Annotated in this window: 52 protein-coding genes and 1 tRNA gene (1 of these 53 running past the window's edge); 39 read left to right on the top strand and 14 right to left on the bottom strand. The window is 53.5% G+C overall.

Annotated features, from left to right (window positions below):
• Window positions 1–103, bottom strand: the beginning of a protein-coding gene (locus tag ONV78_RS29965; protein WP_216737390.1) for a hypothetical protein. Its footprint begins 293 nt before the window's first position; only the first 103 of its 396 coding nucleotides appear in the window; the start codon lies at window positions 101–103; the stop codon falls past the left edge of the window.
• 577 nt (window positions 104–680) lie between these two features.
• Between ONV78_RS29965 and ONV78_RS29960 the strand changes: the two genes are divergently transcribed.
• Window positions 681–2,354, top strand: a complete 1,674-nt coding sequence (locus ONV78_RS29960) for an AMP-binding protein (protein WP_216737391.1) — start codon at window positions 681–683, stop codon at window positions 2,352–2,354.
• Window positions 2,355–2,419: 65 nt separating this feature from the next.
• Here the strand turns inward: ONV78_RS29960 and ONV78_RS29955 are convergent, their stop codons facing one another.
• The 3 genes from ONV78_RS29955 to ONV78_RS29945 form a co-directional block, all read right to left on the bottom strand.
• A complete protein-coding gene (locus ONV78_RS29955) occupies window positions 2,420–4,105 on the bottom strand; it encodes an iron ABC transporter permease (protein ID WP_279508231.1) in 1,686 nt (561 codons plus the stop codon).
• A 94-nt stretch (window positions 4,106–4,199) separates the two neighbouring features.
• Window positions 4,200–5,222 carry a Fe(3+) ABC transporter substrate-binding protein gene (locus tag ONV78_RS29950; RefSeq protein WP_216737393.1) on the bottom strand — a complete coding sequence of 341 codons (1,023 nt, stop codon included), beginning with the start codon at window positions 5,220–5,222 and terminating at the stop codon, window positions 4,200–4,202.
• A 227-nt stretch (window positions 5,223–5,449) separates the two neighbouring features.
• Window positions 5,450–5,587: a hypothetical protein gene (locus ONV78_RS29945; protein WP_279508230.1), complete on the bottom strand. Its 138-nt coding sequence runs from the start codon at window positions 5,585–5,587 to the stop codon at window positions 5,450–5,452.
• On the opposite strand from ONV78_RS29945, the gene ONV78_RS29940 reads away from it, so the two are divergent.
• Entirely contained in the window at window positions 5,586–6,182 is a 597-nt protein-coding gene (locus ONV78_RS29940; protein WP_279508229.1) for a hypothetical protein, read from the top strand. The two genes, ONV78_RS29945 and ONV78_RS29940, sit on opposite strands and share 2 nt — an antisense overlap.
• Before the next feature lie 201 nt (window positions 6,183–6,383).
• Entirely contained in the window at window positions 6,384–7,709 is a 1,326-nt protein-coding gene (locus ONV78_RS29935) for a DUF3391 domain-containing protein (protein ID WP_216737396.1), read from the top strand.
• Between the two features lie 21 nt (window positions 7,710–7,730).
• On the opposite strand, the gene ONV78_RS29930 is transcribed toward ONV78_RS29935, so the two are convergent.
• Window positions 7,731–8,747 (bottom strand): hypothetical protein, encoded by a 1,017-nt coding sequence (locus ONV78_RS29930; protein WP_279508226.1) that lies wholly within the window; start codon window positions 8,745–8,747, stop codon window positions 7,731–7,733.
• 81 nt (window positions 8,748–8,828) lie between these two features.
• Here ONV78_RS29930 and ONV78_RS29925 point away from each other — a divergent pair, with 81 nt between their 5' ends.
• The 4 genes from ONV78_RS29925 to queF all read left to right on the top strand — a co-directional run bounded on the left by ONV78_RS29925 (window position 8,829) and on the right by queF (window position 11,633).
• Window positions 8,829–8,996 carry a hypothetical protein gene (locus tag ONV78_RS29925; protein ID WP_279508225.1) on the top strand — a complete coding sequence of 56 codons (168 nt, stop codon included), beginning with the start codon at window positions 8,829–8,831 and terminating at the stop codon, window positions 8,994–8,996.
• Window positions 8,997–9,062: 66 nt separating this feature from the next.
• The gene (locus ONV78_RS29920; RefSeq protein WP_279508224.1) at window positions 9,063–10,022 is read left to right on the top strand and encodes an ABC transporter ATP-binding protein; all 960 of its coding nucleotides are present in this window, start codon (window positions 9,063–9,065) and stop codon (window positions 10,020–10,022) included.
• Entirely contained in the window at window positions 10,019–10,789 is a 771-nt protein-coding gene (locus ONV78_RS29915) for an ABC transporter permease (RefSeq protein ID WP_216737399.1), read from the top strand. The genes ONV78_RS29920 and ONV78_RS29915 overlap by 4 nt, the downstream gene beginning before the upstream one ends.
• Window positions 10,790–10,808: 19 nt before the next feature.
• Window positions 10,809–11,633 (top strand): NADPH-dependent 7-cyano-7-deazaguanine reductase QueF, encoded by an 825-nt coding sequence (queF, locus tag ONV78_RS29910; RefSeq protein WP_279508222.1) that lies wholly within the window; start codon window positions 10,809–10,811, stop codon window positions 11,631–11,633.
• 103 nt (window positions 11,634–11,736) lie between these two features.
• Here the strand turns inward: queF and ONV78_RS29905 are convergent, their stop codons facing one another.
• Both ONV78_RS29905 and ONV78_RS29900 read right to left on the bottom strand, forming a co-directional pair.
• A complete protein-coding gene (locus ONV78_RS29905) occupies window positions 11,737–13,071 on the bottom strand; it encodes an MDR family MFS transporter (protein WP_279508221.1) in 1,335 nt (444 codons plus the stop codon).
• A gap of 240 nt (window positions 13,072–13,311) precedes the next feature.
• The gene (locus tag ONV78_RS29900; protein ID WP_279508220.1) at window positions 13,312–14,715 is read right to left on the bottom strand and encodes an adenylate/guanylate cyclase domain-containing protein; all 1,404 of its coding nucleotides are present in this window, start codon (window positions 14,713–14,715) and stop codon (window positions 13,312–13,314) included.
• A gap of 570 nt (window positions 14,716–15,285) precedes the next feature.
• Between ONV78_RS29900 and ONV78_RS29895 the strand changes: the two genes are divergently transcribed.
• From ONV78_RS29895 to ONV78_RS29835, 13 genes are all read left to right on the top strand, one after another.
• Window positions 15,286–15,852 carry a nitroreductase family protein gene (locus ONV78_RS29895; protein ID WP_279508219.1) on the top strand — a complete coding sequence of 189 codons (567 nt, stop codon included), beginning with the start codon at window positions 15,286–15,288 and terminating at the stop codon, window positions 15,850–15,852.
• 274 nt (window positions 15,853–16,126) lie between these two features.
• Complete coding sequence (flgB, locus tag ONV78_RS29890) at window positions 16,127–16,522, top strand: flagellar basal body rod protein FlgB (RefSeq protein WP_279508218.1); 396 nt, start codon at window positions 16,127–16,129, stop codon at window positions 16,520–16,522.
• 2 nt (window positions 16,523–16,524) lie between these two features.
• Window positions 16,525–16,962, top strand: a complete 438-nt coding sequence (gene flgC / locus ONV78_RS29885; RefSeq protein ID WP_216737404.1) for a flagellar basal body rod protein FlgC — start codon at window positions 16,525–16,527, stop codon at window positions 16,960–16,962.
• A gap of 24 nt (window positions 16,963–16,986) precedes the next feature.
• Window positions 16,987–17,664, top strand: a complete 678-nt coding sequence (locus ONV78_RS29880; protein WP_216737405.1) for a flagellar hook assembly protein FlgD — start codon at window positions 16,987–16,989, stop codon at window positions 17,662–17,664.
• A gap of 17 nt (window positions 17,665–17,681) precedes the next feature.
• A complete protein-coding gene (locus tag ONV78_RS29875; protein WP_279508214.1) occupies window positions 17,682–19,637 on the top strand; it encodes a flagellar hook protein FlgE in 1,956 nt (651 codons plus the stop codon).
• Between the two features lie 61 nt (window positions 19,638–19,698).
• Entirely contained in the window at window positions 19,699–20,445 is a 747-nt protein-coding gene (locus ONV78_RS29870; RefSeq protein WP_279508212.1) for a flagellar basal body rod protein FlgF, read from the top strand.
• A gap of 105 nt (window positions 20,446–20,550) precedes the next feature.
• Entirely contained in the window at window positions 20,551–21,336 is a 786-nt protein-coding gene (flgG, locus tag ONV78_RS29865) for a flagellar basal-body rod protein FlgG (protein ID WP_216737408.1), read from the top strand.
• A gap of 35 nt (window positions 21,337–21,371) precedes the next feature.
• Complete coding sequence (gene flgH / locus ONV78_RS29860) at window positions 21,372–22,055, top strand: flagellar basal body L-ring protein FlgH (RefSeq protein WP_279508211.1); 684 nt, start codon at window positions 21,372–21,374, stop codon at window positions 22,053–22,055.
• A gap of 50 nt (window positions 22,056–22,105) precedes the next feature.
• Window positions 22,106–23,242 (top strand): flagellar basal body P-ring protein FlgI, encoded by a 1,137-nt coding sequence (locus ONV78_RS29855; protein ID WP_279508204.1) that lies wholly within the window; start codon window positions 22,106–22,108, stop codon window positions 23,240–23,242.
• Window positions 23,243–23,270: 28 nt separating this feature from the next.
• The gene (gene flgJ, locus ONV78_RS29850) at window positions 23,271–24,359 is read left to right on the top strand and encodes a flagellar assembly peptidoglycan hydrolase FlgJ (protein WP_279508203.1); all 1,089 of its coding nucleotides are present in this window, start codon (window positions 23,271–23,273) and stop codon (window positions 24,357–24,359) included.
• 11 nt (window positions 24,360–24,370) lie between these two features.
• The gene (flgK, locus tag ONV78_RS29845; protein WP_279508202.1) at window positions 24,371–27,049 is read left to right on the top strand and encodes a flagellar hook-associated protein FlgK; all 2,679 of its coding nucleotides are present in this window, start codon (window positions 24,371–24,373) and stop codon (window positions 27,047–27,049) included.
• 22 nt (window positions 27,050–27,071) lie between these two features.
• Window positions 27,072–28,310: a flagellar hook-associated protein FlgL gene (flgL, locus tag ONV78_RS29840; RefSeq protein ID WP_216737413.1), complete on the top strand. Its 1,239-nt coding sequence runs from the start codon at window positions 27,072–27,074 to the stop codon at window positions 28,308–28,310.
• Between the two features lie 90 nt (window positions 28,311–28,400).
• Complete coding sequence (locus ONV78_RS29835) at window positions 28,401–28,727, top strand: hypothetical protein (RefSeq protein ID WP_279508201.1); 327 nt, start codon at window positions 28,401–28,403, stop codon at window positions 28,725–28,727.
• A gap of 83 nt (window positions 28,728–28,810) precedes the next feature.
• Here the strand turns inward: ONV78_RS29835 and ONV78_RS29830 are convergent.
• Window positions 28,811–28,895 (bottom strand) — tRNA-Leu (locus tag ONV78_RS29830).
• A gap of 187 nt (window positions 28,896–29,082) precedes the next feature.
• Here ONV78_RS29830 and queA point away from each other — a divergent pair.
• From queA to secF, 5 genes are all read left to right on the top strand, one after another.
• Window positions 29,083–30,138 carry a tRNA preQ1(34) S-adenosylmethionine ribosyltransferase-isomerase QueA gene (gene queA / locus ONV78_RS29825; protein WP_279508200.1) on the top strand — a complete coding sequence of 352 codons (1,056 nt, stop codon included), beginning with the start codon at window positions 29,083–29,085 and terminating at the stop codon, window positions 30,136–30,138.
• A 51-nt stretch (window positions 30,139–30,189) separates the two neighbouring features.
• Window positions 30,190–31,299 carry a tRNA guanosine(34) transglycosylase Tgt gene (gene tgt, locus ONV78_RS29820; protein WP_279508240.1) on the top strand — a complete coding sequence of 370 codons (1,110 nt, stop codon included), beginning with the start codon at window positions 30,190–30,192 and terminating at the stop codon, window positions 31,297–31,299.
• 81 nt (window positions 31,300–31,380) lie between these two features.
• Window positions 31,381–31,704, top strand: a complete 324-nt coding sequence (gene yajC / locus ONV78_RS29815) for a preprotein translocase subunit YajC (protein WP_206618153.1) — start codon at window positions 31,381–31,383, stop codon at window positions 31,702–31,704.
• Window positions 31,705–31,815: 111 nt separating this feature from the next.
• Window positions 31,816–33,678, top strand: coding sequence for a protein translocase subunit SecD (gene secD / locus ONV78_RS29810; protein ID WP_279508199.1), 1,863 nt, complete (start codon window positions 31,816–31,818; stop codon window positions 33,676–33,678).
• A 12-nt stretch (window positions 33,679–33,690) separates the two neighbouring features.
• Window positions 33,691–34,608 carry a protein translocase subunit SecF gene (gene secF, locus ONV78_RS29805; RefSeq protein ID WP_216737417.1) on the top strand — a complete coding sequence of 306 codons (918 nt, stop codon included), beginning with the start codon at window positions 33,691–33,693 and terminating at the stop codon, window positions 34,606–34,608.
• A gap of 126 nt (window positions 34,609–34,734) precedes the next feature.
• On the opposite strand, the gene ONV78_RS29800 is transcribed toward secF, so the two are convergent.
• Window positions 34,735–35,532 carry an inositol monophosphatase family protein gene (locus tag ONV78_RS29800; RefSeq protein ID WP_216737418.1) on the bottom strand — a complete coding sequence of 266 codons (798 nt, stop codon included), beginning with the start codon at window positions 35,530–35,532 and terminating at the stop codon, window positions 34,735–34,737.
• 218 nt (window positions 35,533–35,750) lie between these two features.
• Between ONV78_RS29800 and trmJ the strand changes: the two genes are divergently transcribed.
• The 13 genes from trmJ (at window position 35,751) to der (ending at window position 48,749) form a co-directional block, all read left to right on the top strand.
• Window positions 35,751–36,524, top strand: a complete 774-nt coding sequence (gene trmJ / locus ONV78_RS29795; RefSeq protein ID WP_216737419.1) for a tRNA (cytosine(32)/uridine(32)-2'-O)-methyltransferase TrmJ — start codon at window positions 35,751–35,753, stop codon at window positions 36,522–36,524.
• 12 nt (window positions 36,525–36,536) lie between these two features.
• Entirely contained in the window at window positions 36,537–37,298 is a 762-nt protein-coding gene (gene cysE, locus ONV78_RS29790) for a serine O-acetyltransferase (protein ID WP_279508198.1), read from the top strand.
• Between the two features lie 78 nt (window positions 37,299–37,376).
• Window positions 37,377–37,856, top strand: coding sequence for a Fe-S cluster assembly transcriptional regulator IscR (gene iscR / locus ONV78_RS29785; RefSeq protein WP_279508197.1), 480 nt, complete (start codon window positions 37,377–37,379; stop codon window positions 37,854–37,856).
• A gap of 74 nt (window positions 37,857–37,930) precedes the next feature.
• The gene (locus tag ONV78_RS29780) at window positions 37,931–39,112 is read left to right on the top strand and encodes an IscS subfamily cysteine desulfurase (RefSeq protein WP_279508196.1); all 1,182 of its coding nucleotides are present in this window, start codon (window positions 37,931–37,933) and stop codon (window positions 39,110–39,112) included.
• Window positions 39,113–39,361: 249 nt separating this feature from the next.
• Complete coding sequence (ndk, locus tag ONV78_RS29775; RefSeq protein WP_127972100.1) at window positions 39,362–39,790, top strand: nucleoside-diphosphate kinase; 429 nt, start codon at window positions 39,362–39,364, stop codon at window positions 39,788–39,790.
• A gap of 70 nt (window positions 39,791–39,860) precedes the next feature.
• Window positions 39,861–40,997: a 23S rRNA (adenine(2503)-C(2))-methyltransferase RlmN gene (gene rlmN, locus ONV78_RS29770; protein WP_279508194.1), complete on the top strand. Its 1,137-nt coding sequence runs from the start codon at window positions 39,861–39,863 to the stop codon at window positions 40,995–40,997.
• A gap of 59 nt (window positions 40,998–41,056) precedes the next feature.
• Window positions 41,057–41,884 carry a type IV pilus biogenesis/stability protein PilW gene (gene pilW, locus ONV78_RS29765; protein WP_279508192.1) on the top strand — a complete coding sequence of 276 codons (828 nt, stop codon included), beginning with the start codon at window positions 41,057–41,059 and terminating at the stop codon, window positions 41,882–41,884.
• Window positions 41,885–41,886: 2 nt separating this feature from the next.
• Window positions 41,887–42,882 (top strand): RodZ domain-containing protein, encoded by a 996-nt coding sequence (locus ONV78_RS29760; protein ID WP_279508190.1) that lies wholly within the window; start codon window positions 41,887–41,889, stop codon window positions 42,880–42,882.
• Window positions 42,883–42,894: 12 nt separating this feature from the next.
• Window positions 42,895–44,007 carry a flavodoxin-dependent (E)-4-hydroxy-3-methylbut-2-enyl-diphosphate synthase gene (ispG, locus tag ONV78_RS29755; RefSeq protein ID WP_127972092.1) on the top strand — a complete coding sequence of 371 codons (1,113 nt, stop codon included), beginning with the start codon at window positions 42,895–42,897 and terminating at the stop codon, window positions 44,005–44,007.
• 119 nt (window positions 44,008–44,126) lie between these two features.
• Window positions 44,127–45,404 (top strand): histidine--tRNA ligase, encoded by a 1,278-nt coding sequence (hisS, locus tag ONV78_RS29750; protein ID WP_279508239.1) that lies wholly within the window; start codon window positions 44,127–44,129, stop codon window positions 45,402–45,404.
• Window positions 45,405–45,441: 37 nt separating this feature from the next.
• The gene (locus tag ONV78_RS29745) at window positions 45,442–46,095 is read left to right on the top strand and encodes a tetratricopeptide repeat protein (RefSeq protein WP_279508189.1); all 654 of its coding nucleotides are present in this window, start codon (window positions 45,442–45,444) and stop codon (window positions 46,093–46,095) included.
• A gap of 7 nt (window positions 46,096–46,102) precedes the next feature.
• Window positions 46,103–47,257: an outer membrane protein assembly factor BamB gene (gene bamB, locus ONV78_RS29740; RefSeq protein WP_216737428.1), complete on the top strand. Its 1,155-nt coding sequence runs from the start codon at window positions 46,103–46,105 to the stop codon at window positions 47,255–47,257.
• Window positions 47,258–47,330: 73 nt separating this feature from the next.
• Window positions 47,331–48,749: a ribosome biogenesis GTPase Der gene (gene der, locus ONV78_RS29735; protein WP_279508188.1), complete on the top strand. Its 1,419-nt coding sequence runs from the start codon at window positions 47,331–47,333 to the stop codon at window positions 48,747–48,749.
• 45 nt (window positions 48,750–48,794) lie between these two features.
• Here the strand turns inward: der and pta are convergent, their stop codons facing one another.
• From pta to ONV78_RS29720, 3 genes are all read right to left on the bottom strand, one after another.
• The gene (gene pta / locus ONV78_RS29730) at window positions 48,795–50,942 is read right to left on the bottom strand and encodes a phosphate acetyltransferase (protein WP_279508187.1); all 2,148 of its coding nucleotides are present in this window, start codon (window positions 50,940–50,942) and stop codon (window positions 48,795–48,797) included.
• A gap of 60 nt (window positions 50,943–51,002) precedes the next feature.
• On the bottom strand, window positions 51,003–52,205 hold the full coding sequence (locus ONV78_RS29725; protein ID WP_279508186.1) for an acetate kinase: 1,203 nt from the start codon (window positions 52,203–52,205) through the stop codon (window positions 51,003–51,005).
• Window positions 52,206–52,311: 106 nt separating this feature from the next.
• Window positions 52,312–54,732 (bottom strand): EAL domain-containing protein, encoded by a 2,421-nt coding sequence (locus tag ONV78_RS29720; protein ID WP_279508185.1) that lies wholly within the window; start codon window positions 54,730–54,732, stop codon window positions 52,312–52,314.
• A gap of 231 nt (window positions 54,733–54,963) precedes the next feature.
• On the opposite strand from ONV78_RS29720, the gene ONV78_RS29715 reads away from it, so the two are divergent.
• Window positions 54,964–55,341, top strand: coding sequence for a hypothetical protein (locus tag ONV78_RS29715; protein WP_279508184.1), 378 nt, complete (start codon window positions 54,964–54,966; stop codon window positions 55,339–55,341).
• 47 nt (window positions 55,342–55,388) lie between these two features.
• On the opposite strand, the gene ONV78_RS29710 is transcribed toward ONV78_RS29715, so the two are convergent.
• On the bottom strand, window positions 55,389–56,171 hold the full coding sequence (locus tag ONV78_RS29710; RefSeq protein ID WP_279508183.1) for a TatD family hydrolase: 783 nt from the start codon (window positions 56,169–56,171) through the stop codon (window positions 55,389–55,391).
• 84 nt (window positions 56,172–56,255) lie between these two features.
• Window positions 56,256–57,467, bottom strand: a complete 1,212-nt coding sequence (locus tag ONV78_RS29705; RefSeq protein ID WP_279508182.1) for an HDOD domain-containing protein — start codon at window positions 57,465–57,467, stop codon at window positions 56,256–56,258.
• Window positions 57,468–57,671 lie beyond the last annotated feature (204 nt).

Here is a 57,671-nt window from a genome sequence, read left to right as displayed (position 1 = left end):
AGGCGTCGCACTCATATGTTTCTGTAAGTTCCGTCTCGTTGTGCCCTTGCACGGCGGCAATAAGAATTCCATTTTTGCATTTTCGGCAGCGGTAAGAAGACATTATTATTTTCCTGTTGTAAAGATCCTGGCGATGGACGCCTTCGACCTATCTTCTTAATGGATTCTCCTCAGAAAACGCGCGCTTCAACCTTCTTTTCACTGTCGGCGTCCGGTGGTCAGTCTGCTGTCCATATTGCGACAAAGGACTGGCGACCCGGGGCTGTGGCGGTGTGATTGGAACGGCCTCGCACGCTTCCGACGAGCACATGTCAATATATGCAGTATTGGCGGGTTATTATAGCCGCTTGGCGGGGCAGGTCCACGATTCACGGCGTTTGCGGACAAGTTTTACAGAGTTTTCAAAAGCTGGAGAGGGCAAAGTCAGCGCTTGCTGCGTCAATCGGACTAGGATATTTTGCGAATCAAGCCCAGATTCACAAGCAGGCAGGGGATACACTAACTCTGGTCAGGGACCCGCCACATACTGCGGCTGATCGAATTAAGGGCCGGAAGAGCCAAGACGCTATCCGCAACGAATACTCTGTTCGCAAAGATAGTTGTCCGTACAATGAATAAGTCTAATAATCAATAGTTTATAAGTAACCAACAATACTAATAAAAGAAGGCAAGGACACACTATGGAGCTGCACACGCATATTCCCACCCCATTGCAACGTCTTTACCACTGGGAAAAAAGCCGTCCCGGCGATGTTTTTATGACTCAGCCGATGGGCGATAACCTTTCCGTCGATTACACCTTTCAACGGACTGCGCAGGAAGCGCGACGCATGGCGGCGTACCTGCGTTCGCTGGGTCTGCCGCAAGACGCCAAGGTGGCCATCCTCTCGAAAAACTGCGCCCACTGGATCATGAGCGATCTGGCCATTTGGATGGCGGGCTATGTATCGGTTCCTTTATATCCGACATTGAGCGCGGACAGCGTTCGGCAGATTCTGGAGCACAGCGAGGCCAAGGTGCTGTTCGTCGGCAAACTGGATGACTGGGACACCATGAAAGCCGGCGTGCCGGATGATATTCACTGTATTTCCTATCCATTGAGTCCCCCCAACGACTTCCCCACCTGGGACGATATCGTCGCCAAGACGCATCCCCTGGAGGAAAGCCCGCCCCGGAATCACGAAGAGCTGGCCACTATTGTCTACACCTCCGGCTCGACGGGCATGCCTAAAGGCGTGATGCTGTCCTTCAATAACCTGGCGTTCGCGGCGGATGGTGTCGTGAACTTTCTGGATGTCGGCTCCCATGAGCGGATGCTCTCATACCTGCCGCTGTCACATGTGTTTGAACGCTTTGTGGTTGAAATGGGCGCTCTGTACACGGGCTTTCACGTGTTCTTCGCTGAGTCCCTGGACACCTTCGTACGCGACCTGAAAGCGGCCAAGCCCACTTTATTTTTGGCGGTGCCGCGTATCTGGACCAAGTTCCAGGCGGGGGTTTTGAGCAAGATGCCGGAAGAAAAACTGAATCTTCTGTTGAAGATCCCCGGCGTGTCGCATCTGATCAGAAAGAAAGTGTTGAAAGGTCTGGGGCTGGAGTATGTGAGATTCGCCGGCAGCGGCTCCGCGCCGCTGTCCCAGGATATTCTCAGCTGGTATCGCCGGTTGGGGCTGGAGTTGCTGGAAGGCTACGGCATGTCGGAAAACTTCGCCTATTCCCATATGACCAAACCGGGACGAACCAAAGTGGGTTTTGTCGGCGAGGCGTTGCCTGGCGTGGATGTGCGCGTGGGTTCTGACGGGGAAGTCCTGGTGAAAAGTCCCGCCACCATGATGGGGTATTACAAGGAGCCGGATAAAACCACGGAGGCGCTTACCGAAGACGGCTTTTTGCGCACCGGCGATCTCGGCGAAGTGGACGAGCTGGGTCGTCTCAAGTTGACTGGGCGTAAAAAGGAACTGTTTAAGACCAGCAAGGGCAAGTATGTGGCGCCCGCGCCGCTTGAAAACCGCATCATCAGTCATCCGCAGATTGAGATGGTTTGCGTGGCCGGTTCCGACTATCCGCAGCCTCACTGTCTGGTCATGCTGTCTGACGACGCCTATCCGAAGCGGACGAACCCGGATTTCCGTCAGACATTGGAGAAGAGCTTGCAAAACCTGCTGCAGGACATCAACGCCACTGTTGATCCTCATGAGCGTTTGCAGTTCCTGGCGGTAGTGTCTGAGCAGTGGACTATCGAAAACAATTTCCTGACGCCCACGATGAAGCTGAAGCGAAATGTCATCGAAGAGGCCTACAAGCCGCATCTTGAGCAATGGTATAGCGCCAAAGCTCCGGTTATCTGGCAGTAAGCGATCGTCTTGGCCAGGGGAGTGTGCTCTCCTGGCCGCTCCTCGATTAGGCGTAACGCCTTTCCTTAATATTGTTTCGCCGTACTGGCCCGATTCAGCAAAATGACGGGAATAATCCCCGTCGCTACGATAAACATGGCGGCCAGCGCGCTGTGTTCCAGCAGTTCATCCGACGCATACTGATACAGATACGTCGCCAGTGTCTCAAAGTTGAACGGGCGCAGAATCAGCGTGGCCGGCAGCTCTTTCAGCACATCCACAAACACGATAATCGCCGCCGTCAGCATGCTGCGACTGAGCAACGGCAAATGCACCTTGGTGAGAATGGATAAAGAGCTGTGCCCCAACGTGCGGGCGGCTTGATCCATAGAGGGAGTGATGCGACCCAGTCCGCTCTCGGCGGAACCAAGGGAAATCGCCAGAAAGCGTGCGGAATAAGCGTAAATGATGGCGGCGATGGTGCCGCTGAATATCAGGCCTGTGCTGGTGTTGAAATAGTCGCGGGCGACGCCGTCGATGCCATTATCCAATGCGCCCAAAGGCACAATGACGCCAATGGCCAGCACTGCGCCGGGCATGGCGTAGCCGACCGAGGCCAGACGCGCCATGGATTTATTAAGGGCGCTGGGAGCGATACGTTGGGAGTAGGCCAGCAAAGCCCCGACAACGACTAAGAGCGCAGCGGCGATAGTCGCCAGTTGCAAGGAGTTCATCGCCAGACGGAAGAATTCCGAATTCCAGGTGACGTCAAAATATTCGATGGAATAGTACCCAAGCACGGAAGCAGGAACCAGGAAGCCGAAAAATACCAATAAGAAGCAGAATGCGGAGGCGATGAACCCAGACTTACCGGTGAGTTGCGTCGGCGTCAGCGGGCGTGTGCGGCCGCCGCTTTGATAACTCTTGGACTTGTGCCTTGAGGCGCGCTCCAGATAGAGCAAGGCCAGGGCGATGCCCACCATCAATGCGGCGATTTGCGCCGCTCCGCCCACATTGCCAAGGTTTAGCCAGGTATCGTAAAGCCCGGCTGTTAACGTCTGGACGGCGAAAAAGCTGACGGTGCCAAAGTCGTTGAGAGTCTCCATCAGCACCAGCGCCAGACCGACCGCAAGAGCAGGACGAATAATCGGCAGCACAATGCGATAAAAGGTGCGTAAGGCTCCGGCGCCCAGAGAACGGCTGGCCATCAATAAACTGTCTGACTGCTCCATCAAGGCGGCCCGACAGGTCAGATAGATATAAGGATACAGAACCAGGGAGAACATGATGACGGCACCGCCCAGACTGCGAATCTGAGGGAACCAGTAGTCCCGCGGCGTGCGCCAGCCGAACCACTCCCGCAACAGCGCCTGTACTGGACCGGAGTATTCCAGTAAGTCGGTATAAACGTAGGCGATGACATAGGCGGGCACTGCAAAGGGAAGTAGCAGCGCCCAGGAAAACAGTTTACGTCCAGGAAAACGATAGAACGCCACCAACCAGGCGGAGGTCACGCCAAAGAAAGTGGCCAATAAGCCCACGCCAAGCATCAGGAAGAACGTGGCTTCCAGATAGCGCGGCAGCACTGTGCTCCACAGGTGAGGCCAAATATTCTCTGTAGGGAAAAACGCCACATAAATGACGGCGAGCAGAGGGATGACGGCGATCAAGGCGACAATCGCGCTGAAAAAACGCCAGCGGCGGGCGTCTGGAGAGCCCGTCGTCGCGTGTTTGGAAAGCTCCCGTATAACCGGGGCTGATACTGCTTCCATTAATGGGTGACCTTACCGTCAGTTCCCGAATTTATAACCGCCAAAGCCGAAGCGCACAGGCTTCGGCTTGTTATTGGGCGGTCGTTGTGTGCGATCAGCCGTCGAAGTCGACTCTGTCCACCATCTTCACGGCTTTCTCGCGCAGTTCGCCGATTTTGTACAAAGGTAGCTCATCACGCTTGAATTCACCCCAGGAAAGCACCAGGCCAGAAGGTTCTACGCCAGGTTTGACCGGGTATTCATAGTTCTGCTCGGAGTACATTTTCTGGGCCAGTTTCTCAGTTAAAAACTCCATCAGTTTGATGGCGTTTGCTTTGTTGGGGGAGCTTTTGGTCAGACCAACGCCGCTGATATTCACGTGAGAACCACGATTTTCCTGGTTGGGGAAAATCAAATTGACCGCGCGGGCCCATTCGATCTGATTCTCATCCGTCAGCATCAAGCCGTAGTAATAACTGTTGCCTAGGGAAACATCGCAAATGCCGTCTTTAATCGCTTTGACTTGTGCGCGGTCATTGCCCTGGGGCTTGCGAGCCAGATTTTCTTTTACGCTGCGCAGCCACTCTTCCGCTTTGGCTTCGCCGTGGTGGGCGATCATGGAAGCGATCAGGCCAATGTTATACGGGTGTTTGCCTGAGCGCGTGCATATGCGGCCTTTCCACTCTGGCTTGGCCAGATCTTCATAGGAAATGCTTTTTACGTCAGTGCGTTCTTTGGATGCGTAAATAACGCGGGCGCGGGCGGTGAGGCCAAACCAGGAGTCGTCCTGCGCCTGATATTGCTCCGGAATGTTGGCGTTTAAAACGTCGGATTTTACTGGCTGCAGCACTTTGGCGTCAGTCAGTTCCTGCAATTGTCCTATGTCTGTGCTTAACACCAGGTCCGCGGGGCTGTTGGCGCCTTCGCGCTTCAGTCTCTCCGCCACGCCTTCTTTGGCGAATACGACATTGACCTTGATGTTGGTTTGGTTGGTGAACGTATCAAGCAAAGGCTGGATCAGAAACTCCTGGCGATAGGAGTAGACGTTGACTTCCTCCGCAGCCTGAGCGGCAAGGGGCGTCAAACAGAAGGCGGAAAGGAGGGCGGCTTTGATAACCGAGGCGGTCTTTTTTTGCATGAAAAGAGTTCCCAACAAATAAAAGTAAATATAATGAAAATAATTCTCAGTAATTTTGTAACAGTGTCAAGCCCGCATAAATCGGACCCGCTATTTGAAATCTCCTCGCAGGTGTGGAAAATCGAACTGCTTTGCGTGCAAGAACAAGCGCTTAACAACGATTATGTCCTTATATTACTGGGTGTGAAGTCGCTAAGGCGCATTGACGAAAACAGTGTTGGCCTGACCTAAAGCAACTCATCCCCTTTTAAAAAAGCTGACGGAAGACTTGTAAGCAAGGCAAATAAAGAAGAGTTAGAAGAAGAAAGCGAAGCAAGAATACCTGGCGGAATAACTACAGCCTGAACCACACTGGAGAAAGTCATGACCATTCGCCTCCATACCGAGCGCATACTGTTGCTCCTTCCTTTATTAAGCACGCTCGGCGGCTGCGCCACGGAATATTCCCATTACGGTCGTTTCGTCGCCGAGAATTCTGCAGGAGAGGAACGGGAGTTTCTCATTTCCTGGCGGACGACGGAGAGTGTGAGTGGAGAGGTGACCGCTGTCACTCCTGTTACGCTTCGCACCCAATGCAGTGATCGAGAGCTGCTGTTCATGGAGCCAGGGCAGGGCGGCGACGCCTGTCGAGGGAATCAAGAGTCTGGCGTAGTCTGGTGTGGGGAGCCAGGACAGGATCTGTCGTTAGAAGGTAAGGCGTTAGTTAATTCGACGACCTTATGCGGGGCGATCACAGATGAAAACGGAGCAAGCCGGATCGCCGACCTGGGGCGGGTTATGCAATTGCAGGTTTCTTGTTGGCCGGCGCGAACAATAGTTAAAACGGATGATGGCTCCGGTAATCTGGACTATATCAAAGCCTCTTCCGTTCCTTATATAGTGTCGGTCAAGCGGGCGGAAGCCGGCGGGTCGGAAGACAGGCCGCCAGCGCTTTCGGAAATTGTCTGCATAACGGATTGATGTCACGGCGATGCCTGAAGAAGTGTGACACCTCCCGCAAAATCCGTGAGAACTTGTCTATATTTGTACAAAGCGTAAGAAAACTTAATTTTTTTGTAACCGAAAGCCTACCGAATGCAGTGGCTTCTTTCCGTTATTGCGGGAAATATAGTCATCATGTCGTAGTGGAGCTTAGAGCAGACGCTCTATGAGGTTGTATCTATGGCCGCCAAGAAGACACAAATAGCGGTAAGTGAATTACAAATCGGGATGTTTGTTGCGGATTTAGATCGTCCATGGCATCAAACTCCATTTCCTATTCAGGGTTTTTATATTCGCAGCGCGGATGATATTCGCGCATTGCAGTCCTTTTGTCGTTCGGTATACATCGACCGGCCGTTGACGCGCACCGAATATGAAAAAATGGAGAGCAGCGGCAAAGAAGAGCTGCTGTTCAAATTAGGCTCATTGTCTTCCGGTAAATCCGTTGAAGAGCACCGTCTGACCCTTCCTCCTATTAAAATCCGTCGTCCCGCCAAATACGAGCGCCAAAGTACGCTGAAGCATGAAGTAAAAGAAGCGGAAAAGCTGACGCACCGGGTAAATCAGGCGCTGGATCGCGTTTTCGCCAATGTTTGCTTAGGGCAGGCGCCGGATATTGTCGAGACTGAAGAAGTCGCCGCCATGATGGTGGAGAGCGTTATTCGCAACCCCGACGCCATGCTGTGGTTGTCCCGTGTCAGAAGACGGGATGAGTACGCTTACTCACATTCAGTAGCCGCCAGCATTTGGGGATTGGTGTTTGGTCGTCAGCTCGGACTTTCCAGAAGTTACCTCAAGGATTTAGCCACTGGCCTGTTGTTGAGCCAGGTAGGCAAGGCGAAAATGCCGCAAGAGCTATTGCAAAGCGCCAAATTCCTGGACGCCGCCCAGTACCAGCGCTACAAAGGATATGTGGACATGAGCGTGGCGATCCTCAAGTCGGACCCCACTATTTCGCCAAGAGTGATCAGCGTGGTGGAATATCATCGCGAGCGCCACAACGGTTCTGGCTTCCCGCAAGGGGTGACTGGCGACAAGATTCCTTTGCTGGCCAAGATAGCTGGGCTGGTTGATCATTATCAGGAAATGCTGGAACCGCGCGCTGGCGCGGAAGCGATGACCTCGCTACAAGCGGTGACGGCGCTATACCATTCCCGCAATATTGAATTCCAGGAAGACCTGGTGGAAAAATTCATTCAGTGCGTCGGCATCTACCCGACCGGCGCCACGGTTGAATTGAGCAATCGCGAAGTGGGCGTGGTTATTCAGCACAACATGGAAAGGAAGTTATGGCCGACCGTGATGGTGCTGTTGGATGAAGACAAAGCGCCGCTGCGAACCGCCAAGGTGGTGGATTTGATGGCGTTTAACATCAAACAGGGCAATGAAGACAGCTATCTTCACATCACCCACAGTCTACCCAGCGGAGCCTATGGCATCGACGCCTCTCGCTTTCAGGTGACCGGCGCCAACAGCCGCTGGAGCCTGCGTCACTTCATGGGATGATGAGGCGTGATGCGGTTGACGCTATAGCAGCGTTACCCGCATCACCTTCTGATACCAGCGATAGTCTCCTTCCAGACGCATATTCACCACAATTTCCGTTTCCTCTCCCGATTCTCCCGTAATCATAAAACTGAACTCCCTGCTTTCCGGCGTGGGGTCGGGAACGATTGCGATGACGGAGCGGGGCGGGTCTGGAATTTCGCCGTCGGAATCCGGTAGTTCATCTACCGTTTTCACTTCCAGATCCGCCAGTCCTACGGAAATATCAATCAGCCGGATTTGTACGGTGAAAGTGCGCGTGTCGCCAGCGTTGGCCTCAATGTGCTCGCTTTCCAGAAAGATATGCCCGCCTTCCCTGAGAAAGATATTGGAGCCGAGGGTGTTGACCCAATTCACGCCCACTGAGGCGGCGGCGACTGTTTCCAGCGGTGTTAGGTCGGAACAGACTTCACGCAGACACAGCTCCGCCACAAGGAGGTTTTCCGGGCTTTCGGGGAGGTCGTCCAGGTTGCCGAAGTTAGCGGGATCGATAGTAAAGTCCACGCCGGCGGCATTGACGGAGTTTTCAATCGTTGCGCGCGTGGAGTCGCGAACCTGAATGCCGTTTTCCGTATCGGAATCGAAGTCGATGGAAACCAGGAAGCGCGCTGTATTGACGGCGATATTGGACTCCGCGTTGAGCACCTGTTTTTCCTGCTCTTTATGAGTGCTGAGACCGCCGACCTCTGTGCCGGGATAGATGGTTTGCTCCCAGGTCGGGTCAAAGTCGATAGGAGTCATGAATCGTTTGATGGGAATGTCCTGCGCCAGCACCACGTCACCGACGAAGAAGGTGACAGTTTCACCAGGGTAGTATCTGAACTCGCCATAATCGCCGGTAACGCCGGATTGGCTTGCGGTGCGGTAGTTAAGGCCCGCCACGCCGGGTGAACCAAGATAGGCGGTCGCTCTGTCGTCGCTGGATTCGCCTCCGCCGCCACAACCCGCCAGCACGGCGGCGAACGTCAGGGTCATGGCTCTTAACGGCCGTTTCATCATCGCTGCTTTCCTTTTGTTTATTATTTATTTTGCAGGCCAATAGCGTCCGTTTATTGTGTCTGCAAACAACAGGTTGCGCGCGTGGTCGCTGCTGTGCGCTTAATCCAGGCGCTTATTGACGCAGATTATAAAGAGTGGGCGGGCGCTAAAAAGGAAGCCCATCGCAGTTTTCAGGGAAATGGAGGATTAATTCCGTCTTTTTCATTGAAAAAAACAGGCGGCGACGCAATCTATACAGTCTTCCCGTAAATCAGGCCGCTGGCGCGCCCCTTATGCCTGACGCTCTTTCACTGGCCGCAGGAATCAGAAAGAATTATGACTACCGCACTGGCTATTCGCGATTTAAGAAAAATATACGGTAACGGTTTTGAGGCCTTGAAAGGCATCAACCTCGATGTGGAGGAGGGCGACTTCTTTGCGCTGCTGGGCCCTAACGGCGCAGGCAAGTCCACCACCCTTGGCATTGTGTCTTCACTGGTGAACAAAACATCCGGCTCCGTTTCCATCTTTGGTCATGATCTTGATAAGGACTTGGTCAAAGCAAAACTGCAACTGGGCGTTGTGCCTCAGGAATTCAACTTTAATCAGTTCGAAAAAGTATTCGATATCCTCGTCACCCAGGCTGGGTATTATGGCATTCCCGCCAAAGCATCCAAGGATAATGCGGAAAAATATCTGCGAGAGTTGGGGCTTTGGGATAAGAAGGATCAACAGGCGCGCATGTTGTCCGGTGGTATGAAACGGCGTCTGATGATTGCGCGCGCGCTGGTGCATGAGCCGCGGCTGATTATTCTCGACGAACCTACCGCTGGCGTGGACATTGAACTGCGCCGCAGCATGTGGACCTTTCTCACCAACGTCAACAACGAAGGCCGCACGATTATTCTGACCACTCACTATCTGGAAGAGGCGGAAGCCTTGTGCCGCAACATCGCCATCATCGATCGCGGCCGGATTCTGGAAAACACCAATAAGCGCGACCTGTTGAATAAGCTAAACCAGGAAACCTTCGTGCTGGATCTCACTTGTCGTCTGCAAGAGGCGCCGCGTCTGGAAGGCTATGGTTCCCGTCTTACCGCCGACGGTATGTTGGAAGTGGATGTGGACAAACAGCGCAGCCTGAACGAGGTGTTCCAGCAGTTGGACCAGTTAGGGGTGAAAGTGAGCAGTATGCGCACGAAAACCAACCGCCTGGAAGAGTTGTTCATCCGCATGGTCAACGAGGATAAGAACGAGACAGGCAGTACGGCGAACGCAGAGGAGGCGCAGGCATGAACAGCGCGATTATGATTGCCTTCCAGACTATTCTGATCAAGGAGGTGCGCCGCTTCACCCGCATCTGGTCGCAGACATTGCTGCCGCCAGCGATCACCATGACGTTGTATTTCGTGATTTTCGGCAACCTGATTGGGCCGAGAATTGGAGAAATGGGCGGATATTCCTACATGGATTTTATTGTACCCGGATTGATCATGATGTCGGTCATCACTAACTCCTACGCTAACGTGGTGTCTTCATTCTTCGGCATGAAGTTTCAACACAGCATTGAAGAACTGCTGGTGGCTCCTGTACCGAATTACGTCATTCTGCTGGGATACGTTGGCGGCGGTGTCGCCCGTGGTCTGGCGGTGGGCGTGATTGTGACGGCGATCTCCCTGTATTTTACCGACCTGCAGATTCACAGCGTGCCAGTGGTGGTCAGCGTGGTGTTCATGACGGCGGTGCTGTTCTCTCTAGGCGGCTTTATCAATGCGGTCTACGCCAACAAGTTTGACGACATCTCTATTGTGCCGACTTTTATTCTGACGCCGTTGACTTATTTGGGCGGAGTCTTTTACTCCATCACGCTCCTGCCGGAGTTCTGGCAGAATGTGTCATTGATCAACCCTATTCTGTATATGATCAACGCCTTCCGTTATGGCCTGCTGGGCGTTAGCGATATCAACCTGGGCGCGGCCTACGGCATGATTCTTTTATTTATCGTCGCGTTGTTCAGCTTTAGTATGCGCTTGTTGAACAAAGGCGTTGGCATACGCACCTAACCGGTTTGGAGAAGTAATTGTGGAACTGGAAAAACATACGCATCTGGGGAAGGCGACGGAATACCCTGAGGAATACTCTCCGTCCTGGCTGACCCCGATCCCCCGCGCCAAATCCCGGGAGACTTTGGGGTTGAGCGACGCGCCGGATTTTGTTGGCGAAGATTTATGGAACGGCTATGAGCTGTCCTGGCTTAACAGCAAAGGCAAGCCGGAAGTGGCGCTTGGCGTATTTCGCATTCGCTGCGACAGCCTCAATATTATTGAGTCCAAGTCTTTCAAGCTGTACCTGAACTCGTTCAATCAAAGCCGTTTCGCTTCCCGTGAAGAGGTGCAAGCGCTGATGCAGAAAGACCTGTCTGCGGCGGCGGAAGGCGAGGTGTCGGTGACATTGTTGTCGGCAAGAGACTGGCGCGATGAGCCCTCCTTCTGGCAGGCGGCGGAAAATCTGGACAGTCTGGATATCGAGGTGGAGGTGTATACCCCTGACGCATCGCTACTGCCCGATCCGGTGGGCGACGATGTAGTGGAGGAAACGCTGAGTTCGGATCTGTTGAAGAGCAATTGTCCGGTCACCGGGCAACCGGATTGGGCCACACTGTATATTCACTATCGCGGTAAGCCATTGGATAAGGCTGCGCTGTTGAAGTACATCGTCTCCATGCGTTCGCATCAGGATTTTCATGAACATTGCGTGGAATCGGTCTATCTGGCGCTGATGCAACGATATCAGCCGGAGAAGTTGGCGGTGTATGCGCGTTATACCCGACGCGGCGGTCTGGATATCAACCCATTGCGCTCCAACTACCCATTGCCGGCGGATAATTTCAAGTTGCCGCGACAGTAGCTCAGACCTCACCTCGTCCTTTCAAGGGCAAGCCGCGCCTGAAGACGTCTGGCGCGGCTGCCAACTGCATTCGCTACTAATAGTCACAGGCCTTTCGGCAATGCTATTCCGCCACTTGGGTCATCAGCTCTTTCTCGGTGATAAACCCCGCCACAATAATAAACGCCAGGCTGGCGAATAAGCACATGGCGAGATATATCGCGCCGAAGCCGCTGTAGGCCGCTTGTAGGGAGCTACTGCCGTGGTACAAGGTAGAGCAGATCACCACGCCAGCAGCGCCGCTTAACTCCCGCACGTATCCAAAGAAGGATATGCCGACGCCTCTGTCCGCTGCGGGCAACACGTTTTGTACCGCGCAGGTCACTCCTGGCAAAGTGAAGCCGATTCCCAATCCAATTATTGGAAACAGCGACACGAACGCCACTTTCATCAACATCAGGAAGAAGGCGACGGCGATCAGTATGAAACCCGCCAAAATGTGCGTCTTGTAAGCCCCTGTCGCGGCAATATGCTTGCCGGAAAAATAGGCGCTAACGCAAACGCCGAGAGTGAACAGCAGCATGCTATAGCCGCTGAGGGTCAGGCTGACGCCGTTCTGCACCTGCATTTGCAACGGGAAGTAAATTAACGCCGCTGTCATCAGGATCTGGCTTACTCCCATTGTCAGGATACAGGCGGCGTAGTTGGGGAGCTTGAACAGATGGCGCGGGACGACGGAGCGCTTTTTGTCCGTGAGCAGATAAGTCCAGGCCCCGGCGATAAATACGGCTCCAACGAGCGAGAAGGCGTGGGGTAAGCTGAGGTCTTCGCTCAGCAACAAGATAAGCAGGGTGGTGGAGGACACTAATAGCAGCGAGCCGCCCCAATTGAACTTATCTTCACGTTTGACGACTTTATCTTTGATGCTTCTTATGGCGATAAAAGCCGCCAGCAGGGCCAGGGGGATATTGATCGCGAAGATCCAGCGCCAGCTCATATGCTCCGTCAACAGACTGCCGAATACCGGTCCGGCGATATTGGAAATCACATAGATGACGGAGATGTAGCCCTGATAGCGGCCGATCTCCCGTGCTGGAATGGCGTCTGAAATCACCACGAACGCCAGTGAAATCAAAGCCCCGCCACCGACGCCCTGCAAGGCTCGGGCGAGTATGAGCGACTGCATATCGCTGGCGAGAGCGCATAGCAGTGAGCCAATGGAGAAAATGCCCAGACTGACTAGGATCACTTTGAGCCGGCCGAACAGATCGCTCAGTTTGCCGCAGATAGGAATGACGCTGGTGGCGGTCAGCAGGTAAGCGGTGACGACCCAGGCGATATCGTTCATGGCGTTGAGTTCCGCCCCGATGACGGGAAGAGGCGTGGTGACGATGGTTTTCTCCAGTGCGCCCAGAAAAATAAGCAGAGAGACGCTGAGTAGCGTTTTCTTGTGTGACATATAAAACCTGATTTTGAAAGGCGAAAAATTGCGCACAGTCGCGCCGACGCCTGTTGGGTCTGCGTGAATGCAATTGGGGCGGGGTGCGCGTCGAGGGATGACGCGACTTGGTTAGATCATGGCGAAGCCGACCTCCGTGTACTGAAATGTACCCATGTCGCACATCTCTGCGTCGCCGACGCCATGAGATGCGCGATGTTTACTTGCAAATCTTCTGTAATTTGTGGGGGAAGGGCGCGGTTAGTTACGCAACTTTTCCGCAGCGCTTTCGAGGGATTTCAGTATGCGCTCTTTGGCCTGGGCGCTGACCTTGCCAGCGTCCAGATACATGGCGAATCCTTCGGTTTCATGCTCGATAAAGCTTTGATTGCCGCCGATGTCGCGGCGTAAATCCACGACGGAGTAAATCGGCACCGGTTTGGTGAAGCCCTTCACCGTAATTTCGCCCTTATCCCGGCACATGATAGTGTCCTTGATCAGCGCGAAGGTCTCGTAGGATACCAGAATTTCTCCGGGCGCCGCCATGGATTCGAGACGGCTGGCGAGGTTAACTTCTTTGCCTATGATGGTGTAATCCATACGGTTTTCCGCTCCGAAGTTGCCCACGGTGCAGTAACCGGTGCTAATGCCCATGCGAATTTCCAGCGGCGTGCGCACGCCTTGGCTACGCCACTTCTGCCGTAGAATTTTCATGTGCTTGCGCATTTCTATCGCCATCATGACGCAGGCGCAGGTATCTTCCTTGGCGCCGCGACTGCTGGGGTCGCCGAAGAAGATCATGATGCTGTCGCCGACGAATTTGTCGATGGTGCCGCCGTATTTAAGCGCGATCTGGGACATCTCGTTGAAGTAGGTGTTAAGCAGCTCGGTCAGACTTTCCGGCTCCATTTCCTCCGCCAGTTCGGTGAATCCTTTGATGTCGGAGAAAAACACCGCCAGGCGTTTACGCTGGGTTTCCAGGCGCACGTCGCGCTCACCGGTGAAGATGGATTGCCATACCTGAGGAGACAGGTATTTGGCCAGCTTATGGGACAGGGCGATGGATTGCTCGCGCTGAAACTGAATCTGTGACTTTGCCTGCACCAGGGCGCGGGCCTGTTGGTGCGTGTAGTAAGCAGTGACGCCGACATACAGCGAACAGGTGACGCCGCCGATGATGCTGACCACCATGGGGGTGGGCGGCGCAAAGCTCAGACCAAAATAGATGGACGCTACGGTAAAGCCGGCGAGAAAGGCGATATTGCCATACAGCCAGCTTTTCATACCGCCGACGATTATGAAGCTGAAGTTCAGCATCAGCAGAAAAAACAGGGTGGGGGTGACGCTGAATTTAATCAGCACCAGAATCACGCCGCATAGGAAACCGTCCACCACCATCATGCCCTGGCGGACCTTGGTGTTCTTCTGTTTATCGAAGAAACGCAGGGCGAAATACAGAATATGCGGCCATAGCATGGCGCCGGGAATGATCCAGATAAGGTACTCGTCGAAATGCCCCTCCAGAATGCCGGCGACGATGATGGCGGCGCATACCAGATAGCCGAGCACCCGGGCGTTATAGTCCGGCATGGGCGGGATGGTCACCTGAGTCGGGGAGTGCGGCGTATTGGCGAGATGTGGAGGTATCGGCATCATTTGTGTCATAACCGCGAATACCGGTATTGTCCCGTCAGCATATTTTTCAACCTAACCAAAAGTCCCTGCGAGCTCATGGGAGTGGCAATGCGGCTCGCCGGTTTGCTGTTATCAAAAAAACGTCCTGTCCTAGCACGGATATACCCTAAAAAGGACAGGAATAGAAGGTTTTCCGGGTGGAAAGCGGGAGGCGCCTGTTCAACAGGCGTAGCGCGACGCATTGGTTGAATGCGGGATTGCCATGTATAAAGCCGTTGGACCGGCGTAAACCATCCGCCATAACTGCCGCCCTCTTCTGGTAGTATAGTCCACCAGCGCTTCGATCGCGTCTAAGGTTAGCAGTAATGGGGTTGTCGGACAATCTGTGAGGCGGTTTTGTCCATCGTTAGACAATCTTTAACCTTTTGAGTTGGCGTGAAAGGCAGGCAATGTGGCGCGATAGGACAAGCATTTTTCGACGGCCAATTGCATATATTTAAGAATCATTCCTATTTATAATCTGAACCGAATCAGCCGTTGGCCACTTATTGGCCTGACCGGCGGCCACACGGATAAACAACAGGAGCCACGTATAACGCCATGGCGGTATTAGATATTCTTGTAAATCGAACCTCCACCCCTTTGTTGCAGGCGCCGGCGCCGAGCCATGAAGAATTGCGCAAACTGTATCCGGTGATCATGCGTGCTCCGGATCATGGCCGCTTACGGCCGTGTCGTCTGATTATTGTAGAAGGCGAGGGGCTCGACGCTTTGGGGCGCATATACGGCGAAACTGCGGAGCAGGATGGTCAGGACGATGCGGCCAGGCAAAAGCTGGCCAAAGCGCCCAGTCGCGCGCCGATGGTGATCGTCGTGGTCGCCACCGTTCAGGAGCATCCCAAAGCGCCGGAGTCGGAGCAACTGATTTCCGCTGGCTGCAGCGCCTATGCGTTAATGCTGGGGCTGGAGGAACTGGGCTATGGCGCCATGTGGCGCACCGGATGGGTGGCCTACGATGAGCGCGTCAAGCAGCGCCTTGGTTTGGCTTCCAACGAACATGTGGTGGGTTATCTGTATGTAGGGACGCCGGCCAGCAAAGAAAAGAAAGTCCCCGAACCGCCTGCTTTTGATGAACGCGTCAGCTTCTTCACTGGCGAAGCGAGCTGATATCTCCTGCGACGTCGCATGTTTCTGTCGGCGTCGTTTTCCCAAATCTATTCTGCATATCCATTGCCAAGTTTGACCTTTTCGGTGGCGATGGTATTCCACTTGCCGCATGGCGTGTACGCGCTTTCCTTCAGGGCGGTATCCCTTTGCCGCCTTTAGTCTGCCTGAAAATACTATCTAACTGAAAAATAAAACAAAAAAATAACTGGCGCGGGACTTGCTGACATTGACGCAAATGACGATTGTCGCAGTCAGGCAACTGCAGAGGTGTTAGATGGCCATATCATTCGACAAAGCGCTGGGTATCCATGAGCAGGCGCTGAACGTCCGCGCGAGACGGGCGGAAGTGCTGGCGAACAACATAGCCAATGCGGACACGCCTGGGTTCCGCGCCCGGGATATTGATTTTAAAGCCGTGCTCAGGCAGGCCAAAAGTATAGAGGACTCATTGGAGGTGGTTACCACTGACGATGCTCACATGGCGATAAAAACACCGGCGGAAGGGGCGTTGTTATACCGGCAACCACTGCAGCCTTCCATTGACGGCAACACGGTGGATACGCAGACAGAAATCGTGCAGTACTCCAAGAATGCGCTGGATTTTCAGGCCAGCTTTGAATTCCTCAACAGCCGCCTGAAAGGCATCGTCAGCGCGATTAAAGGAGAATAACGATGGGGATCAATAGCATTTTCGACATTGCCGGCTCTGGTATGACTGCGCAATCCGTGCGACTGAACACCACTGCCAGCAACCTGGCCAACGCGGACACCGCCAGCTCCAGCATCGATCAGACTTATCGCGCGCGCAAGCCGATTTTTGCTGCGGTGCATCAGGACGCGCTCAACGCGGCGATTCCTCCCTCGATCAACGATGACGCCTCCCGCGGCGTTGAAGTGCGGGCCATCGTGGAAAGCGATGCGTCTCTGGAGCGTCGCTACCAGCCGGACCATCCCATGGCGGATGCGGACGGTTATGTGTTTTATCCCAACGTGAATGTGGTGGAGGAAATGGCGGATATGATGTCCGCTTCCCGCAGCTTCCAGACCAACGTGGAAGTGCTGAATTCAGCGAAAACCATGATGCAGCGTCTGCTGACTATTGGTCAGTGATGAACTTTTCGTGAGGGCAGCGTGATGAGCGATATCAATACGACAAATCAGACTAGCGACGCGCTGAGTCAGTATGCGCTTCAGCAGAATTCCGCCAACAGGAAAAACGAGCTGGGTAAAAACGAATTCATGGATCTGATGATCGCCCAGTTGAATAACCAGAGTCCGCTAGATCCCCAGGACAACACGGCGTTTGTCGCACAGTTGGCGCAATTCAGCTCGGTGGAAGGCATTCAATCATTGAATTCGACTGTGGACACCATGGCTTCTCAGTTTCGCAGCGCACAAGCCCTGCAGGCTTCGGCGATGGTGGGACGGGATGTGCTGGCTCCAATGGAAAGCGCCATTAAAAGCGCGGATGGATCTATTAATGGGGTGGTGGAACTGCCTGCGGGAACCTCGCAACTGGCCATTAGCGTCTATAACGAGGCAGGCGAACTCATCACGACTATTGATAAAGGTTACCAGCCCGGCGGCGACGTCAATTTCAGCTGGGACGGCAAAAACAGCAACGGCGAAACTTTGCCGGCGGGGCGGTATGAAGTGGTCGCAAGGGCCCGCTACAGTGGGGAGCAGATGCAAGTCAGCTCTTATCTGGCGGCCAATGTGGATAGTGTATCAATCGCGCGTGACGGCAGCGTCACATTAAATCTGAACGGGCTTGGCTCGGTCGGATTAAGCGATATCAAACAGATCAGTTAGCATGTGCGAGGTGTGGTATGCCGTTTAATATCGCGTTAACAGGAATCAGAGCAGCGTCGGTCGACCTGGAGGTGACCGGCAACAACATCGCCAACGCCAGTACGACCGGCTTTAAGCGGTCCCGTGCGGAGTTTGGCGATCTCTACGCCAACAGCTTTTTGAGCCTGGGCTCCAACCCGGTTGGGGATGGCGTGCGGGTGCAGAAGGTGCGGCAAGAATTTGCGCAGGGCAATCTTTCCTTTACTGAGAATGGACTGGACCTCGCCATCAACGGCGAAGGATTCTTTATTCTCGATACCAACAGTGGCGATCGTCGCTACAGTCGCGCTGGCGCTTTTGGTATCAACAAGGAAGGTTATGTAGTGAACAGCTCTGGCATGCGCTTGCAAGGTTTCGTCGCCAATGACAGCGGCGTGGTCAGCGGTGTTCTCGGTGATCTTTTGATAGATGACACCAGCCTGGCGCCAGACAGAACCACAAGAGTGAACGCCAATCTGAACCTCGACGCGTCCGAGCCAGTGCTGCTTGAACGCGGAGACTCATTGTCTTCAGATGGTTTGTTGATCGGACGGGCGGTTGACGCTACCGCCGCCGGTACGAATGGCGCTAATGGATACGCCGCACAAACTATAACAGTGACTCAGGCTGACGGTTCGACTTCAACAGTGACTATTCCAGCCAATAGTTCCGCTGCTGAAATAGCGGGCCTGTTTAACAATCTGGACAATATAGACGCCGCCGCCAGCACCCGCGCGACAATTACGGCGGCGGGTTTCAACAATGCGTCCGGCACTATGCAGGTGACTATTGATGGCGTGCCGTTCGATGGCTATACCAATCTGACTGATTTAGGCAATGCAATTAACTCTTCATCTCAGCTAAATGGCGTGCGCGCAGTGTTGGACGGCACGGACCTGGTGATTATCAATAATCGTGGTGATGATCTTAGCTTTGGTTTCAGTGGCGCCGCCGGAGATCAATTTGTGGTGCAGGGCAATGATGCGGCGGCCACATCACAAACTCTGAGCACGGCATTGACGGATGCCGTCGTAGGCGGCAGCGTCAACCTGACCATGCAGGATGGCATTACCTTGGCAAGCGGGACAACGGATTTATTCGCTACTTTCACAGGCACGCCTTTCGTCAACAACGTGTTCGATCCGGCGGATGAAAACACGTATAACCATGCCACCTCCACAACGATTTACGACAGTCTGGGTAACTCTCACGTTCTGACGACGTTCTTCGTCAAAGAGCCGCTGTCAGCGACCACGCCAGACAATCTGTGGACCATGTATGCGTTAATAGACGGCCAGGATGTCGGCGATCCCTTGGTGACTGGCGGTACGCCATCCCGCGCTTCCTACAGCCTGGTGTTCGATCAGGATGGCTCACTTAACGAAGTGTTGTCCGACGACGTGTTGATATCCAACTGGACGCCGCTGGCGTCTGACGGTACGCCAAACGGGGCGGAAGGGCCGCTGAATGTGGTGGATGGCGGAACCTTGCCGATTCCTGATCCCCCCACCAGCTCCAATTTCTTAATAGATCTTGGCACGACGACTCAGTATGGCAGCGCATTTGCGGTCAATGACCTGCAGCAGGATGGCTTCACCACTGGACGTTTGATTGGTCTGGACGTGGATGATGGCGGGGTGATTTTCGCCCGTTACACCAACGGCGAGTCCAAAGTGCTGGGACAGGTCGCACTGGCGAACTTCAATGATATTCAAGGGCTCGCGCCGGTTGGGGAAACCACTTGGGTGGAGACATTCAACTCCGGCAACCCTGTGATCGGGGCGCCTGGTACTGCATCTCTGGGGGCTATTCGCTCCAGCTCTTTGGAAGATTCCAATGTGGATTTGTCCGAGCAGTTGGTGGGATTGATCATCGCCCAGCGAAACTATCAGGCCAATGCGAAAACCATTGAGACCGCTAACGCCATCACTCAGACCATCATCAATCTACGTTAATGGATGAGTGAAAGCGTGAGAAAGACCATCAACGCGATCAGGCGGAATTCGAGAGGTAGTCATGGATAAAGCCTTATACATCGCCATGAGCGGCGCCAAGCAGAACATGTTGTCTCAGCGCGGCCACGCCAACAATCTGGCTAACGCCAATACCACCGGCTTCAAATCTGACTTTATGCAGGCGCGTAGTATGCCGGTGTTTGGCGAACATTTTCCCAGTCGCGCCTACGCCATGACGGAGAGGCCGGCGACGGACTTCGAAATGGGGTCTATGATGCAGACTGGACGCGACCTGGATGTCGCCGTCGCCGGCAAGGGCTGGATCGCGGTACAGGCGCCGGACGGCGGCGAAGCTTATACCCGGGAAGGGGAGCTGCTGCTGGATGTGAATGGCATGCTGCGCACCGGCTCGGGATTGCCGGTGCTCGGCAACGGCGGGCCTATCGCCGTGCCGCCCGCGGCCAAGCTTAATATTGGCGGAGACGGTACGATTTCTATCGTGCCTCTGGGCGGTAATCCGGATGAAATTCAGGAAGTGGATCGTATCCGTCTGGTTAATCCTCCCGCCGAAAACCTGGAAAAAGGCGTCGACGGCCTGATTCATCTTAAGCCGGATGTTGCCGGTCCTGCTCTCCCTGATGGGCTGGTGCGTCTGGAGTCCGGCTATCTGGAGTCTTCTAATGTCAATGCCGTCGAAGAAATGACGGAAATCCTCTCTCTATCCCGCCAATTCGAACTTCAAGTCAAAGTTATGCGCGCTGCGGATGATAACTCCGAAGCTGCGGCACGCTTATTGCAAATATCCTAGTAATCCCGCATGAGCGGCAATTTTCCGCCATGCGGCCCGGAGTCTATCCGGGTATAGGTTGAAACCCATTTATTGTGTTGTCCGACCTGCATAGGAGAATTTGTCATGCATGGTGCGTTGTGGGTGAGTAAAACCGGGCTCGCGGCCCAGGATACTGCTCTAAAAACCATTTCCAATAACCTGGCGAACGTTAACACGACCGGCTTTAAGCGTGATCGCGCTGTATTCCAGGATCTGCTGTATCAGATCAAGCGGCAGCCGGGCGGTCAGAGTTCCCAAGACACGCAGCTGCCTTCTGGTTTGCAACTGGGGACAGGGGTGCGCGTGGTGGGCACTCAGAAAGTCTTTAGCGAAGGCAATCTGGAAGTCACTGAGCAGCCGCTGGACATCGCCATCAATGGTCGGGGGTTCTTCCAGATTCTGATGCCGGACGGCACGATCTCTTATACCCGGGACGGCCAGTTTCACCTGAATTCCGATGGCGATGTGGTCACCGCCAATGGCTTCCCTCTTGAGCCCGGCATCACCATACCAGACGGCGCTTTGCACCTGACCATCAGCACTGACGGCGTGGTCAGCGTCACTGTGGCGGGCACTGCTACGCCAACTCAGATCGGCAACATCAATACGGTGGACTTCATCAACCCGGCCGGATTGGAAGCGATCGGCAACAACCTGTTCAGGGAGACCGCCGCCAGTGGCGATCCTCAAGAAGGCACGCCGGGATTGGCGGGGCTGGGAACTGTGGAACAGGGCATGGTGGAAACCTCCAACGTAGAGATCGTTGAGGAAATGGTGAACATGATCACCACCCAGCGCGCCTACGAGATGAATGCGAAAGTGGTGACCACTGCGGACCAGATGCTGCAGTACATCACCCAGAATCTTTAATTGATGTGTCGTCGATTTATCGGGGAGGGCCTGGCGTGAAAACACTAACGCTGATCTCACTAATCATGGTTACGGTGCTGAGCGGTTGCAGTCCGATCAGCAGAGAGCAGGTGCGCCCGGGAGATCCGGCGTTTGCGCCTGTTCCACCGCAGACGCTAATGCAGCCGGCGGCGGTGGATGGTTCTATTTATTCCAGCGCGCAAAGCTTCTCTCTGTACGGCGATCGCACGGCCCATCAGGTGGGCGATGTATTGACGGTGGTGCTGCAGGAAAGCACTCAGTCAAAAAAGAGTACAGGCTCGTCTTTAAAGAAAGACTCTGATAACTCCTTCAACGAGGCGACGATTCTGGGCACAGCAGTGTCCGCGCATAACCTCAGCCTGCTGACGGACCCCAGTTTTAACCGGGATTTCTCTGGGTCGGCGGACGCAGATCAAAGCAACAGTCTGACCGGCAATATCAGCGTCACTATTTCGGATGTGCTGCCCAACGGTGTTTTGCGTATTCGGGGCGAGAAGTGGCTGACGCTGACGGAAGGAGATGAGTACATCCGGCTCAGCGGATTGGTGCGCCCTCAGGATATTGGCGTCGATAACACCATTTTGTCGAGCAAAATTGCCGACGCCCGTTTCGCCTACAGCGGCACTGGCGCCTTTGGCGACGTGAATCGCGCCGGCTGGCTGCAGCGCTTCTTCAACAGCGAATGGTTTCCCTTGTAACGCTTGATTTCGAAACGAAGACTTCCGTCCTTAACTAGCGGTATCTGACTATGCATGAAGTATCCGATAAAACCAAAGCGATCCGTCCTCTGCAGCAGGCGTGTCGGGCGCTGTTTGCGTTTGGCCTGTTATGTTTCGCAACAATCGCTGGCGCGGAAAGGATAAAAGACATCGCTACGGTGGAAGGCGTGCGCAGTAACCAGATCGTGGGGTACGGTCTGGTGGTGGGGCTGGACGGCACTGGCGACAAGGCGCCGTTTACGGATCAGACGTTTCGCAACATGATGAATCGTTTCGGCATCTCCATTCCGACAGGAACTGATCCGAAATTGAAAAACGTGGCGGCGGTATCCGTGCATGCGGATCTCCCGGCTTTCTCCAAGCCGGGACAGAAAATCGATATTACCGTGTCTTCCGTCGGCAACGCGAAGAGCCTGCGTGGCGGCAGTTTGCTGATGACCAGCCTGAAAGGCGCGGACGGTAAAACCTATGCCGTGGCTCAGGGCAATCTGGTAGTGGGCGGGTTTGGCGCCGGCGGTGCGGATGGTTCCAGCATCACGGTGAATGTCCCCAGTGTAGGACGTATTCCTAACGGCGCCACAGTCGAGCGCGCGGTTCCCAGCGGTTTTGGTCACGGCGATACCTTGACGCTGAATCTGAGCTCGCCGGATTTTACTACCGCCAAGCGGGTGCAGGACCGCATCAATGACCTGCTGGGCCCAGGGCTGGCGCAAGCGATGGACGCCGCCAGCATTCGAGTGATGGCGCCCCGTGAGGCGTCGCAGCGGGTCGGGTTCCTGTCTATTTTGGAAAATCTGGAGGTGGAGCCCGGGCAGGAGGCCGCCAAGGTGGTGATCAACTCCCGCACCGGCACCATCGTGGTGGGGCAGAACGTGAAGGTGCTGCCGGCGGCGGTGACCCACGGCAATCTTACCGTCACCATCACCGAGGATTTTGGCGTCAGCCAACCCAATGCGCTGGCGGGAGGGAATACGGTCGTTGTGCCTCAGACTGATGTGAATGTAGAGCAGCAGCCCAGTCATATGTTCAAGTTCGGCCCGGCGGCGACTCTGAATGAAATTGTGCGTGCGGTGAATCAGGTCGGGGCGGCGCCAGGGGATGTGATGGCGGTGCTGGAGGCTCTGAAACAGGCCGGCGCGCTGAAAGCGGAACTGATCGTGATCTAACACGACAATAGTGTTTTAAGGCAAGCGTATGACCATCAACAATCGCGCTCTCGACCAGGCTCATGTCTATACCGACCTGAATGCGTTGCAGCGACTGAAGTCGCCCAGCATGGACAAGTCGGAGGCGATCGGTGCGGTGTCGAAGCAGTTTGAGTCCATCATGGTCAACCTGATGCTGAAATCCATGCGTCAGGTCAACGCGGTATTTGAGCAAGGTAATCCATTTCACGATTCCGCCTCCAATATTTATCAGGATATGTTCGACCATCAGCTCAGTCTGACCTTGTCCAAGCAGAAGAGTTTTGGATTGGCGGATGCGCTGACGAAGCAACTTTTGGCCAGAGAAAGCAGCGAGCCGAGAAAAGGCGGCTATAAAGACATCAATGAATATCCGCGTGCGCTGGAGGCGATGCCGCTGAACTATGCGCAGGCCGAAGAAAGCCTCGCGCAGGCGCCGGAGTTGACGGAAGAAGAGACTCAGGCTCTGGAGCAGGTAGCTTATTACTCGGAGCAAATGTCGCGCTCTGCGTTCGTGGACGTCGAGGTGAAGGAGGTCATTGCGGCGGCGGAAGCCTCGCAAGCAAACCATAACGAAGGCGGAGACCTTAAGAAAGAGTCTGCGCCGGCTTCATTTGAGAGTCCGCAGCATTTTGTTAACAGCCTGCTGGCGTCGGCCCGTAAGGCGTCCGCCGGGCTGGGTGTGGAGCCGGGCGTCCTACTGGCGCAATCCGCTCTGGAAACCGGGTGGGGACGGCGCATGATTCTTACCGAAGAGGGCGAGCCCAGCTACAACCTGTTCGGCATCAAAGCGGACCAGCGCTGGAAAGGACCCGTCGCCTGGGTGACGACCACTGAATATCGGGAAGGGAGCATGGTGAAAGAGCGGGCTCCGTTCCGCGTTTATGGCTCCTATGAAGAAAGCTTTACGGATTATCTCAACTTCTTGCAGGAACAGCCCCGCTATCAACAGGCGTTGAAACAGGTGGCGGAGCCGGAAGAATACCTGCGGGAACTGCAAAAAGCCGGATACGCCACAGATCCCAATTATGCGTCGAAGATTCAGCGCATCATGAACGGAGCGTATCTACAAAGCGTCCGCTCGGATGATCAAGGCTGAGGACTCCTGTCATGAGCACTAACGTCATCAACATAGGACTCACCGGACTCAAAGCCAGCCAGACCGCGCTGGCCACTACCGGCAACAACGTCTCCAACGCCAACACCGAGGGCTACAGTCGTCAGCGGGTGGAGTTCGAAGCGACACCGTCCCAGTATATCGGGGCGGGGTATTTGGGCACAGGGGTAGGGGTCGCCGATATCTCCCGCATGACCAACCAGTTTCTGGTTACCCAGTTGCGCTCGGATACTTCCATGTTCAGTGAAATAGATAAGATCCGCGCCAATGTGAGCCAGATCGACAGCCTGCTGGCGGACCCCACCACCGGACTGTCTCCCGGCATGAGCGCTTTTTTTCAGGCGTTGCAGGGCGCTGCGGACGATCCCTCGTCCATACCCGAACGTCAGTTGGTGTTGACTCAGGCGGAAGGTCTGATCAATCGCTTCAATGTGCTGTATAACCGCCTGGAATCGCAGCAAAGCAATATAGATCAGGATATGCGCGCGTTGATTACGGAAGCCAACAGTCTGGCCAGCGGCATCGCCCAGGTGAATCAGGCCATCGTGTCGGCTCGCGGTTCGGCGCAGGGTAAAGACGTCAACGACTTACTGGACAAGCGTGATCAAATGATTCGCGAGCTGTCGGAAATTGTATCGGTGACCGTCGTGGAGCAAACCGATGGTCAGCTCAATATCCTGGTGGGTAAAGGCCAGTCTCTGGTGATTGGCTCTCACGCCAATACATTGGGGCTACAGGTCAGCGAAACTGACCCGACCCATCAGGAAGTGGCGCTGACGGAAAGCGGCGGCTCTGGAACCAATATTATTACTTCAGAAATAACCGGCGGTGAGCTGGGTGGCATACTGCTGTTTCGCGATCAGATTCTACAGCCGTCATTTAACGCGCTGGGCCGAATTGCAGTGGTGATGGCGGACACGATCAACGAGCAGCATCAGCTGGGCATGGACTTGGAAAACCGGCTCGGCGGCATGTTTTTTGAGGACATCAACTCTGAAAACAATGCGCGTCAACGGGTCACAGCGAATGAAGGCAATGCGCTGCCGAATGATCGCGACATCGGCGTGGAGATCATCGACACTTCCGCGTTGACCACCAAAGATTATCGAATACAGTTCACCGGACCTTCCGATAACGACATCCTGGTGGTGGATGCATTAAGTGGCGCCACGGTCACTCGCGGGCGGCTGCCCGGTTTGTTTCCCGCCACCTTTGAGTTCGATGGATTGCGGATTAACTTCGAGTCAGGCAGCTTTCAAACCGGCGACAGCTTTCTGGTGACGCCGACCCGTTACGGCGCCCGAGATATCGATATGTCGGTGAGCCGCGTCGAGGAAATTGCCCTGGCGTCGCCAATTCGCACTGAGTCAGACTTGGGCAACGTGGGGAATGCGGTGATCAGCCAGGGCGAACTGCTGGCGGTGAAGCGCAGCTCTAACGACGCTATCTTGCCAACGTTTGCGGTTCCTGGCGAACTGACGCCGCCCATACTGATCCGTTTCATCACTGACACCTATTATGAAGTGCTGGATAACAGCGATCCGGCTAATCCGGTTCCGCTCGATCCGCCATTGAACAATCAGAAATATATCGCGGGCGTGTCCAACGCCATTTTTACTGCGGACGAGGGGCAAACTGCGGTCAGCGCCGAGGGCGTCAGTATTGCGCAGGTTCCTGCGCCAGTTGCGTCTCCTGGACCTTATGCAAACGGCTATGGGGCGCAGACAGTGACGCTTAGAAATCGCGATCAGGAGACAGGGATAGTCACTACTCAGTCGCCGCTTAATATCGCCGCCAACGCCAGCGCAGAGGAAATCGCCTCGGCCCTGAATAGTCGCAACGGCGTGTCCGCTCTCGCCTACACAGAAGTGGAGCTTTCCAATTTTGTGGATGACGGCGGTGGTGTGGCGCCGGGGCTGACCATCAACGGTGAGGTGTTGACGTTGCCAAGCGGAGGCTCTTTCACGCCAGATGATTACGTGGAACTGATCAACAACAACTCAAACCTTCAAGATGCCGGTATCGTCGCCTGGAGCGACGGCGGCACTTTGACTGTGCGCGCACTTACCGGCAAGGACATTACTGTCGAGGTGACAGGCGATGCGACAGATTCTGTGGATATCGCCACCGCCAATGACACTGTCGCTACCACTATTGCCGGCGGCAACGGGACAAGCGTTGGCGGGTTCGTGGATGTGCAGCTGGATGACGGCGTGCGCTTGAATGCAGATAACAACAATATATTCTTGCCTGCGCCAGTGGCGCAGAGTTCGTTCCGGGGCTATCAGGCCAATATTACTGGTACGCCCAGCCAAGGAGATACTTTTACTATCGAGTACAACGAAAACGGCGTTTCCGATAACCGTAATGCATTGAAAATGGCGGGGCTGGAAACGGAGGGAACCATTGGCGGCAATGTCAGTACCTACAATGAGGCCTATTCCCAGTTAGTGGAAGTGGTCGGCTCCACCGCCAGTCAGGCGCAACTGGATACAGAGTCGGCTCAGTCACTGCTGCGGCAGTCGGAAAATCGCTGGCAGGAAGTTTCAGGCGTCAGTCTGGATGAAGAGGCGGGTCGTCTGATCCAGTATCAGGCGGCCTATAATGCGTCTGCGCAAGTGGTGTCCATCGCCCGACAGTTGTTCGACACCCTGTTGAACACTTTCGCCTGATGGATAACCCGAGGATGTGACCATGCGTATTTCAACCCAACAACTGTTTAACCGCGGGCTGGACAACATCCTTGATGTGACCGGCCAGTTGCAGAAAACCCAGCTGCAGATCTCCAGCGGGCGTCGCGTACTGACGCCAGCGGATGACCCGGTGGCGTCCACGCGCATCCTGCAGATAAACCAAGAGCTGTCGTTGATTGATCAATATAAGAGCAATATCAATCTGGCGGAAAATCGTCTGAGCCTGGAAGACGGCCTTCTGGGGGGCGTCAGTGAAGTGATACAGCGTTTACGTGAATTGACGGTGCAGGCGGGCGACGGTTCCCAGAATGCAGATGATAAAACATTTATCGCGGCGGAAGTGCGGCAACGGCTCAGTCAGTTAGTCGGTATGCTGAATACCAAAGATCCCAGTGGAGAGTATATCTTTGCGGGATTTCAGGGTAAGCAGGAGCCATTTCAGCTAAATGCCGCGGGTTCATATAAGTATGTGGGCGATGAGGGGCGTCGATTCATGCAGATCGACGCCAATGTTTCCGTGGCGGCGGGGGACAATGGCAAAGAGGTGTTCGTCAATATCAAAAGCGCCAACAACACTTTTTTCACTCAGGCGAGCCCTCGCAATACGGCGGAGCCGCCGGCGATCATTACTCAGGGACAGATGATCGATCAGGAGCTCTATGACGCCTTTTATCCGGAAGATATGGTTGTTGTGTTTAATGACGAGGCCGATGTGGTTCCGCCTGCGCCGAACTACTCTATCGTGCAGCGCTCTGACGGTAAGCCCATTTTGAATAATCAACGCTTCGCCACGGGACAACCTATTCAAGTGCAAGGCGTGCAGTTCGAAATTATCGGCTCGCCTCAACCCGGCGACACCTTCTTTGTGCAGTCGTCAGAGAAGCAGGGCCTTCTGACTACGGTGGAGCGCCTGGCGGCGGGACTGGAGGATTATCAGGATACCCCGGCTGGCCGCCAGACATTGACTGATCTGCTGGATTCCACCTTGGCGAATTTCACCAATGCGGAAACCAAACTACTCGAGACGCGGTCGCGACTCGGCGCCCGACTAAACACTATCGACGACACCAAACAGCTGCAGGAAGATGTTGAGGTGTTGACCAAAGAAGTGCTGTCCGAGCTGCAGGATTTGGACTATGCGGAAGCGGTAAGCAATCTCACCTTGCAAAACTTTGTCCTGCAGGCCGCCCAACAATCCTATTCCCGCGTCACCAGCCTGTCGCTGTTCGATCTGCTCTAAGTAGGGCGGCGATCCAATGAATCGCCGCCACACTCCGCAAACACGTCTATTCTTATAGTCAGGGTTGATCGCAGTTAAAGAGGCTCATCTATGAGAATAATTTCTTCATTGACTATGTGTAGCGTGATTCTTTGCAGTGGTGTCGCATCCGCTATCGCCATAGATGGCGCAGCGCCGCCATGGCAGGAAATGAAAAAGAACTATATTTCCAATATGTCCAATGGTTGTATCAGTGCGCACAGTGGTCAGGGCGAAGGAACGGAAGCCGTGGCGAATTATTGCTCTTGCGTTGTGGAACGAGTCGACAAGGATTTGACGTTGGACGATATTCGTTATTTTGCAGAGCAGGGCAGGCCCAATAGCTCGCATACAGAAGTGATTATCAGCGCAATACAGGCGTGTGGAGAAAATCAGTAGAAAGACAAAGAGGTTGGATTCGTCTAGCGTGAAGAATATTTAATAAGGGTAAAGTAGAAAGGAGTTAGATAAGAAAAGAAAGTTGGTGCCGGGAGAGAGAATCGAACTCTCACTCCCGAAGGAACACGAGTTTGAGTCGTGCGCGTCTACCAGTTCCGCCATCCCGGCAACCATGTCAGCCTGTGAGTGGCTAACTAGGGCCGCGATTATACGGGCTTTTGATTGCTCGTCAACAACTTTTACTAACTATTTTTTTGCCTTGCCCTGGCTCGACGCTATAAAAACGGTCGAAGCTGGCGAGTGGCGGGCATTTCCGCTAACCTATGCGCCCCCAAAACTGAAGCAGAATGTCTTGATGCGCGTTGACGATTTTGATTTTGATCTGCCGCCGGAGTTAATCGCCCGGCGTCCGCTGGCTGAGCGCTCCTCCAGCCGCTTATTGTGTCTGGATGCGGAGACTGGAGAAATAAACCATCGCAGCTTCAAAGACCTGCTTGGCATGATCAACCCCGGGGATTTGTTGGTATTCAACGATACCCGCGTTATCCCGGCTCGCTTATTTGGCCAAAAACGCAGCGGCGGCAAAGTCGAAGTGATGGTTGAGCGAGTCGTGTCCATGACGGAAATACTCGCTCACGTCCGAGCCAGCAAGGCGCCCAAGCCTGGCGTCGAGATCCTTATAGACGATAACCATGTGCTGACGATGGTGGAGCGGGAAGGCGATCTGTTCCGTCTGCGGGTAAGCGAAGGCGGAAGCGTCAGCGAATTATTGGAAGCGTGCGGGCACATGCCGCTGCCTCCTTATATAGATCGTGAAGATGACTTGAGCGATCGCGAACGTTATCAAACTGTATATAGTCGCCAACCCGGCGCGGTGGCGGCCCCTACCGCCGGTTTGCATTTTGACGAGCCGCTATTGCAGGCGCTGGCGCAAAAAGGCGTGGAGACCGCGTTTGTTACCTTGCATGTCGGCGCGGGCACGTTTCAACCTGTGCGGGTGGATGTGGTGCAGGATCACCAGATGCATTCAGAGTATCTGGAAGTCTCCGCGAATGTCTGCGAACAGGTGCGCAAGGTGAAGGCGGCAGGCGGGCGCGTCATCGCAGTGGGCACTACCGCAGTCAGGGCGCTGGAGACGGCGAGCCGATCTGGGTCTATTGAGCCTTATGCGGGCGATACCAGTATATTCATCTATCCTGGATATGAATTTGTTACCGTCGACGCATTGGTGACCAATTTTCACTTGCCCAAGTCCACACTATTGATGCTGGTGTCGGCTTTCGCCGGTAGAGAACATATCCTGGCCGCCTACCAAGAGGCGATTGAGCAACGCTATCGCTTTTTCAGCTATGGCGACGCCATGTTTCTGCATCGTCGTCTTTCTGGTCGCGAAGACGCCTTAACAAATTAAGAATGACTGTCAGATCTGAGTAGGAGAACAACCTTGTCGCGTACTTGCCACATGCAGTTCGAAATCGACAATGCCGACGGCAAAGCCCGTCGCGGTAGGCTTAAATTTCCAAGAGGCGTGGTGGAGACACCCGCCTTTATGCCCGTGGGCACCTACGGCACCGTAAAAAGCATGACGCCCCGGGACATTAAAGATATCGGCGCGCATATTATTCTTGGCAACACTTTCCATTTGATGTTGCGTCCGGGTACGGAAATCATCCGTCAGCATGGCGATCTGCATGACTTTATGCAGTGGGATGGTCCTATTCTGACGGACTCGGGGGGCTTTCAGGTGTTCAGCCTGGGGGATCTGCGCAAAATTACGGAAGAGGGCGTGAAATTCAAATCGCCCATCGATGGTTCGCCCATATTCATGGACCCGGAGCGTTCAATGCAGGTCCAGCGCGACCTGGGCTCCGATATTGTCATGATTTTCGACGAGTGCACGCCTTATCCTGCCACTGAAAAAGAAGCGGCGGACTCCATGCGCTTGTCTCTGCGCTGGGCTAAAAGAAGCAAACTGGCGCACGGAAATAGCTCTTCTGCATTGTTTGGTATTGTACAAGGCGGAATGTATCCCCATTTAAGGGAAGAATCGCTGGCGGGGCTGACTGAAATCGGCTTCGACGGCTACGCTATCGGCGGATTGTCGGTAGGAGAGCCCAAGGATGAAATGATAAAGGTGCTGGATTACCTGCCTCCTGCGATGCCTGAAGATAAGCCCAGGTATCTGATGGGTGTGGGCAAGCCGGAGGATATAGTAGAGGCGGTGTTGCGCGGAGTGGACATGTTCGACTGCGTCATGCCGACCCGGAATGCGCGTAACGCGCACTTGTTCACTTCATTTGGAGTGCTCAAATTGCGCAACAGCCGGTACCGGACAGACACGCGTCCCCTGGATGAAAACTGCGACTGTTATACCTGTCGCAATTTCAGTCGCAGCTACCTGCATCACCTTGACCGTTGCGGCGAGATGTTAGGCGCGCAGTTGAATACTATTCACAATCTGCGCTACTACCAAAACCTGATGTCTGGTTTGCGTCATGCGATTGAACGGAGTAAATTGTGCGACTTCGTCGCCGACTTTTATCATAGGCAGGAGCAAGGTATTCCAGCCTAGTCAAAGTGTTATAAGCATATTTTGGAGTTATTTCTTATGCGTAAGCTACATGTGCTGTTAGGCACGCTGTTCGCCCTGCTGATGCCTGCTATTGCTGCGGCTGAGCCAGCTCCGGGTCCACAAGGACCGAGTGCGGTGATGCAGATCCTGTTCCTCGGCGGTTTCGTGCTGATTTTCTACTTTCTGGTATGGCGCCCACAGAGCAAGCGGGCCAAAGAGCACAGAGAGCTGCTGGGCGGTTTGAACAAGAACGACGAAGTGTTAGTCAACGGCGGCATTGCTGGAAAAATCGTGCGTGTGAAGGACGACTTCCTGGTAGTTGAGATTGCTGACAAAGTGGAAATCAAAGTGCAGAAAATGGCGGTGACCGCAGCGTTGCCCAAAGGCACTTTGAAAGATATCTAAGACGGCCGCGCATGCGCGCCGGGCCTGCGTCAGGCGTTCAATTTCCGCGAACGCCTGCATGGCGCGCCTATTCCCCGGCATAGAGATAAACAATAGGGAGCCTTTTACGGCATGCTCAATAAATACCCACTTTGGAAAAATCTGCTCGTTGTCATAGTGCTGATGATGGGCTTTATTTACGCCTTACCGAATTTGTATCCTGATGACTACGCTTTGCAGATAAGCGGATCTCGCGGCTCCATCGGGGTTGACGAGAGCGTGCTGAAAAAAGCCACCGACTCCCTGGACGAAGCGGGCATTGCATACGGCGAAGCGAAAGTCGGCGAGAAGAACATTATCATTCGCTTTGCGGACAACGATACTCAGTTGGACGCACAGCCTCACGTCAAGAGCGCTTTGGGCAATGACTACGTTGTGGCGTTGAATCTGGCGCCGACAACGCCGGCATGGTTGTCCAGTCTGGGCGCTGCGCCCATGAAGCTGGGTCTGGACTTGCGTGGAGGGGTGCACTTCCTGATGGAGGTGGATCTGGCGAAAGCGGTTGCCACGACAATGGAAATTACCCAGGGCGACATTAAAACCAAGCTGAGAGAAGAAGGGTTGCGTTACAAGTCGGTGGATATTCTGCCGCCAAAGCAGATCTCTGTCGGCTTCCGTGACGAAGATGATCGCGATAACGCATTATCTCTGGCGCGCCGTGAGTTTGGCGACTTTTTGGCGGAAAGCGCTGAAGAGAACGGCTTGTTTATGGTGAAGCTAACCCTGCTGGAAAGCCGGGCGAAAGAAATTGAAGACTACGCCATTTCCCAGAACTTAAGCACCTTGCGTAATCGGGTTAACGAGCTGGGCGTCGCCGAGCCTTTGGTTCAGCGCCAAGGACGTGGGCGTATCGTTGTGGAATTGCCGGGCGTGCAGGACACGGCGGAAGCCAAGCGTATTCTGGGCTCCACTGCTAACCTGGAGTTCCGTCTCGAGGCGCGTCCAGATGCTTCGGCTGGTTCGATTGAAAAGTTTGAATTCCGCTCAGAGCCACGCACTGCAAGCCTGGAGCGCGACATCATTATTACTGGCGGCAGCGTCGCCAATGCGCAGCAGTCCTTTGACCAGAATGGTCGTCCTGAAGTTAACATTAAGCTGGACTCCTTGGGCGGCAACAAAATGTTCCACGTCACCAAGGATGCTGTGCAGCGCAACATGGGCGTGCTCTTCGTTGAATACAAAGAAGACGTGGATACCAAGTCCACAACTGGACAGCCCAAGAAGCGCCGCTATGTAGAAAAGAAAATCATCAGTCTCGCCACCATACAGTCGCCGTTAGGAAACAGCTTCCGTATAACGGGTCTGGACTCTGTATTTGAAGCCAAAGAACTGGCTTTGCTTCTGCGTTCCGGCGCATTGGCGGCTCCAATCTATTTTGTTGAAGAGCGTACTGTCGGTCCCAGCTTGGGGCTAGAGAACATTAAAGACGGCGCCACTTCCGTAGCTATCGGCTTTGTGCTGGTCATGCTGTTTATGATCGTTTACTACCGTGTATTCGGTATCGTGGCCAATATCGCTTTGGCGGCCAACGTCTTTATTCTGATCGCGGTCATGTCCTTGCTGTCGGCGACGCTGACTCTGCCGGGTATTGCGGGTATCGTATTGACGGTGGGGATGGCGGTCGACGCCAACGTGTTGATCTACGAACGAATTCGTGAAGAGTTGCGTAACGGGCTGCCGCCTCAGTCGGCGATTCATGCTGGTTATGATCGCGCATTCGTGTCTATTTTTGACGCCAACGTGACCACTTTGATTGCGGCGTTGATCTTGTTCGCAATCGGCACAGGCCCGGTCAAAGGTTTCGCTGTTACGCTGTCTATCGGGATTCTGACCTCCATGTTTACTGCGATTACCGTAACTCGCGCAGTAGTCAATATGATTTACGGCGGCCGCAATATTGGCAGTTTGTCCATTGGCGGCGTCAAGCAAGGTTAAGGAGGCATAACTATGTCTGATGAAAAAGTTTATAACTTTATGGGCATAGCGAAGCCTGCGCTGGCTTTGTCTGTGATAATGATCATTGTATCTATCGTGTCCATCGCTACTCGCGGCTTGTCCTTCGGGTTGGATTTTACTGGCGGCACGCTGGTAGAGGTGGAGTACGCCAAAGCGCCGCAAATCAATGATGTGCGGCATCAGCTTGAGGCTCACAAATACGAAAACTTCGTTGTGCAAAAGTTTGGTTCTGACACCAGTATCCTGGTTCGTTTGCAGCAAGAGCACAGCGAGTCCATCGGGACAGAAGTAGTGAATGCGCTGTCTGCGGATGGGGCGCAAGTGAGTCTGAGTCGTTCCGAGTTCGTTGGATCTCAGGTCGGCGAAGAGTTGCGCGAACAGGGTGGATTGGGCCTGCTGTTGGCGCTTGGCGTCATCATGCTCTATATCGCTTTTCGCTTTCAGTTCAAGTTCTCTGTTGGCGCTGTATTGGCGTTGGTGCATGACGTCATTATCACGGTGGGGATGTTCTCGCTGTTTCAGTGGGACTTCGATTTGAACGTGTTGGCGGCGGTGTTGGCGGTAATCGGTTATTCATTGAACGACACCATCGTTGTGAGCGATCGCGTACGTGAGAACTTCCGTCGCCTGCGTGAGGAAACGCCGGTAAGCATCATTAATATTTCTTTGACGCAAACCCTGTCCCGTACAATCGTTACTGGCCTGACTACTTTGCTGGTTCTGGTGGCGTTGTTCTTGTTCGGCGGTCCTGCGCTTAAAGGGTTCTCGACGGCGTTGATAGTAGGTATTGTTGTCGGTACCTATTCCTCAATATATGTTGCGAGTAACCTGCTGCTGATCATGAATATCAGTAAAGAAGATTTGATGATTCCTGTGAAAGAAGGCGCTGAGTTGGATGATCGCCCCTAAGGCGATCTTCTTCCTGGTATAGACCGTCAATTATATACAGGACGGGTCACAGCCAAATAAAAAGCCGGTCATATGACCGGCTTTTTTGTGAGCTCTTGTGATGTAAAGAGCTTTTTGGGCTGTTTGTTATTTCAATAGCTCAGCCAATTTGTGGGCTTTTTGTGAGACGGGCTTAAGCATTTTAGGGTTGCAGCAAATAATGGAGCGGCTTCTTTCATTTAGCGGGTTGCCGCGGACATCGCTGTGCAGAGCGCCGGCTTCTTTGGCGATAAGTAAACCAGCTACCGTCTCAAGAGGGTTGATGTTGTTCAGAATCGCGACGTCGATTTTCCCTGAAGCCAGGTAGGCCAGCTCCTGTGGGATGCAGTGTGCGCTTCTTACGCCGAAGCAGCTCTTGTCCAGTTCCGCATAAGCTTCCAGCAAGGTTGCAGGCTCTTCTCTTTTGCCAACGCCTTCTAAAATGTTAGTGGACAGCACGGATAGCTCCAGCTCTTTTGTGCCGGAAACGCGGATGCGCTTGCCGTTTAGAGAAGCTCCGCCGCCCCGGCTTGCCGTGTATTCGTCGCCGGTTACAGGGAAAATAATGATGGCGTGTTCGGTCTGATCATTCTTTTTGCAGACAAGTGAAAAACACCAGTCAGATAGGCCGCGTACGAGGCTGGCGGTGTTGTGTACAGGCATGATGTGCCAGCTGACGCTTTTCGGGGCGCCTTTCAAATCACCTTTTTTGTTGATTTGGTGGGTTGGGTAGGCCCGTTGTAGGGCGCGGGACAAATTATCGTAGAAAGCGGCGTCAACGCGTGCAATGACTCTCTTTAGCTTTTCCGGATCGGTAAAAGATAACTCTTCACGTTCAAGAATCATGTTGATTTGCTCATTGGACGAGCGAATTGCGCGCAAGGCAATATTAATCATTGGCTGCATGGTTTGATCACTACTTTGTAAAGAACGGTTTTAAAAAGGGCGCTAATGATAGCAACTCCGTCGTGTAAACACACCCAGAAATCTACTTACGGGTTAAATTATAGAAAAGGTCGCGGAGCGCGCCAGAAAGCGGAGTCATGGCGATGTTTCAATCTCGGTGGGGGGAGGCATTTGCATACAATTCTGCTACCATTGCGCACTTTTAAAAAGGTGTAAAAATGCTGGAAAACATCCGTATTGTGCTGGTCAACACCTCTCATCCCGGTAATATCGGCGCTACGGCGCGCGTGATGAAAAACATGCGGCTGTCTCGATTAGTGCTGGTGGAGCCAGATCGATTTCCAGATGATGATGCAATAAGTCGTGCATCCGGAGCCTTAGATGTTTTGGACGGCGCTCAAGTGGTTGCGAGTTTGGATGAGGCTATCGCTGGTTGTGTCCTAGTGGTGGGAACCAGCGCAAGAGGCCGGAGTATTCCCTGGCCAGTGAGAAATCCGCGAGATTTGGCGGATGATGTCTATGATCATATTGCGACGACCCAGGGCGAGGTGGCGATTGTATTTGGGCGGGAAGAGCGGGGGCTCACCAATGAAGAGCTGCAACGTTGTCATCTGCATGTTCATATTCCGTCAAATCCTGATTACTCATCTTTAAACGTTGCGATGGCGGCGCAAGTGATTTGTTACGAGCTCCACATGCGGTGGCTGCTTGAAAACGAAGAGAATCAATCATATATCCAGAGGTTGGACGGTCCTGGCGATACAGGGTGGGATGTCGAAGCCGCGACGGCGGATGAAGTTGAGCGCTATCTGGTCCACTTGGAGCAAACGCTCATCGATATCGACTTCCATGATCCGGAAAATCCAAGGCAATTGATGTCGCGACTGCGGCGACTGTATCAGCGCGCGCGTTTGGATAAGATGGAAATTAACATTCTGCGAGGCATTCTACGATCCACGCAGAAAGTGGCGGGAACTTGGCAAAAGAAATAATCGGGGCGAATCATGCTAGCACAGTTAAAAGAGGACATAAGAAGTGTCTTTCACCGGGACCCGGCGGCTAGAAACGCCTTTGAGGTGCTGACTTGCTACCCCGGCCTGCATGCGTTATTGGCGCATCGAATTAGTCACTGGTTGTGGAAAAAGGGATTGAAATGGTTGGCGCGTTTTCTTTCCACATTCAGTCGTTGGATGACCGGGATTGAAATACATCCGGGTGCGAAGATTGGTCGCCGTTTTTTTATCGATCACGGCATGGGAGTGGTGATTGGGGAAACTGCGGAAATCGGTGACGATGTGACCCTGTATCAGGGGGTGACTTTGGGAGGAACCAGCTGGAATGCGGGCAAACGTCATCCTACGCTAGGAAATGGCGTGGTCGTTGGTGCTGGCGCCAAGATCCTGGGGCCATTCACTGTAGGGGATAACTCGAAAGTGGGTTCCAATGCTGTGGTCACTAAGGAAGTGCCGCCTAATGCCACAGTGGTGGGCATTCCGGGGCGCGTGATCGTCAAGAAGACAGAGTCGGAAGCCGATCGCCGTAAAGCTATGGAAGAGAAAATGGGCTTTGATGCATATGGACTGAGCGAAGAGATGCCTGATCCGGTGGCGCGCTCTATTCGCGCAATGCTGGATCATATGCAGGCGGTGGACGATCGTCTGGAGTCCATGTGCAAGTGCCTGCATAAGTTGGACGTGGAATATCGAAATGGTGAGCTGCCCCCTCTGAAGAGTGAGGATTTTGAATGTGTCCGCGAAGACAAGTAGTCTGCCGACATAATCCGTAATACTTGATCAGTTTGCAGGGTCATTTCATAATGCCCTAAATTATTTAGGGGTTTGATCATGCGCTTGACCACCAAAGGCCGCTATGCGGTGACCGCCATGCTGGATTTGGCGCTGCACGGTGATGGCGGCCCTGTCAGTCTGGCGGATATCTCGGCGCGTCAGGGCATCTCGCTTTCATATCTTGAGCAACTGTTCGCCAAATTGAGGCGTAATCGTCTGGTGTCCAGCGTCAGAGGGCCTGGCGGTGGTTATAGGTTGGCGCGCCCGCTCGGCGAGACCGCGGTAGCTGAAATTATAGAGGCGGTTAACGAATCAATAGATGCGACAAGGTGTGGACGAAAAGGGGACTGTCAGGGTGGCGAAATTTGTCTAACCCATCATTTGTGGCAGGACCTCAGCGAACGTATTCATGATTATCTCAGTAGTATCAGTCTGGAGGAGCTTGTCTCCAGTCGGGCGGTGCGGGAAATCGCCGAGAGGCAGAGCGAAAGAAAACGAGCGGGCGAGACAGGCATCTCTTTAGTTGATATTGGTTAACCTGATTTCTCTCGTGTCACTGTTAAAGCAGGCGCGGGGAGCGCTGAAGTACTTGGATATGGATAATTGAAATAATGAAGAAACCTATATATCTCGACTATGCCGCCACTACCCCGGTGGACCCCAGGGTCGCCGAGGCGATGAGCAACTGTCTGACGTTGGATGGCGTCTTCGCTAACCCGGCGTCCCGCTCGCATATATACGGCTGGCGCGCAGAGGAGATGGTGGAGAAAGGGCGTCGCCAGGTGGCGGATCTAATTGGCGCCGATCCTCGGGAGATTGTTTGGACTTCCGGCGCCACGGAGGCGGATAACCTCGCTATTAAAGGTGTGGCGAGTCGCTATGCTGAAAAAGGTCGTCATATCATTACCAGTGCGATTGAGCACAAAGCTGTGCTGGACCCTTGCGCCTACCTCGAAAAGCAGGGTTATGACGTGACTTATCTGAAACCAGATAAAGATGGAGTCATCAGCCCGGAGTCGGTTAAGAATGCGCTGCGCGACGATACTATTCTCGTTTCTCTGATGCACGCCAATAATGAACTGGGTAGCGTTAACGATATTCAGGCCATTGGTGAGCTGTTGCGTGGGCATCAAGCTTTTTTTCATGTGGATGCGGCGCAGTCTGTGGGCAAGTTGGTCGTTGATATGAAAACCATGCCTGTCGACCTGTTGTCCTGTTGTGCGCATAAAATTTACGGGCCTAAAGGCATAGGGGCGCTCTACGTTCGAAGAAACCCATTTGTCGGCGTAGACGCTCAGATCCATGGTGGCGGCCATGAGCGGGGCATGCGCTCCGGTACGCTGCCAACTCATCAAATTGTTGGTATGGGTGTGGCTTTCGAGCTGGCTGGAGAAAGCCTGGCGGAAGAAGCTGAGCGACTGACAGGGTTGCGCGACAGATTGTGGCGGTCGCTGTCTGTATTGCCAGAGATCCATTTGAACGGTTCCGAATCCAATAGGCTACCGGGTACGTTGAATATTAGTTTCGGGTATGTCGATGGCGAGTCGCTGCTGATGGCTATGCGAGACCTTGCGGTCTCAACCGGCTCGGCATGTACCTCCGCTTCGCTTGAGCCCTCCTATGTGTTGAGGGGGGTTGGCGTGCCGGATGAGTTGGCGCTCAGCTCTCTGCGTATTTCTATGGGGCGTTTTACTCAGGAAGAAGATGTTGATGTCGCCGCGGATGTCATTATCACTGCAGTGAATAAATTGCGCGAGTTGTCGCCGGCGTGGAAGGCGAAGCTGGGCAATTAGTGCAGTAAAACCCTGATAGAGGGCGCTTTCTTTATTCTTGTTAACAAAATTTAAATCTGCGTCTGATGCAATTTTAAGCTGAATGCATCGGGCGTCCGCTGTCGCAATTGTCGCTCGTTTGACACTTATGTCGCGGGCGTCTTTTTCGTGTTAGGAGCGGAGTGTAACTTTCCCTGGAACATGCGTATAATCGCCTGTTCAGAATATAAACCTAAAGTTGTTATAACCCTGATTTTGGAGAGCATATCGATGGCCGTAGAACGTACGCTGTCAATCATCAAGCCCGACGCAGTGGCTAAAAATGTAATCGGCGAAATCTATTCGCGTTTTGAGAAAGCCGGTCTGCGTGTTGTGGCTGCAAAAATGCTGCACCTGTCGCAAGAGCAGGCTGAAGGCTTTTATGCTGAACACAAAGAACGTGGATTTTTCCCCGATCTGGTTGCTTTCATGACTTCCGGTCCTGTTGTTGTTCAAGCGCTGGAAGGTGAAAACGCCATCGCTCTGAACCGTCAACTGATGGGCGCAACCAACCCTAAAGAAGCTGAGCCAGGCACTATTCGCGCAGACTTCGCTTCCTCTATTGACGCGAACGCGGTGCACGGCTCCGACTCTGCAGCGTCTGCAGAGCGCGAAGTGGCTTATTTCTTCAGCGAGAACGAAATCTGCCCACGCAGCTGATATAAACTTATCAGTCAAGGCAATTAATCGAGTGCAGCACTATCGCTGCACTCTTTTTAAGAGGTAAAGCATGTCAGGCGCCAACGCTAAAATTAACTTACTGGGAATGAATCGTTCCGATCTCGAGTCTTTTTTCGAGTCGTTGGGAGAGAAAAAATTCCGCGCCACTCAGTTGATGAAGTGGATGTATCACCTTGGCGTATCTGACTTTGACCTCATGACGAATATGAGTAAGGCGCTACGGGAAAAGCTGAAAGAAGTAGCTGAAGTCTCCGTGCCTGAAGTTATTTATGAAGATATTTCTGCTGACGGCACCCGTAAGTGGGTTATGCGATTGGCCGGTGGCAACAGTATTGAAACTGTTTATATTCCGGATAATGGCCGGGGTACATTGTGTGTTTCTTCACAGATAGGGTGCTCCCTCGATTGCAGTTTCTGTTCTACTGGAAAGCAGGGCTTCAACCGTAATTTGAGCTCCGCTGAAATAATCGGTCAGTTGTGGATAGCAGCTAGATCTTTCGGCGATTATGATCTTTCCAAAGAGCGCTACGTCACCAACATTGTCTTTATGGGAATGGGCGAGCCCTTATTGAATTTCGACAACGTCGTGCGCGCCTGCGATGTCATGATGGATGACTTCGGCTTCGGTATTTCCAAGCGCCGACTGACCGTCAGCACTTCTGGACTTGTTCCCGCCCTTGATAAGCTGGGTGATGTGACGGATGTCTCTCTCGCCATTTCCTTGCATGCGCCAAATAATCCGTTGCGAGATGTGCTAGTTCCAGTCAATAAAAAGTATCCGATAGAAGAGCTGTTGGCGGCCTGTCATCGTTATTTGAGCAAACTGTCCGACAAGCGTCGAATTACAGTGGAGTACACTCTGATTGCAGGTGTAAACGACAGTGAGACGCACGCAGGTGAATTGCGTGACTTATTGCGCGACCTACCATGCAAGATTAACTTGATTCCATTCAATCCGTTCCCCAACAGCGGTTATGAGCGTCCCTCCCGAAACGCGACATTAAGGTTCCAAAAAGTACTGAGCGATGCAGGCTATGTCGCCACCGTTCGCACCACGCGCGGTGATGATATTGATGCCGCCTGCGGCCAGTTAGTGGGGCGCGTCGAAGATCGGACGCGGAGAAGCCAGAAGTATATCCCTCTGCAAAACATTAATGTTTCCCCTGACGGCAGAGCTTCTGCTTAGTCAAGCAGAATAGTTGGACGTAGTCTTCCGCTTCCTGATAAGCAAGGCTGTTTATTACATTGAAAGTAAAACAGGAATTGATAGCTAAGTTGAGAAAAATGGAAAACGTCAAACGCACTATTAAAACTGTAGTATTGGCGGTTGTATTGGGGGGCGTACTTGTAGGGTGCGTTACGACTGTTACCGGACCCTACACTGACAAAGCGTCTGAGGATAAGGCGGTTCAACAATATGTTCAGTTGGGATTAGCGTATTACCAACAAGGCGATTTGGATAGCGCACAGCAAAAGCTGAGGCGCGCGCTTGAGATAAAGCCAAATAATGCTGAGGCGCTGGCGGCTCTTGGTCTAGTCTATCAGCAACAAAAAGAACCACAGCTGGCTGAAAAACAATTTAAATCCGCGCTTCGTTCGGATTCCGGTTTTACTCGAGGTCGCACCTACTACGCAGCTTACCTTTATGAAGAGGGGCGTTATAAAGAGGCTGTAGAGCAGCTTGATCGGGCTTCTGAAGATGTAAGCTATGAAAGCAGGGCCCAAGTTTTCAGTAATATAGGCCTTATTCGTTTGCGGATGGGAGATATTGAGCCTGCCATAAAAGCCTATGAAAAATCGCTAACACTGAGGCATGGTCAGCCTAATGTGGTATACGCATTAGCCTCTTTATATTTTGAGAAAGGCCAATTATCGCAGGCTGATAAACTGTACAGTTCGTTTTGGGAGTCAGTGCGCAGAGGCGGGGCTTCACATTCACCCGCGAGCTTGGCGTTGGGAATTAAAATCGCCAGGGAGAAGAAGGATTTGAATGAGGAGGCATCTTTGATGTTGTTGCTGAAGAACATGTTTCCCAACTCCGCTGAATATAAAACGATGAAAGGAAGTAGTTGATTATGTCGTCCGAGGCCGCATCCAACCCCGCCGCTAATGATCGACCGGGCAGCCGATTGCGTCAGGCCCGGGAGAATTTGGGCTGGAGCATCCCGGAGACAGCCGAGCGGCTGCATGTTATTCCACGTTATGTAAAAGCTATTGAGGATGGCGAACATAGTCAGCTTCCTGGCTTAGTGTTCTTGAAAGGTTATGTTAGAGCTTACGCCCGTTTGGTCAATTTGTCTGAGGACAGGGTGATCGAAGATCTGGAGCAAGAATTATCTCTGGAAGACGGCGGCTTTACGGAAGAAAGATCAGCTCCTACGCCATCCTATGAGGAAAAGCCTAAGAGTGGCGGAGGGTTGTGGCTGATAATACTGGCGTTGGCGGTTGCTGCGGGACTCATCTACTTCTTCCTCTCGGGACGAGAGTTAGTACCCTCGGAGAAAGCTGAGTCGACGGTCCAGGAACCGGAAACTTCTGTCGAAAATTTGGCTGTGTCTGGCGGCGACAGTGGCGATGTGGTTGAGCCGCTGGTCCCAGCTGATGAGCAATATGTCACTGACACTGAAGTTGAACCAATACCGCTGGACAGTTCAAGTCGCGAGGAAGATGATCAGGAGCCGTCCCCTGAAGATTTTCTACAGCCAGAAGATGTTGGCGCTTCTGAGCCCTCGACAAGTGAGCAAGCCCCGGTGGCGAGTGAGATCTCTGCTTCCGTTGAATCGGCGCCTTCTGCTGTGTCCGAGTCCCCGACGCCTCAAACTGCGATAGGTAAAGTTGCTGTTCGTGCGACATTTGTTGGGGATTGCTGGTTTGATTTGAGAGATAAGAGCAACAACCGCGTTGTGGGCTTATACCGCCAGGGCGATGTGGTTGATTTTCAAGGGGAGTATCCTTTGCGCTTTATTATCGGCGCGGTGGACGCTGTGAAGTTGGAGGTAAATGGCAACCCTCTGGATTTCGGGCAATACCGAGTACGCAATAACCGTGTTGAAATGACCTTGGAACGTTGAGGTTCTGTTTTTATGCATTTTGAGTCACCGATAAAAAGGCGACGTTCGCGCCAGATTATGGTTGGCGCTGTGCCGGTTGGTGGAGATGCGCCTATCGCTGTACAGTCTATGACGAACACTGAGACCTGCGATGTTGACGCGACTGTAGCGCAGATCGAAAAGCTGCAGCAAGCCGGGGCGGATATTGTCCGAGTATCGGTTCCAACTATGGATGCGGCGGAAGCCTTTGCTGCTATCAAACAAAGAGTTACTTTACCTTTGGTGGCGGATATCCACTTCGACTACAAGATCGCGCTTCGGGTTGCTGAGGTGGGAGTCGACTGTCTCCGTATCAACCCGGGAAATATTGGCAGGGAGGACCGCGTGCAAGCGGTGATCAGCGCTGCCAAAGATAACGGTATCCCGATTCGTATTGGAGTTAACGCCGGGTCGCTGGAAAAAGACTTACAGAAAAAATATGGGGAGCCTACGCCGGAAGCCCTGGTGGAATCCGCGATGCGCCATATCGATATTCTTGATCGTCATGACTTTCAGAACTTTAAGGTGAGTTTGAAAGCGTCAGATGTTTTCATGACCGTAGCGGCCTATCGCCAGATTGCAGGCCAGATTGAACAACCACTTCATCTTGGTATTACCGAGGCAGGTGGATTCCGCTCTGGCGCCGTCAAATCCGCCATTGGGTTGGGAATGCTTCTGATGGATGGTATTGGCGATACGATTCGTGTTTCTTTGGCGGCGGATCCAGTCGAAGAGATTCGCGTCGGCTACGATATTCTCAAGAGCCTTAAGCTGCGTACTAAGGGGATTAACTTTATCGCCTGCCCCAGTTGCTCCAGGCAGAATTTCGACGTGATCAAGACAATGAACGAACTTGAGCGTCGCCTTGAGGACATCAACACGCCGCTGGACGTGGCAGTCATTGGCTGTGTTGTCAATGGGCCTGGAGAAGCGAAAGAGGCGGACGTAGGTTTGACCGGTGGTTCACCTTCCAACCTGATTTATGTGGGCGGTAAGCCAGACCACAAACTGAATAATGATGAGTTGGTTGAGCGTTTTGAGTCGCTAATCCGCAGCAAGGCCGCGGCTAAGCAAGAAGAGCTGGACGCGTTGATCGCAAAAGGGTAAATATCTCCCCCGCGACATCATTTGCTCAAAGGTTCGAGCCTTTAAGTCATTAGCACAAATTTGAACATTGTCGGAGCGTCAATATCCGACAATCAGGAAACTTTTTAGTTAGAGGTAATATTTTGGCGCGTATTCAGGCTATTCGGGGCATGAACGATGTGCTGCCAGAGCAAACGCCAGTCTGGCGTTATCTGGAAGAAACAGCACGTTGCCTGTTTGAACAATATGGCATTGAAGAAATCAGAATGCCGATTGTCGAGCAGACGGATCTGTTCAAGCGCTCAATTGGCGAAGTGACGGATATCGTCGAAAAGGAAATGTACACCTTTGAAGATCGCAACGGCGACAGCCTGACCTTGCGTCCAGAGGGAACGGCTGGGTGCGTGCGCGCTGGAGAAGAGCATGGGTTGTTGTTTAATCAAACCCGCCGTCTCTGGTATAGCGGTCCCATGTTCCGTCATGAACGGCCTCAAAAAGGCCGCTATCGTCAGTTTCATCAAATTGGCGTGGAGTGTTTCGGCTTTAATGGTCCGGACATCGATGCCGAGCTGATCATCATGACAGCCAGATTGTGGAAGAAGCTTGGACTTTCTGAGCATGTCCAGCTGCACATCAACTCTATTGGTAGTTCGGAAGCGCGAGCGGAATATCGACAGGCTTTGGTTGCATATCTAAGCCAATTTGAGGACCAGCTTGACGAGGATAGTCGGCGCAGGCTGTCCACCAATCCTCTGCGTATATTGGATAGCAAAGACGCCAAGACTCAGGAAATTCTCAAAAATGCGCCTCTGTTCAATGACTTCTTGGATGCAGAGTCCGCCCAGCATTTTGCTGGACTTAGAGCGTTTCTGGACAGGGCTGGTTTGAGCTATACCGTAAACCCGAAACTGGTTCGCGGGCTGGATTATTACGGCAAGACCGTTTTTGAATGGATCACTGATTCGCTTGGAGCGCAAGGCACTGTTTGCGCTGGCGGCCGCTATGATGGTCTGGTTGCGCAATTGGGAGGCAAAGGTACGCCTGGAGTCGGTTTCGCCATGGGCGTTGAGCGCTTGGTATTGATGCTGGAAACCTTAAGTCTGACGCCTGCCAGTCTGCAGGATCGCGCTGATTTCTTTATAGCGGCGCTTGGTGGAGACGCTGAGGCATACGCTTTTGATGTTGCTGAGCAGCTGAGAGACCTGCAGCAGAACGTCCGAGTCGTTATGAATTGCGGAGGCGGCAGCTTTAAAGCCCAGATGAAGAAAGCGGACAAGAGCACGGCGGCTTATGCGCTCTTGTTAGGCGAGAACGAAGTAAATCAGCGTGAGGTAACGATCAAGCCTCTTCGCACTGATCAGACACAAAAAACGCTGTCGCTGGAAGAGTTTATCCAGCGCGCGCCACAAATGATTTAATCACAGTTATTGATGCTTATTGTTGAGGAGAAGACAAGTGGATTCATTGCGCACAGAAGAAGAACAAATCGCCGCCATTAAGAATTGGTGGAAGGAAAACGGCAATGCGCTCTTGATTGGCATCGGGTTGGCTCTGGCTGCGATTTTTGGCTGGAAAGCTTATCAGCAGAACGAAATACAAAAGAAAGAAGAGGCGTCGCAGATGTACCAGGAACTGGTGCAGGCGGCTGGCGCGGCGCAAGTCTCTGACGACGAAAAGTCACAGGCTAACATCTCATTCCTGGCGACTGAGCTTCAGACTAAATTTCCAGGTACAACTTATGCGCTTTATGCAAAGTTGTTTGAAGCGCAGCAAGCGGTAGAGAAAAAGGATTTCGCTGGTGCGGAAACCGCATTAAAAACAGCCGCGTCGGAGACTGAAGACGAGGCGCTCAAGCGCGTAGTGTCTTTGCGGGTGGCGCGCGTATTGGCGGCGCAGCAGAAATTTGATGATGCGCTGGCGGCCCTGAAAGTACAGAAAGGCGATGCGTTTTACTCTCACTTTCAGGAGCTCGCTGGAGATATTCTGAAGATGAAGGGAAGTCGTGCGGAAGCTAAAGCGGCCTATGAGCAGGCGCTGGCTGACGCAAAAGAGCATGAATTGCCGACTGAGCTATTGCAGATTAAGTTGAACGATTTGGCGGACGTATAAATCTATCATGAAGTTCCGAATTCAATGGCGCCCGTTAGGGGCGCTTTTTTTCGTTATGGCAGGGTTACTGAGCGGTTGCGGCAGCGACGATGTGCGTCCCGATCCCGCTGAGCTGAAATCCTTTACTCCCGAGGTAGAGCTGAAGCGTCTATGGTCCCGCTCTATTGGAGACGGGCAGGATGAGCAGTTTTTGAAGTTCGCGCCTTTTGTCGTCGATGACAAAATATACGCAAACGATATTGACGGCGAAGTCTATGCGATTGAACTGGAAAGCGGTAAACGTCTGTGGGATATCGACCTGGATGAGCCGTTGGTTGGCGGCGTAGGGGGCGACTATCGCAGAGTTTTTGTCGCCACTCTTGACGGCGAGCTGCTGGCGTTGAACCGGGAAAATGGAGAGATACTGTGGCGCGCGCCTACTTCCAGTGAAGTGTTGGCTCCGGCTGTATCCGGTTCAGGCAAGGCCATTGTGCAGACACTGGATGGAAAATTGGCCGCCTATGACGTAGAAGACGGCAAGAAGCTGTGGGAATTCGCCAGCAATGAGCCTGCACTGACTCTTCGGGGCACTGCGAAGCCGGTGTTGCTGCAGGACGGCGTCATTTCCGGTATGGCGAATGGTTCCGTCGTCGCCGTCAGCGTTAACGATGGTCAGCTATACTGGGAACAGCGCTTAGCGACGCCGAAGGGGCGTACTGAGCTTGAGCGTCTTGTGGATATTGATGGCGATGTATTGGTTCAGGATGGCGCACTGTTCGCGGTTTCCTATCAGGGCCAGCTGTCACGTCTGAGTCCGATGAATGGCAAGGAAGAGTGGTCCATGCCTATGTCCAGCTATGTGACGCCTGGCATTGGGTTTACCAATATCTATGTTTCCACGACTGAAGGGGATGTGGTCGCCGTAGACAGAAATTCCAAAAAGGAAATTTGGCGGCAGTCTGATTTGTCCTATCGCGAGCTGTCTTCCCCCGTCGTTTGGGGTAACTACCTGGCGGTAGGCGATCTGGAAGGCTATGTGCATATATTGTCGCAGGTGGATGGCCGCATGCTGGCGCGGATTCATCCTGCCGGCGAACCCATAAACGCCGCTCCGCTGATTTATGGTAATCATTTGATTATTCTGGGCAGCGACGGCGATTTGAGCGTTTGGGACATTAAGTAATTTTGATGCGCGGCGGTTTAAGTCGCGTTTCTTGTATAAGTTGTAACCGTATTATTTAGAGATATCCGCGATCATGAAACCGGTAATCGCCCTCGTGGGGCGGCCAAATGTTGGCAAGTCCACGCTGTTTAATCGCATGACCCGCAGCCGCGACGCGATCGTCGCTGACCTGCCGGGCCTGACCCGCGACCGTAAATACGGCGAAGGCGAGTTGGAAGGTAAACACTATATTGTCGTTGATACCGGGGGGATTACCGGGGAAGAGCAGGGCATAGACGCCGCCATGGCGGGGCAGTCATTCACCGCCATGAACGAGGCGGATGTGGTGCTGTTTGTGGTGGACGCGCAAGCAGGCGTTACGCCCGCAGACGAAATGATCGCCAAAGAATTGCGCGTACGTGGCAAGCCCACCATTTTAGTGGTGAACAAAATTGATGGTATGCAGCCGGAAGTGGCGGCGGCGGACTTTTTCGCGATGGGTTTTCAGGAGTACATGTACACGGCTGCCTCACATAACCGCGGCGTGCGTTCATTGCTCGAAAAAGCGTTAGAGCCGTTTCCAGAGCAGGAGTTGCTGGAAGGCGAAGATGACTCCGGTATCCGCATTGGCATTATCGGTCGCCCCAACGTTGGTAAATCAACGCTGGTGAACCGTTTGTTGGGTGAGGATCGCGTTGTGGTATTCGACCAGCCCGGCACCACCCGGGACTCTGTCTATATCCCCTACGAGCGATTGGGCGAGCGTTATACCCTGATTGATACAGCAGGGGTGCGTCGGCGTAAGAACGTCAGCGAGGCGGTGGAAAAATTCTCTATAGTGAAGACCTTGCAGGCGATCAAGGACGCGCATGTGGTTATGCTGGTCTTGGACGCTCGTGAAGGCATTGTTGACCAGGATTTGCATTTGCTTGGTTTCGCCATTGAAGCCGGGCGTGCCTTGGTACTGGCGATCAACAAGTGGGACGGTATGTCTCAGGACGACAAGGATAACGTGCGTCGTGAGATCGATCGACGCATGGGGTTTGTGGAATACGCGCAGATCCACTTTATTTCCGCGTTGCATGGCACCGGCGTTGGGCATTTGTACGAGTCAGTGCATGAGTGCTTTGACAGCGCTATGGCCAAGTGGTCCACCAACCAGTTGACCACACTGTTGGAAGACGCTGTTTCCCAGCATCAGCCGCCAATGGTCAACGGACGTCGCATCAAGTTGCGTTATGCGCACCAAGGCGGCTCGAATCCCCCGCTTATCATTGTGCATGGCAACCAGACTGACGCTCTGCCAAACAGCTACAAGCGTTATCTGGAGAACACTTTCCGCAAAGTGCTAAAAGTGGTCGGTACGCCGATTCGCTTTGAGTTCCGTAGCGGCGAGAACCCCTTTGCAGGCAGAAAGAACAAGCTTTCGCCACGTCAGCAGAAGAAAAAAGAGCGCTTGATGAAGCACGTTAAGAAGCTCAAACATAAGCAGAAACGCAAGAAATCCCGCTAACATCGTTTCTTGCGTTAAGCGTCGCCGGAGTCCCGGCGACGTCTCTTAATTTTCCATTACTTCTGTGTTTTGCGTCGCCTGAACTGCTGTCAGCGCGATGGTGTAGACGATATCCTCCACCAGCGCCCCACGAGACAGATCATTAACCGGCTTCTTTAAACCCTGTAGCATCGGGCCCATGCTGATGACATTGGCGCTGCGCTGCACTGCCTTGTAAGTGGTGTTGCCGGTATTCAAATCAGGAAATACGAATACGGTCGCCTTGCCCGCTACTTTGCTGTCCGGGGCTTTGGTCTTGGCTACGTCCTCAATGGCGGCGGCGTCATATTGTAAAGGGCCGTCCAAAGGTAGATCCGGACGTTTCTCATGGGCAAGTTTTGCGGCGGCTCTTACTTTATCGACGTCGCTGCCGGTGCCTGAATCGCCAGTGCTGTAGCTGAGCATCGCCACACAGGGTTCTATGCCGAATAGGACGGCGGAATCAGCGCATTGGAGGGCGATGTCGGCGAGTTCCTCGGCATCTGGGTCTGGGTTTATGGCGCAATCGCCATACACAAGAACTTGTTCTGGCAGACACATAAAGAAGACCGAAGACACAATACGGCATCCCTTACGGGCTTTGATAAGCTGTAGAGCCGGGCGCACTGTATTGGCGGTGGTATGCACGGCGCCGGACACTAATCCGTCCACTTCGCCAAGCGCCAGCATCATGGTGGCCAGCACGACATTATCTTCCAGTTGCGCCTCCGCCATTTGCGGCGTCAATCCTTTGTGCTTACGCAGCTCCACCATGGGTGAAATGTATTTCTCTCTGACTTGATCCGGCTCGATGATCTGAATAGCGTCTGGCAATTGCACGCCCTGAGCTTCGGCGACGGAAATAATTTCCTGGCGCTTGCCTATCAAGATGCATTTCGCAATGCCGCGCTCATGACAAATGGTGGCGGCTTGTATGGTTCGTGGCTCGTTGCCTTCGGGAAGAATAATCGTCTTGTTGGCTTCCTTCGCCCGTTTCGATAGCTGGTAGCGGAATGCCGCTGGCGACATGCGAGGCTTGCGCGGCAGGCTGACGGATTGTTTGAGCCATTCAGGGTCAATATGGCCGGACACGCTGGCGATAACGGACTCGATACGCTCCAGGTCGTCCAGGGGCACTTCGGTGTCCATGCGTGACACCATGCTGGCAGTAACGTAGGTGTCCTTACGGGTGCTCAGCACGGGAAGACCGGTATCCAGTGCGGACTGGCATAATTTCAGCGTGCGAGGGTCCGGTTTCAAGCCGCCGGTCAGCAATAGGCCCGCCAGGGGGATGCCGGTCAGGGCGGCGGCGCAACTGGTGACGAAAATATCTTCACGATCACCGGGCGTGATGATCAATGCGCCTGGCTTCAGGCGGCTGACCATATTGGGAATGGTGCGGGCGCACACGGTCGTGTGGAGTACTCTGCGTTGCCTGGATTTGCCTTCGTTCAAATACTCCGCTTCCAGTTCTTCAACAATGTCTGAGGTCCTGGGCGCAACCAGATCGGCGCGCCAGGGAATGCTGGCGATGAGGCGGAAATGAGATTGCCGGAATACGTTGCACTCTTTTCCATAATCATGTCTTTCGGCGGGAATCTCGTCCTCATCTCCGTCGTCGCTAAAGGGCGGCTCGTCGCCGTGAGGGGCATGAACCTTGTTGAGCACACAACCGACTACATCAGGGTCCGACGGGTCCGCAAATAATCGGGCGGCAAGAGACAGGTGATCGTCCAGGTCTTGCGGAGGCATGCCATCAGGCGCGGCGACCAGGATGACTTCAGCGTCGAGGTTGCGCGCCACCTCTACATTCAGGCGGGCTGAGTAATCGTCGCCGGGTGGAGGCGCGACGCCTTCCACGATGACGACGTCGGCCTCTGTATCCACTTTGTGAAATAGCGCGATGGTTTGCTCCATCAGCAGAGGCGTTTGCTGCTGGCTCATCAGACTGTGGGCGTAGCGTAATGGCATGGGCTCAGGGACTGTTAAGCCCATTTTTTCCCGGGTGAATACAATTGAACGATCCGTTTCATGATGATTATCGCGGGGTTGTGCGAATGGTTTGAAAAACGCGACGCGCAGCCCCACGCTATCGTAGGCCCTGAGTAAGCCAAGGCAGACGGAGGTCAAACCTACCGCGACGGAGGCGGGGGCGATAAAGAGAACTTTGGCCACGATGATTCCTCTTGGTTAGGGCGGTGAAAACATGGCGACGTTCGATGACGTCTACAGCGATTATTTGTTGCGCCTAATCAACGCCAGGGTGTCTCTGGCGATAAGAAGTTCCTCGTTGGTGGGAACGACCATGATGTTTAGCGTGTCGTCCTTGGATATGCGTCCCTGGCTTTCTTCTCCGTGGCGGTGGTTCGCCTCGTCATCCATGTCGACGCCCAGGGGCTTGAGCCATGCGCATACCTTGGCGCGTACGGGCGCTGCATTTTCGCCGATGCCCCCGGTGAAAATAATGGCGTCCAGCGGTGCCGTCGCCAGATAGTAGCCGGCGATCGTTTTCGCCAGCCGATAGCAAAAAATATCGATCGCCAGGGTTGCCTGCTGATGGCCTTCATCACTGAGACGCAGCAGCTCGCGCATATCATTGCTGACTTCCGAGACGCCAAGCAGTCCACTCTCCTTGTTGAGCAGGTGCGATAGCTGATCGGGTGTGTAATTCAGCGTCTGCGTCAAATGCAGGACCAGACCGGGGTCGAGATCGCCGCAGCGGGAACCCATTACGAGGCCTTCCAGGGGCGTCAATCCCATACTGGTGTCGACTGAGACGCCGCCTTTAATAGCGGCGGCGCTGCATCCGTTACCGAGATGAGCGCTGATGAAATTGCAGTCGTTCAGCGATTTGCCAAGCAGGTCTGCGGCGCGTCCAGCGACAAAGCGATGGCTGGAGCCGTGAAATCCGTAGCGCCTGAGTCCATGCTCTCGATACAGCTCGTAGGGAAGGGCGTAAGTGTACGCGTACTCCGGCAGGGTCTGATGAAAAGACGTGTCGAATACCGCGACTTGATTTAGGTTCGGATACTTCTGCGCAATCGCCTTGATGCCCAGCAAGTTTACCGGGTTGTGCAAGGGCGCCAGCTTGGCGCACTGTTCAATCTTGGCGATGACCTGCTCGTCAATAATGGCTGAGTCGCGAAAAGTCTCGCCGCCATGCACGACTCGGTGTCCGACGCCTGTCAGGTCCTTAGCGTCGATATCATGCTCATGCATATGTTGGAACAGTTGGTCGATGACGCGGCTATGGTCTGCGTTGGGGCAAGGTTGGCGCTTGTCTTCTTCGTGACGCCAGCGCATGCGAAAATTGGCTTCGGCGGAGCCCAGACGTTCGGCGATGCCGGTGAGTAGGGGAGCGTCTTGCTCGGGGTCGATAATGGCGAACTTGAGTGAAGAACTTCCACTGTTCAACACCAGAATAAGTTTTCCTGTCATGCCTGCCTTGGATGCTTGTTTTCCGGTGACTTAAAAGCCGGGGCGATGATTCGCCCCTCAAGTATGGCTCATGATGACGACTGGCGCCTGTGAGCGCAAGGGGCGTTTAGGTGGCGTAGGCGCGCCGGTTTTCCGATATCCAGTTGCAGAAATCGCTTTCCGCCACTGGTCGGTTGTAATAGTAACCCTGTGCGTAATCGCAGCCTTTGGAGCGCAGGAACTGCATCTGCGCTGCATCTTCCACGCCTTCGCCGATGACTTTGAGGCCCAGACTGTGAGCCATGGTGATGATCGCTGTCACCAGGGCCGCGTCTTCCGCCTCGGTGTTGACATCCTTGACGAAGGAGCGGTCAATTTTCAGGGAGTCAAATGGGTAGCTCTTCAGGTAGCTGAGTGCGGAATAACCGGTGCCGAAGTCGTCCACGGACAGTTTTACGCCCATTGCGTCCAGCTTGTGCAAGATCTCAAAGGTCTCTATTGAGTCATCCAGCAACAGTCTTTCCGTGATTTCCAGCTCCAGGTATTCGCCCGCCAGGTCGTTGACCTCAAGCGCTTTTTGCACGGTATCGATGAATTTGAGGTCGCGGAATTGACGTGGCGAGACGTTGACGGCGATCGTCAGTTTCAGTCCGGTATCCTCATGCCACTTTTTCACGTCTCGACAAGCGGTATGCAGCACCCATTCGCCGATGGAAGTGATTAGCCCGGTTTCTTCCGCCAGTGGGATGAATTTGTCCGGGGCCACCAGTCCCAGCAAAGGGTTATCCCAGCGAATCAAGGCTTCAGCGCCGACCAACTGCCCGCTGGCGGTCTCTACAATCGGCTGGTAATACAGCAGCAATTCGTCTTGTTCAAGGGCCTTACGTAATTGCGTCTCCAGCTTGAGGCGTTCTCTGGATTGCTGGTTAAGGTCTGGGGTGAAGCGGTGGTAGGCGCTCTTGCCTTTGTGCTTGGCCTGATACATGGCCGCGTCAGCCTGCTGCAGCAACGTGCTTGAGTTTTCACTATCCGTTGGATAAATGGCGATGCCGATACTGGTGCTGACGAATATTTCCTGATTGTTGAGCAGGAAGGGGGAAGAAAACGCCTGGAGGATGCGAGCGGCGACCAGCTCGGAATCTTCGGGCGACTCCAGCGACGGCAGAATGATCAGGAACTCATCTCCGCCCAAACGGGCTACCGTGCTGTTGCCGCGCAGAGATGAAGCGATGCGGCGTGAGGCCTCAATCAGCAGTGTGTCGCCATTGTCGTGGCCGAGGGTGTCGTTGATGTGCTTGAAGTTATCCAAGTCCAGGAACATCAGGCCCACCTGCGATTTGTCGCGGCGGGATTGCGCCAGCGCCAATTTGAGACGATCCAGCGCCAACATGCGGTTTGGCAGGCCGGTCAGCAGGTCATAATTGGCTTGCCGCAGTAATTGTTGCTCGTAACGCTTACGTACGCTGATGTCCTCGCCCAGAATCAGATACTGAGACGACTCGCCATCGGTGTCACGGATGGGAGTGATCACCACTTGTTCCCAGAACTTCTCGCCACCATGACGGGTGCTGTGCATTTCCCCCTGCCACATGCCCGCGCGCTCAACCTGAATCTCAATGTTGTGCCAGAGCTGTTCATTCTGAGACTCATCCGGGCTGATATGCGTCAGAGTTTTGGGGTGCTTGCCGATAATCGAGTTCAAATTATGACCGGTTAACTGGCTGAACTTCTGGTTTGCGTAGGTAATTTTCCAGCGCTTATCGCAGATCAATACAGAGGAGGGGCTTTGCTCAATGGCCAAGGACAACTTACGGATTTCCGCCGCGTCCAGCTTCTGCTTCTCAATATCGTTCAGCAAGGTGAGGCGCATTTCGTTGATAGCGTCCGTCACACGCTGCAGCTCATCCGGCGGTTGGCCACTCTTTTGTGAACGGTCCAAGGCCAAAGGCGTATCCAGCTGGTGAATATTAAGGCCGCGGGCGTAATTCGCCATTTTGGATAGATGACGTGTCACCAGATACTGAAATATCCATAGGATCAGTACGGAAATGAAAAAGGTTTTAAACGCCTGGGTTGTCATGATGACGAAGATGCGCTGCCGCAACTGGCGATAGATATCGTCAAGGCTGGCGGTGATTGTCAGTTCACCCAGCTCATACAAATCGTCGGATGAGTGCTGCAGCTTGATTTTATGCTTGATCGTCGGAATCCGCGGAGGGATCTCGCCCATCTCGATTTCCGAGTCCGGATAAATCTGCAGATGCAGGTGCACGATGTCGGGCAGGTTCAATATGCCCTGCATTTGCACGCGCAGTAATTTCTGGTCGAGAGACCATAGGCTGCGCGCCAGCGAGGACTGGTAACTGGTTTCGATCAGATTCATGCGCTGATCGACCAACGAAACGTCTTTCCGATAGTCCGCATAAACCTGGATGCCTGTGGCGAACAGCGTAAACAGGGAGCTACATACAAGGATGTAGCCCAACATGCGAAAAGAAAGCGGAGAGGTCTCGCGAAAATTCCAGACTTTGCGAAACAGGTTACTCATTATTCGCGGGTGCTCTTTTTTCTTTCATGTAGGTAAAAAAGCAGCTCAAAGTCTTTTCATGGCGCAACAGACCGGCAGCATTGGAATATATTAAACATTATAAACTTAGCCCAGCTTTCCACCTCGCGCAAAGCGTCAAACAAGGCAAAATTGGATTATTGACTCAGGTTGCAATTGTTCTGTTCAAAATTTAACCGCTTTGTGCAATACTTAGGAATGGAGGTGCGTTCTATGGCTGATAATACTGTAAACAGTTTGGCGACCAGTTCTTTGCAGCAACTTGATGCAGGTCGGTCGCGAGAACGTGAGCAAACCCGTCAGAATGTCGACAATGCGCAAACCCAGGCCCGGGAGACGACGCCCGCCGTTGAGGTGGAGCTTTCTCAGGAAGGCCGGGAATTGAGTCTGGCGAACAGTCAACAGGTTAACGCCTCGACTGAGACGGAACGGACTCAAGGCGCTGCTGAAAACGCCGCATCAACGGCGAATTTGGCTGAAACGGAAGAGGATCAATCACCGCCTCCCCGTGAAAGCGCTTCGCAGACGACTCGACAGTTTGACCGGACCGCTAACGAGGCATTGGGCACCGTTATCGATATCCGATCCTGACGAGTTCCCGCTGACGCGGAACCGCATTGCGGACAATTCGCCGCCGCTTAACCCGTTTGGAACAGGCGGCGGGCGTTTTCCGCAGTGTAGCTGCGCACGTCTTCTTCTGTCTCACCACGATACTGCGCCACTATACGAATCACTTCCTGCACAAACCATGGGAAATTGGTGTTATTGCGCGGACGCGGTTTAATACTTCTCGGCATAAGAAACGGACTGTCCGTTTCGACGAGAAGTCTGTCGCGAGGAACCTCTTTTACTAAATTCACCAGATCGCCCGCTCTACGCTCGTCGCATATCCAGCCTGTGACGCCAATGTGCAAACCCAGATCGAGATAGCCAAAGAGCGCCTCCCGGGTTCCGGTGAAACAATGCGTCACGCCGTGCTCGAAGCAATTCCGGTGCGCTTTGAGTATCTCCATTTGACGCGTGTAGGCGTCTCTTTCATGGAGATAAAGCGGTTTCTGGAATTCGCGATTCAATTCAAGTTGAGCCGTGAACGCCCATTCCTGATCTTCGGGAGTGGAAAAGTTGCGATTGAAATCCAGCCCCATTTCACCCACGGCGACGACATGAGGTTGTTGGAGCAGCGACTTCAAGGTTTTCAGGCCTTCCTGATCTAGCGTTTTGGCGTCGTGAGGATGCACGCCTGCAGTGGCGAAGACATAACCAGGATATTCTTCGGCAATTTTTGCAGAGGCGACGCTTTCTTTAACGCTGGTTCCAATGGCGATCATACCCTCGACCCCATGGTCGCGGCTGTCGTCCAGCAATTGCTGTAACTTTCCTTTATAGCGGCCGTTGGTCAAGTTGACGCCGATATCAAACATGCTTAATGAAATCCTTCAAATCAAAGCGCCCATATTAAGCGTCGAAGCAGGATTTTTCCATGTGAGATGAGGATGGGGGCTGGGTCAGGCTCTAAAAGCGGATTGCTCGTTAGCCCACAGAATCGCCTGGCGATAGGTGGCGCTGATTTCTCCGCTATTAATATTCATTTTTTCCAGCAGGTTCCAATGGATGGTGTCCAGTTTGCAGCGCTCGTATTGCAAGGTGGTGTGTAACGCCAGCCCGGGTTTTCCTTTCATTTTTACCAGTGCATCACTGACTCTCTCAGAAAGAGGGAGCTTGTTTAGAATTTCTTCTATGGGCATGTCAAAAAAAGCTTCCAGGCAGGAAAACAGGCCGACGGTGAAATAAAGGTCTGCGGCCTGAGGCTCAATGGACTGGGCAATAAGCTCGCACATGCGGGCGCGAATCAAGGCGATGGTGATCAGCGCTTTAGGTTTGTCCTCAATGTTGGACAGCGCCAATAAGGTCGCCCAAGACTTGATGCGGCTGATCCCCAGCAGCATGACCGCCATATGAATGGATTCGATGGTGCGCGGGCGCCGGTAGGCGGCTGAGTTCACCAGTTGCAGTAGCTTGACGCTTAGAGAGGGATCGCTGGTGATGGTTTTGATGATCTGGTCAATCGACAGCGCCGGGTTTTGCACTTTGGCGATTAATTCCATCACCGCCATTCGGTTATGCGCCAGTTTGCGTCCGGTGACAATTTCCGGCTTGCTGAAAAAATACCCTTGAAACAGGTCGCATCCTAGGTCACGACAGTATTCAAACTCCTCATGGGTCTCTACTTTTTCCGCCAGAAGGGTGATGTTCAGGCCCTTTAGATGTGTGACTGTCTGTTCCAACCTGTCCTTGGAAATGGCGGGAATTTCAAGCTTAACGATAGAGACGTACGGCAGGAGTTCGTCGTACTTGGTGCCTGGGACATAGTCGTCGAGAGCAAGGGTAAAGCCGTTCTTGCCGAGGCGGATGATCGCCGTCACGATCTCATCGGTTAGCTCAATGGTCTCCAGTATTTCAATGACCAGAAGTTCTTTGGAGAAGGGGGGCGGCTGCATTAAAAGCGTTGCGGTGAAGTTTACAAACGCTTTTGCTCCGCCGGTTACTTCTCCGATAGGTATTTCTGTAAAGGCGTTGAGCAAAACCTGAGAGGTGGCCGCATTGCCGTCGAACTGGGCAGGCTGTTCGTTTGAGCGAAACAGCAGCTCGTAACCTACTATCTCTTTTGTTGCGTTAACAATTGGCTGGCGGGCCAGAAGAATCTGCTCAACGGTCATTCATCGCTCCCAAAGCGGGTACGTCACAAAACAGGGAAACCTATTTGAAGTGTAGACTAAATGCCGCTGCGGCTGCGTAAATTTACCCGCCACTGTCGCTGCAATGGGAGGCTGTTCGCACAGAAGAGCAGGGGGGATGGCCGAAAATTGAAATAAAATCGCCCCCTCATGAAAAAATTAGAAATTAGTGTTTGACAGGTATGG

It is taken from the genome of Hahella sp. CR1 (genome assembly GCF_029813005.1).
Lineage (GTDB): Bacteria > Pseudomonadota > Gammaproteobacteria > Pseudomonadales > Oleiphilaceae > Hahella.
The sequence above is the reverse complement of the archived record's forward strand: the minus strand, read 5'-3'. Positions and strand labels throughout refer to the sequence as shown.

What these genes read in the sequence shown, in the direction of transcription:
- ONV78_RS29960 (WP_216737391.1), top strand. Translation starts at nt 681, where the DNA reads ATGGAGCTGCACACGCATATTCCCACCCCATTGCAACGTCTTTACCAC.
- ONV78_RS29955 (WP_279508231.1), bottom strand. Translation starts at nt 4,105, where the DNA reads ATGGAAGCAGTATCAGCCCCGGTTATACGGGAGCTTTCCAAACACGCG.
- ONV78_RS29950 (WP_216737393.1), bottom strand. Translation starts at nt 5,222, where the DNA reads ATGCAAAAAAAGACCGCCTCGGTTATCAAAGCCGCCCTCCTTTCCGCC.
- ONV78_RS29940 (WP_279508229.1), top strand. Translation starts at nt 5,586, where the DNA reads ATGACCATTCGCCTCCATACCGAGCGCATACTGTTGCTCCTTCCTTTA.
- ONV78_RS29945 (WP_279508230.1), bottom strand. Translation starts at nt 5,587, where the DNA reads ATGACTTTCTCCAGTGTGGTTCAGGCTGTAGTTATTCCGCCAGGTATT.
- ONV78_RS29935 (WP_216737396.1), top strand. Translation starts at nt 6,384, where the DNA reads ATGGCCGCCAAGAAGACACAAATAGCGGTAAGTGAATTACAAATCGGG.
- ONV78_RS29930 (WP_279508226.1), bottom strand. Translation starts at nt 8,747, where the DNA reads ATGATGAAACGGCCGTTAAGAGCCATGACCCTGACGTTCGCCGCCGTG.
- ONV78_RS29920 (WP_279508224.1), top strand. Translation starts at nt 9,063, where the DNA reads ATGACTACCGCACTGGCTATTCGCGATTTAAGAAAAATATACGGTAAC.
- ONV78_RS29915 (WP_216737399.1), top strand. Translation starts at nt 10,019, where the DNA reads ATGAACAGCGCGATTATGATTGCCTTCCAGACTATTCTGATCAAGGAG.
- ONV78_RS29905 (WP_279508221.1), bottom strand. Translation starts at nt 13,071, where the DNA reads ATGTCACACAAGAAAACGCTACTCAGCGTCTCTCTGCTTATTTTTCTG.
- ONV78_RS29900 (WP_279508220.1), bottom strand. Translation starts at nt 14,715, where the DNA reads ATGACACAAATGATGCCGATACCTCCACATCTCGCCAATACGCCGCAC.
- ONV78_RS29895 (WP_279508219.1), top strand. Translation starts at nt 15,286, where the DNA reads ATGGCGGTATTAGATATTCTTGTAAATCGAACCTCCACCCCTTTGTTG.
- flgB (WP_279508218.1), top strand. Translation starts at nt 16,127, where the DNA reads ATGGCCATATCATTCGACAAAGCGCTGGGTATCCATGAGCAGGCGCTG.
- flgC (WP_216737404.1), top strand. Translation starts at nt 16,525, where the DNA reads ATGGGGATCAATAGCATTTTCGACATTGCCGGCTCTGGTATGACTGCG.
- ONV78_RS29880 (WP_216737405.1), top strand. Translation starts at nt 16,987, where the DNA reads ATGAGCGATATCAATACGACAAATCAGACTAGCGACGCGCTGAGTCAG.
- ONV78_RS29875 (WP_279508214.1), top strand. Translation starts at nt 17,682, where the DNA reads ATGCCGTTTAATATCGCGTTAACAGGAATCAGAGCAGCGTCGGTCGAC.
- ONV78_RS29870 (WP_279508212.1), top strand. Translation starts at nt 19,699, where the DNA reads ATGGATAAAGCCTTATACATCGCCATGAGCGGCGCCAAGCAGAACATG.
- flgG (WP_216737408.1), top strand. Translation starts at nt 20,551, where the DNA reads ATGCATGGTGCGTTGTGGGTGAGTAAAACCGGGCTCGCGGCCCAGGAT.
- ONV78_RS29855 (WP_279508204.1), top strand. Translation starts at nt 22,106, where the DNA reads ATGCATGAAGTATCCGATAAAACCAAAGCGATCCGTCCTCTGCAGCAG.
- flgJ (WP_279508203.1), top strand. Translation starts at nt 23,271, where the DNA reads ATGACCATCAACAATCGCGCTCTCGACCAGGCTCATGTCTATACCGAC.
- flgK (WP_279508202.1), top strand. Translation starts at nt 24,371, where the DNA reads ATGAGCACTAACGTCATCAACATAGGACTCACCGGACTCAAAGCCAGC.
- flgL (WP_216737413.1), top strand. Translation starts at nt 27,072, where the DNA reads ATGCGTATTTCAACCCAACAACTGTTTAACCGCGGGCTGGACAACATC.
- ONV78_RS29835 (WP_279508201.1), top strand. Translation starts at nt 28,401, where the DNA reads ATGAGAATAATTTCTTCATTGACTATGTGTAGCGTGATTCTTTGCAGT.
- queA (WP_279508200.1), top strand. Translation starts at nt 29,083, where the DNA reads ATGCGCGTTGACGATTTTGATTTTGATCTGCCGCCGGAGTTAATCGCC.
- tgt (WP_279508240.1), top strand. Translation starts at nt 30,190, where the DNA reads ATGCAGTTCGAAATCGACAATGCCGACGGCAAAGCCCGTCGCGGTAGG.
- yajC (WP_206618153.1), top strand. Translation starts at nt 31,381, where the DNA reads ATGCCTGCTATTGCTGCGGCTGAGCCAGCTCCGGGTCCACAAGGACCG.
- secD (WP_279508199.1), top strand. Translation starts at nt 31,816, where the DNA reads ATGCTCAATAAATACCCACTTTGGAAAAATCTGCTCGTTGTCATAGTG.
- secF (WP_216737417.1), top strand. Translation starts at nt 33,691, where the DNA reads ATGTCTGATGAAAAAGTTTATAACTTTATGGGCATAGCGAAGCCTGCG.
- ONV78_RS29800 (WP_216737418.1), bottom strand. Translation starts at nt 35,532, where the DNA reads ATGCAGCCAATGATTAATATTGCCTTGCGCGCAATTCGCTCGTCCAAT.
- trmJ (WP_216737419.1), top strand. Translation starts at nt 35,751, where the DNA reads ATGCTGGAAAACATCCGTATTGTGCTGGTCAACACCTCTCATCCCGGT.
- cysE (WP_279508198.1), top strand. Translation starts at nt 36,537, where the DNA reads ATGCTAGCACAGTTAAAAGAGGACATAAGAAGTGTCTTTCACCGGGAC.
- iscR (WP_279508197.1), top strand. Translation starts at nt 37,377, where the DNA reads ATGCGCTTGACCACCAAAGGCCGCTATGCGGTGACCGCCATGCTGGAT.
- ONV78_RS29780 (WP_279508196.1), top strand. Translation starts at nt 37,931, where the DNA reads ATGAAGAAACCTATATATCTCGACTATGCCGCCACTACCCCGGTGGAC.
- ndk (WP_127972100.1), top strand. Translation starts at nt 39,362, where the DNA reads ATGGCCGTAGAACGTACGCTGTCAATCATCAAGCCCGACGCAGTGGCT.
- rlmN (WP_279508194.1), top strand. Translation starts at nt 39,861, where the DNA reads ATGTCAGGCGCCAACGCTAAAATTAACTTACTGGGAATGAATCGTTCC.
- ONV78_RS29760 (WP_279508190.1), top strand. Translation starts at nt 41,887, where the DNA reads ATGTCGTCCGAGGCCGCATCCAACCCCGCCGCTAATGATCGACCGGGC.
- ispG (WP_127972092.1), top strand. Translation starts at nt 42,895, where the DNA reads ATGCATTTTGAGTCACCGATAAAAAGGCGACGTTCGCGCCAGATTATG.
- bamB (WP_216737428.1), top strand. Translation starts at nt 46,103, where the DNA reads ATGAAGTTCCGAATTCAATGGCGCCCGTTAGGGGCGCTTTTTTTCGTT.
- der (WP_279508188.1), top strand. Translation starts at nt 47,331, where the DNA reads ATGAAACCGGTAATCGCCCTCGTGGGGCGGCCAAATGTTGGCAAGTCC.
- ONV78_RS29725 (WP_279508186.1), bottom strand. Translation starts at nt 52,205, where the DNA reads ATGACAGGAAAACTTATTCTGGTGTTGAACAGTGGAAGTTCTTCACTC.
- ONV78_RS29720 (WP_279508185.1), bottom strand. Translation starts at nt 54,732, where the DNA reads ATGAGTAACCTGTTTCGCAAAGTCTGGAATTTTCGCGAGACCTCTCCG.
- ONV78_RS29715 (WP_279508184.1), top strand. Translation starts at nt 54,964, where the DNA reads ATGGCTGATAATACTGTAAACAGTTTGGCGACCAGTTCTTTGCAGCAA.
- ONV78_RS29710 (WP_279508183.1), bottom strand. Translation starts at nt 56,171, where the DNA reads ATGTTTGATATCGGCGTCAACTTGACCAACGGCCGCTATAAAGGAAAG.
- ONV78_RS29705 (WP_279508182.1), bottom strand. Translation starts at nt 57,467, where the DNA reads ATGACCGTTGAGCAGATTCTTCTGGCCCGCCAGCCAATTGTTAACGCA.